Origin of the sequence: Pseudomonas sp. DR 5-09 (assembly GCF_001655595.1) — a bacterium.
GTDB lineage: Bacteria > Pseudomonadota > Gammaproteobacteria > Pseudomonadales > Pseudomonadaceae > Aquipseudomonas > Aquipseudomonas pharyngis.
Map to the genome: position 1 here is coordinate 1599026 of NZ_CP011566.1, position 57671 is coordinate 1656696.

Annotated in this window: 45 protein-coding genes (2 of these 45 running past the window's edge); 15 read left to right on the forward strand and 30 right to left on the reverse strand. The window is 60.6% G+C overall.

All coding sequences use genetic code 11. From position 1 onward, the window contains the following. A protein-coding gene (locus tag PDR5_RS07245; protein WP_039772596.1) for a putative porin crosses the window boundary here: on the reverse strand, window positions 1–787 show its 5' portion. 536 nt of this gene lie to the left of the window's left edge; only the first 787 of its 1323 coding nucleotides appear in the window; the start codon lies at window positions 785–787; the stop codon falls past the left edge of the window. Between the two features lie 283 nt (window positions 788–1070). Between PDR5_RS07245 and PDR5_RS07250 the strand changes: the two genes are divergently transcribed. Then, window positions 1071–2195, forward strand: a complete 1125-nt coding sequence (locus tag PDR5_RS07250; protein WP_064594199.1) for a GNAT family N-acetyltransferase — start codon at window positions 1071–1073, stop codon at window positions 2193–2195. A gap of 15 nt (window positions 2196–2210) precedes the next feature. Here the strand turns inward: PDR5_RS07250 and aqpZ are convergent, their stop codons facing one another. The 5 genes from aqpZ to PDR5_RS07275 form a co-directional block, all read right to left on the reverse strand. Further along, window positions 2211–2906, reverse strand: a complete 696-nt coding sequence (gene aqpZ, locus PDR5_RS07255) for an aquaporin Z (protein ID WP_064594201.1) — start codon at window positions 2904–2906, stop codon at window positions 2211–2213. A gap of 187 nt (window positions 2907–3093) precedes the next feature. After that, window positions 3094–4926 (reverse strand): ABC transporter ATP-binding protein, encoded by a 1833-nt coding sequence (locus PDR5_RS07260; RefSeq protein WP_064594203.1) that lies wholly within the window; start codon window positions 4924–4926, stop codon window positions 3094–3096. Between the two features lie 88 nt (window positions 4927–5014). Then, a complete protein-coding gene (locus PDR5_RS07265; protein WP_011332958.1) occupies window positions 5015–5578 on the reverse strand; it encodes a peptidylprolyl isomerase A in 564 nt (187 codons plus the stop codon). 3 nt (window positions 5579–5581) lie between these two features. Next, a complete protein-coding gene (locus PDR5_RS07270; protein ID WP_064594205.1) occupies window positions 5582–6385 on the reverse strand; it encodes an alpha/beta fold hydrolase in 804 nt (267 codons plus the stop codon). Between the two features lie 14 nt (window positions 6386–6399). Beyond that, complete coding sequence (locus PDR5_RS07275) at window positions 6400–7323, reverse strand: LysR family transcriptional regulator (protein ID WP_011332960.1); 924 nt, start codon at window positions 7321–7323, stop codon at window positions 6400–6402. A 49-nt stretch (window positions 7324–7372) separates the two neighbouring features. Between PDR5_RS07275 and PDR5_RS07280 the strand changes: the two genes are divergently transcribed. From PDR5_RS07280 to PDR5_RS07290, 3 genes are all read left to right on the forward strand, one after another. Beyond that, a complete protein-coding gene (locus PDR5_RS07280) occupies window positions 7373–7687 on the forward strand; it encodes a hypothetical protein (protein ID WP_011332961.1) in 315 nt (104 codons plus the stop codon). 159 nt (window positions 7688–7846) lie between these two features. Then, entirely contained in the window at window positions 7847–8446 is a 600-nt protein-coding gene (locus PDR5_RS07285; RefSeq protein ID WP_011332962.1) for an FMN-dependent NADH-azoreductase, read from the forward strand. A 212-nt stretch (window positions 8447–8658) separates the two neighbouring features. Beyond that, window positions 8659–9540 (forward strand): carboxylate/amino acid/amine transporter, encoded by an 882-nt coding sequence (locus tag PDR5_RS07290; RefSeq protein WP_064594207.1) that lies wholly within the window; start codon window positions 8659–8661, stop codon window positions 9538–9540. On the opposite strand, the gene PDR5_RS07295 is transcribed toward PDR5_RS07290, so the two are convergent. Then, window positions 9485–10390 (reverse strand): LysR family transcriptional regulator, encoded by a 906-nt coding sequence (locus PDR5_RS07295; RefSeq protein WP_064594209.1) that lies wholly within the window; start codon window positions 10388–10390, stop codon window positions 9485–9487. The genes PDR5_RS07290 and PDR5_RS07295 overlap by 56 nt on opposite strands. A 169-nt stretch (window positions 10391–10559) precedes the next feature. Here PDR5_RS07295 and PDR5_RS07300 point away from each other — a divergent pair, with 169 nt between their 5' ends. Beyond that, window positions 10560–11201 carry a hydrolase gene (locus tag PDR5_RS07300; RefSeq protein ID WP_007956548.1) on the forward strand — a complete coding sequence of 214 codons (642 nt, stop codon included), beginning with the start codon at window positions 10560–10562 and terminating at the stop codon, window positions 11199–11201. 63 nt (window positions 11202–11264) lie between these two features. Here the strand turns inward: PDR5_RS07300 and PDR5_RS07305 are convergent, their stop codons facing one another. Beyond that, window positions 11265–12563: a mechanosensitive ion channel family protein gene (locus PDR5_RS07305; RefSeq protein WP_064594211.1), complete on the reverse strand. Its 1299-nt coding sequence runs from the start codon at window positions 12561–12563 to the stop codon at window positions 11265–11267. Between the two features lie 191 nt (window positions 12564–12754). Here PDR5_RS07305 and PDR5_RS07310 point away from each other — a divergent pair, with 191 nt between their 5' ends. Next, window positions 12755–14095: a DEAD/DEAH box helicase gene (locus tag PDR5_RS07310; RefSeq protein ID WP_011332966.1), complete on the forward strand. Its 1341-nt coding sequence runs from the start codon at window positions 12755–12757 to the stop codon at window positions 14093–14095. Window positions 14096–14157: 62 nt separating this feature from the next. Here the strand turns inward: PDR5_RS07310 and PDR5_RS07315 are convergent, their stop codons facing one another. The 4 genes from PDR5_RS07315 to PDR5_RS07330 form a co-directional block, all read right to left on the reverse strand. Then, on the reverse strand, window positions 14158–14757 hold the full coding sequence (locus tag PDR5_RS07315; RefSeq protein WP_064594213.1) for a hypothetical protein: 600 nt from the start codon (window positions 14755–14757) through the stop codon (window positions 14158–14160). Next, window positions 14754–15353, reverse strand: coding sequence for a papain-like cysteine protease family protein (locus PDR5_RS07320; RefSeq protein ID WP_064594215.1), 600 nt, complete (start codon window positions 15351–15353; stop codon window positions 14754–14756). The genes PDR5_RS07315 and PDR5_RS07320 overlap by 4 nt, the downstream gene beginning before the upstream one ends. A 250-nt stretch (window positions 15354–15603) precedes the next feature. Beyond that, a complete protein-coding gene (locus tag PDR5_RS07325; RefSeq protein ID WP_064594218.1) occupies window positions 15604–15879 on the reverse strand; it encodes a hypothetical protein in 276 nt (91 codons plus the stop codon). Window positions 15880–15958: 79 nt separating this feature from the next. Continuing rightward, window positions 15959–16693, reverse strand: coding sequence for a DUF899 domain-containing protein (locus PDR5_RS07330; RefSeq protein ID WP_064594220.1), 735 nt, complete (start codon window positions 16691–16693; stop codon window positions 15959–15961). A 176-nt stretch (window positions 16694–16869) separates the two neighbouring features. Here PDR5_RS07330 and PDR5_RS07335 point away from each other — a divergent pair, with 176 nt between their 5' ends. Further along, a complete protein-coding gene (locus PDR5_RS07335) occupies window positions 16870–17262 on the forward strand; it encodes a hypothetical protein (RefSeq protein ID WP_064594223.1) in 393 nt (130 codons plus the stop codon). Window positions 17263–17385: 123 nt separating this feature from the next. On the opposite strand, the gene PDR5_RS07340 is transcribed toward PDR5_RS07335, so the two are convergent. The 3 genes from PDR5_RS07340 to PDR5_RS07350 all read right to left on the reverse strand — a co-directional run bounded on the left by PDR5_RS07340 (window position 17386) and on the right by PDR5_RS07350 (window position 19455). After that, window positions 17386–18255 (reverse strand): DUF6279 family lipoprotein, encoded by an 870-nt coding sequence (locus PDR5_RS07340; RefSeq protein ID WP_064594225.1) that lies wholly within the window; start codon window positions 18253–18255, stop codon window positions 17386–17388. 77 nt (window positions 18256–18332) lie between these two features. Continuing rightward, a complete protein-coding gene (locus tag PDR5_RS07345; RefSeq protein WP_064594227.1) occupies window positions 18333–19049 on the reverse strand; it encodes a TorF family putative porin in 717 nt (238 codons plus the stop codon). A 217-nt stretch (window positions 19050–19266) separates the two neighbouring features. After that, entirely contained in the window at window positions 19267–19455 is a 189-nt protein-coding gene (locus tag PDR5_RS07350; RefSeq protein WP_170844885.1) for a hypothetical protein, read from the reverse strand. 351 nt (window positions 19456–19806) lie between these two features. Here PDR5_RS07350 and PDR5_RS07355 point away from each other — a divergent pair, with 351 nt between their 5' ends. The 3 genes from PDR5_RS07355 (at window position 19807) to PDR5_RS07365 (ending at window position 22295) form a co-directional block, all read left to right on the forward strand. After that, complete coding sequence (locus tag PDR5_RS07355; protein ID WP_064594229.1) at window positions 19807–20643, forward strand: CvfB family protein; 837 nt, start codon at window positions 19807–19809, stop codon at window positions 20641–20643. 44 nt (window positions 20644–20687) lie between these two features. Continuing rightward, entirely contained in the window at window positions 20688–21092 is a 405-nt protein-coding gene (locus PDR5_RS07360; protein WP_064594235.1) for a DUF2177 family protein, read from the forward strand. A 270-nt stretch (window positions 21093–21362) separates the two neighbouring features. Continuing rightward, window positions 21363–22295 carry a DMT family transporter gene (locus PDR5_RS07365; protein ID WP_064594237.1) on the forward strand — a complete coding sequence of 311 codons (933 nt, stop codon included), beginning with the start codon at window positions 21363–21365 and terminating at the stop codon, window positions 22293–22295. On the opposite strand, the gene PDR5_RS07370 is transcribed toward PDR5_RS07365, so the two are convergent. Continuing rightward, window positions 22240–23421 (reverse strand): MFS transporter, encoded by a 1182-nt coding sequence (locus PDR5_RS07370; RefSeq protein ID WP_064594239.1) that lies wholly within the window; start codon window positions 23419–23421, stop codon window positions 22240–22242. The genes PDR5_RS07365 and PDR5_RS07370 overlap by 56 nt on opposite strands. 104 nt (window positions 23422–23525) lie before the next feature. Here PDR5_RS07370 and ptrR point away from each other — a divergent pair, with 104 nt between their 5' ends. Both ptrR and PDR5_RS30285 read left to right on the forward strand, forming a co-directional pair. Beyond that, a complete protein-coding gene (gene ptrR, locus PDR5_RS07375; RefSeq protein ID WP_064594240.1) occupies window positions 23526–24419 on the forward strand; it encodes a putrescine utilization regulator PtrR in 894 nt (297 codons plus the stop codon). 142 nt (window positions 24420–24561) lie between these two features. Further along, a complete protein-coding gene (locus PDR5_RS30285; protein WP_003184145.1) occupies window positions 24562–24690 on the forward strand; it encodes a PA1414 family protein in 129 nt (42 codons plus the stop codon). 93 nt (window positions 24691–24783) lie between these two features. On the opposite strand, the gene PDR5_RS07380 is transcribed toward PDR5_RS30285, so the two are convergent. The 6 genes from PDR5_RS07380 to speB form a co-directional block, all read right to left on the reverse strand. Beyond that, a complete protein-coding gene (locus PDR5_RS07380) occupies window positions 24784–25032 on the reverse strand; it encodes a phosphopantetheine-containing protein (protein ID WP_039772540.1) in 249 nt (82 codons plus the stop codon). 44 nt (window positions 25033–25076) lie between these two features. Next, the gene (locus PDR5_RS07385) at window positions 25077–25802 is read right to left on the reverse strand and encodes an MBL fold metallo-hydrolase (RefSeq protein WP_064594243.1); all 726 of its coding nucleotides are present in this window, start codon (window positions 25800–25802) and stop codon (window positions 25077–25079) included. Window positions 25803–25886: 84 nt separating this feature from the next. Then, entirely contained in the window at window positions 25887–27266 is a 1380-nt protein-coding gene (locus tag PDR5_RS07390; RefSeq protein ID WP_011332980.1) for a sodium:solute symporter, read from the reverse strand. A 92-nt stretch (window positions 27267–27358) separates the two neighbouring features. After that, window positions 27359–28870 (reverse strand): purine-cytosine permease family protein, encoded by a 1512-nt coding sequence (locus tag PDR5_RS07395; protein WP_064594245.1) that lies wholly within the window; start codon window positions 28868–28870, stop codon window positions 27359–27361. A gap of 56 nt (window positions 28871–28926) precedes the next feature. Beyond that, the gene (locus PDR5_RS07400) at window positions 28927–29349 is read right to left on the reverse strand and encodes a YybH family protein (protein WP_007956584.1); all 423 of its coding nucleotides are present in this window, start codon (window positions 29347–29349) and stop codon (window positions 28927–28929) included. Window positions 29350–29359: 10 nt separating this feature from the next. Beyond that, window positions 29360–30310 carry an agmatinase gene (gene speB / locus PDR5_RS07405; RefSeq protein ID WP_003222717.1) on the reverse strand — a complete coding sequence of 317 codons (951 nt, stop codon included), beginning with the start codon at window positions 30308–30310 and terminating at the stop codon, window positions 29360–29362. 428 nt (window positions 30311–30738) lie between these two features. Between speB and PDR5_RS07410 the strand changes: the two genes are divergently transcribed. Next, window positions 30739–31632: a LysR family transcriptional regulator gene (locus PDR5_RS07410; protein ID WP_039772530.1), complete on the forward strand. Its 894-nt coding sequence runs from the start codon at window positions 30739–30741 to the stop codon at window positions 31630–31632. A gap of 4 nt (window positions 31633–31636) precedes the next feature. Then, complete coding sequence (locus PDR5_RS07415) at window positions 31637–32233, forward strand: tRNA-uridine aminocarboxypropyltransferase (protein ID WP_064594247.1); 597 nt, start codon at window positions 31637–31639, stop codon at window positions 32231–32233. Window positions 32234–32308: 75 nt separating this feature from the next. Here the strand turns inward: PDR5_RS07415 and PDR5_RS07420 are convergent, their stop codons facing one another. The 3 genes from PDR5_RS07420 to PDR5_RS07430 are packed head-to-tail and all read right to left on the reverse strand — an operon-like array spanning window position 32309 to window position 37232. After that, window positions 32309–33670, reverse strand: coding sequence for an HlyD family type I secretion periplasmic adaptor subunit (locus PDR5_RS07420; protein WP_064594249.1), 1362 nt, complete (start codon window positions 33668–33670; stop codon window positions 32309–32311). A gap of 10 nt (window positions 33671–33680) precedes the next feature. After that, on the reverse strand, window positions 33681–35840 hold the full coding sequence (locus PDR5_RS07425) for a type I secretion system permease/ATPase (protein ID WP_064594250.1): 2160 nt from the start codon (window positions 35838–35840) through the stop codon (window positions 33681–33683). A 33-nt stretch (window positions 35841–35873) separates the two neighbouring features. Beyond that, window positions 35874–37232 carry a TolC family outer membrane protein gene (locus PDR5_RS07430; protein ID WP_064383226.1) on the reverse strand — a complete coding sequence of 453 codons (1359 nt, stop codon included), beginning with the start codon at window positions 37230–37232 and terminating at the stop codon, window positions 35874–35876. 531 nt (window positions 37233–37763) lie between these two features. On the opposite strand from PDR5_RS07430, the gene PDR5_RS07435 reads away from it, so the two are divergent. Further along, a complete protein-coding gene (locus PDR5_RS07435) occupies window positions 37764–46418 on the forward strand; it encodes a retention module-containing protein (RefSeq protein ID WP_064594252.1) in 8655 nt (2884 codons plus the stop codon). Window positions 46419–46659: 241 nt separating this feature from the next. On the opposite strand, the gene PDR5_RS29810 is transcribed toward PDR5_RS07435, so the two are convergent. From PDR5_RS29810 to PDR5_RS07460, 5 genes are all read right to left on the reverse strand, one after another. Further along, entirely contained in the window at window positions 46660–47031 is a 372-nt protein-coding gene (locus PDR5_RS29810; RefSeq protein WP_064594253.1) for a DUF6124 family protein, read from the reverse strand. 452 nt (window positions 47032–47483) lie between these two features. Then, window positions 47484–51701: a hypothetical protein gene (locus PDR5_RS07445; RefSeq protein ID WP_064594255.1), complete on the reverse strand. Its 4218-nt coding sequence runs from the start codon at window positions 51699–51701 to the stop codon at window positions 47484–47486. 231 nt (window positions 51702–51932) lie between these two features. After that, entirely contained in the window at window positions 51933–56738 is a 4806-nt protein-coding gene (locus PDR5_RS07450; protein WP_064594257.1) for an Ig-like domain repeat protein, read from the reverse strand. Window positions 56739–56967: 229 nt separating this feature from the next. Further along, the gene (locus PDR5_RS07455) at window positions 56968–57363 is read right to left on the reverse strand and encodes a YbaN family protein (protein ID WP_064594260.1); all 396 of its coding nucleotides are present in this window, start codon (window positions 57361–57363) and stop codon (window positions 56968–56970) included. A gap of 10 nt (window positions 57364–57373) precedes the next feature. After that, window positions 57374–57671 carry the 3' portion of a UPF0149 family protein gene (locus tag PDR5_RS07460; RefSeq protein WP_064594261.1) on the reverse strand. The gene runs 290 nt beyond the window's last position, so 298 of the gene's 588 nt are visible here — the last part of the coding sequence; the start codon falls outside the window, past its right edge; the stop codon is at window positions 57374–57376.

Genomic DNA, 57671 nt, shown 5'->3' on the forward strand with positions numbered 1-57671 from the left:
ACTGGCCGGCGGTCAGGCGCAGGTCGTGACGGAACTGCACGCCGTCGCCATCGACGTTGTCCTTGAGGTTGTAGTTACCCAGGCTGCCGAACAGTTCGACGCTGCTGCCCAACGGATACTTGTAGGTAACGGCCAGACCTTCCGGGTTGATGTCGCTGTCCCAGATCACGTCGCCCATGCTCACCCACGGTTGCAGCATCTTGCCGCCGATGATGTGCAGGTTCTTGATCTGGTCCGGGTGGTAGTCGATGTAGCCCAGGTCGAGCCAGATCTGCTTCTTGTCGAAGTAGTTGTCCTGGTCCTGGTTGGTCGAACGGGCGTCGTCGCCGCCGCCGGTGGCGATACGGATGCCGGTGTCGACTTGCGGGTTGATCTCGGTGTACGCACCCAGACGGGCACGGATGCGCTGGCGATCCTTGTCGCGGCCGCCGTTGTTCGGCTCGCCGTCGATCTTGATGGTTTCCTGACGGATACGCACGTCACCCTTGAACTGGGTCTTGGCGGCCCAGGCCAGTTTCTGGTCGAAACTGCTGAGTTCGTTGGTTTTCTTCGCGGTCGCCGCGATTTGCTCGTTGGTCTCTTGCTGCGCTTGTTGCGCGATCTGCTGGGCCTTCTGATCCTTGGCCAGTTCAGTTTGCAGTTCAACGTACTGCGCCTGGGAAATGGAACCGTTAGCCTTGAGCATGTCGAGCAGTTTGGCGTCGACTGCGGCACTGGCCGGAACACTCATGGCCAGCAACAAGCCACCGCACAGGGCCGCCGCAGTTTTCGTGGAAGCAAGACGCATAGCAATCTCCGAAGATGAAAAGGGGATGGCTGAACCATCCTGGGCACAACCGACGGTTTGACGGTCGGAAAACAGTGTCCGGGGTAGAACCCGGCGCTCTAAAAACAGGCGCCAGTATCGCGATGGTTTATGACAGAGCAGTGGCACGATGATGGCAGGTTGATGACGATACAAAGCTGCCGTGAACTATTGATTTAGAGCGCTGTCGCGTAATCGGACGTGGGCAACGCCCCGCCGATCAGCGATACTCGCCGGGCGTTCACGCCCGAAAGTGGAGAGGAAAATGCCGCTGCAACGTCTGCATAAACTGTCGGAAATTCCAGCGTCCGACTGGGATGTTCTGGTCCCGCAAAACCAGCCGTTTCTGCGCCACGCCTTCCTGGCTTCGCTGGAGGACAGCGGCAGCGTCGGCCCGCACACCGGCTGGCAAGCGGAGCATTTGCTGCACGTCGAAGCGGGGCGCGTGATCGCCGCGTTGCCCGGTTATCGCAAGTGGCACTCCTACGGGGAATACGTGTTCGATCACGGCTGGGCCGATGCCTGCGCCCGCGCCGGCATCGATTACTACCCCAAGTTCCTCAGCGCCGTGCCGTTCAGCCCGGTCAGCGGCCCACGGTTGTTGGCAGCGAATGTCGAGGACGGATTCGAGCTGCTCAAGAGCCTGCCGGGCTATCTGGAAATCGAAGAGCTCTCCAGCGCCCACATCAACTTCACCGATGCATTTACCGATGCCGCTATGGCCGAGCAGCCGGGCTGGCTGCAACGCATCGGCTGTCAGTACCACTGGCAGAATCGCGGCTATCGCGACTTTCAGGATTTCCTCGACGTGCTCGCCTCGCGCAAGCGCAAGCAGATGCGCAAGGAGCGCGAGCAAGTGGCGGGACAGGGCTTCGAGTTCGAATGGCTGGAAGGTCGCGAGCTGGACGAGGCGCAGTGGGATTTCGTCTACGCCTGTTATGCCAACACCTACGCGGTACGTCGGCAGGCGCCGTACCTGACCCGGGAGTTCTTCAGCCTGCTGGCCGAGCGCATGCCGGAAGCGATTCGCGTGGTGCTGGCCCGACAGGGCTCACGGCCGGTGGCGATGGCGTTCAGCCTGGTGGGCGGCGATAGCTTTTACGGGCGTTATTGGGGATGCCTGGCCGAGTTCGACCGGCTGCACTTCGAGACCTGTTTCTATCAGGGCATGGACTATGCGATTGCCCAGGGTTTTCAGCGTTTCGATGCCGGTGCCCAGGGCGAGCACAAGCTGATTCGTGGCTTTGAGCCGGTGATTACCCATTCCTGGCATTACTTGCGCCATCCGGGATTGAAAGCGGCGGTCAAAGACTTCCTGCACCAGGAGCGCGCCGGTGTACTGGCTTATGCGGAAGAGGCGAGGAGCGCCTTGCCTTATCGGCAAGCCTGATCCTCGCGGACTCCCTCAGTTGTCTTCCTTGCCCAGCCAGCGATAGATCACGCCACCAACCACCGCACCGAGCAGCGGCGCGACCCAGAACATCCACAACTGCGCGATGGCCCAGCCGCCGACCATCAGCGCCGGGCCGGTGCTGCGGGCGGGGTTGACCGAGGTGTTGGTCACCGGAATCGAGATCAGGTGGATCAGCGTCAGGGCCAGGCCAATGGCGATAGGTGCCAGTCCCGCCGGAGCGCGTTTGTCGGTGGCGCCGAGGATGATCACCACGAACATGGCGGTCATCACCAGCTCGGTGACGAAGCCGGATGCCATCGAGTATTTGCCCGGCGAGTGTTCGCCATAACCGTTTGAGGCCAGGCCGGCGGCGATGTCGAAGCCTTCCTTGCCGCTGCCGATGTAGACGATCAGCGCCGCCGCGAGGATCGCCCCGACCACTTGGGCAATGATATAAGCCGGCAGCTCTTTGGCCGGGAATCGACCGCCGACGGACAGACCGACCGACACCGCCGGGTTGAGGTGACAGCCGCTGATGTGGCCGATGGCAAACGCCATCGTCAGCACCGTCAGACCAAACGCCAGGGCGACCCCCAGCACGCCGATTCCCAAGGGTGAAGACGCGGCAATGACCGCACTGCCGCAACCGCCCAACACTAACCAGAACGTACCCAACAACTCAGTGACTGAACGTTTGAACAGAGACATGAGAGTGTCCTTGATAGACGTACTATCGAGACTGGATCGAGTGGTGCTTCCTTGCAGATTTACGACAGGTTCCGTTCCGGAGCCTTGGGTCAGTACAGCAGGGTTCATGCGAATTTCCAGCAGGCGATAAAAAACCGCCAGAGCCCGTGGGTAGAGGGCTTTGGCGGTTTTTGTGTTTCGCGCAGGATCAATCGATGCCGACAAACCCTCCGGTCTGGTGCGCCCACAGCCGCGCATACAACCCGCCATGGGCCAGCAGTTCGGCATGGTTGCCGCTTTCGGCGATCTTGCCGTTCTCCAGCACCACCAGCCGGTCCATGCGGGCAATGGTCGAGAGGCGGTGGGCGATGGCGATCACGGTCTTGCCCTGCATCAGGGTTTCCAGGCTTTCCTGAATCGCCGCTTCCACTTCCGAGTCCAGCGCCGAGGTCGCTTCGTCCATGATCAGGATCGGCGCGTCCTTGAGCAGCACCCGCGCAATGGCGATCCGCTGACGCTGACCGCCGGACAGTTTCACCCCGCGTTCGCCGACATGGGCGTCGAATCCGGTGCGTCCTTCGGCGTCCGACAGCAGCGGGATGAACTCGTCGGCACGGGCCTTGCGCACCGCTTCCCAGAGTTCGGCGTCGGTGGCGTCAGGCTTGCCGTACAGCAAGTTGTCGCGGATCGAGCGGTGCAGCAGCGAGGTGTCCTGGGTGATCATGCCGATCCGCGCGCGCAGGCTTTCCTGGCCGACTTCGGCGATGTTCTGGCCATCGATCAGAATCCGCCCACCCTCGACGTCGTACAGGCGCAACAGCAGGTTGACCAGGGTCGACTTGCCGGCGCCGGACGGGCCGATCAGACCGATCTTCTCGCCGGGTTTGATGGTCAGGTTGAGGTCGCCGATGATGCCTTTCTTCTTGCCGTAGTGAAAATCGACGTGCTCGAAACGCACTTCGCCACGGGCCACGGCCAGCGGTTTGGCCTGCTCCCGGTCGGTGACGCTGACCGGTTGCGAGATGGTCTGCAGACCATCCTGGACCATGCCGATGTTTTCGAAGATGCCGGTGACCACCCACATGATCCAGCCGGACATGTTGACGATGCGGATCACCAGGCCGGTTGCCAGGGCGATCGCGCCGACGCTGATCAGCGATTGCGTCCACAGCCACAGCGCCAGCGCGGTGGTGCCGACGATCAGCAGGCCGTTCATGGTGGTAATGACCACGTCCATGCTGGTGACCACGCGACCGGCCAACTGGGCTTTTTCGGTCTGTTCCTGAATCGCCTCGCGGGCGTAGTGCTGTTCGAAGTTGGTGTGGGCGAACAGCTTCAGGGTGGCGATGTTGGTGTAGCCGTCGACGATCCGGCCCATCAGTTTCGAGCGCGCGTCGGAGGCTTCCACCGAGCGGTCCTTGACCCGTGGCACGAAGTAATAAAGTGCGCCGATGTAGGCGGCGATCCATGTCAGCAGCGGGATCATCAGACGCCAGTCGGCCTCGGCGAACAGCACCAGCGAACTGATCGCGTAGATCAGCACGTGCCACAGCGCATCCACCGCTTGCACGGCGGAATCGCGCAGCGAGTTGCCGGTCTGCATGATGCGCTGGGCAATGCGCCCGGCGAAGTCGTTCTGGAAGAAATTCAGGCTCTGCTTGAGCACGTAACTGTGGTTCTGCCAGCGGATCAGGCTGGTCATGCTCGGGCTCAGGGTCTGGTGCACCAGCATGTCGTGCAGCGCCAGGAACAGCGGGCGCAGCAGTAACGCTACCACCGCCATCCACGCCAGTTCGACGCCGTGCACCTTGAAGAAGTCGACGTTCGGCGTGCCCTGGGCGAGGTCGATGATGCGGCTCAGGTAGCTGAACAGGGCCACTTCGATCAACGCGCCGAACAGGCCGACGATCAGCAGGGCGACGAAACTCGGCCAGACCTGCTTCAGGTAATAGGTATAGAAGGGCAGAACGCGGTCCGGCGGAGACGCCGTCGGGGCGTCGCGGAATATGTCGATCAGTTGTTCGAAACGGCGATAGAGCATCAGATAACCGCCCGGAGCACGGGCTCTCCTTTTATCAGTGTGAGCGGCGTGACATCAGGTCAGCGCCGCTCGATATGCCCTGTAAAGCTTAGTCGATGCGCTTGGCCGACTTGATGATCACAGGGTCGACCGGCACGTTTTGCATGCCCTGTTTGGTGGTGGTCTGGGAGTTGACGATGATGTCGACCACGTCCATGCCCTTGACCACTTTGGCGAACACCGCGTAACCGGCGTCACGGCCCGGATCGAGGAAGGCGTTGTCGGCCACGTTGATGAAGAACTGGCTGGTGGCCGAATCCGGGTTGGAGGTACGCGCCATCGACAAAGTGCCACGAACGTTATGCAGACCGTTGCTGGCTTCGTTCTTGATCGGCGCCTTGGTGTCTTTTTGCTGCATCTGCTGGGTGAAGCCGCCGCCTTGGGCCATGAAGCCCGGGATCACGCGGTGAAAAATCGTGTTGTTGTAAAAGCCGCTGTCGACGTACTCGAGGAAATTCTTGGTACTGATCGGCGCCTTGACCGGGTCCAGCTCGATTTCGATCTGGCCGTTGGTGGTGTCCAGCAGCACGTGCGGTGCTTTTGCCGGCGTGGCAGCCATCAGGTTGGCAGCGAACAGCACGGTGCCGGCGGCGAGGGCGAGTTTTTTCAGCATGGGTCAGTGATCCTGAGGGTGATTATCGGCTGTGGCGAGGAACTCCAGCAGCGTTTGATTGAAGCGTTCGGGCTGATCGAGCGGGGTGGCGTGGCGCGAATCGGCGATCACCACCAGCCGCGCATCGGGCAGCAGTCTGACATAGGTTTCTTTCAACGAAACGGGGGTGTAGTCCCGGTCGGCGCTGACGACGAGGGTTGGACAGGTGACCCGGGAAAGTCGTTCCTGGACCCCCCAGCCAACAATCGCATCGAAGCTGGCGAGATAAGCACGTTTGTCGTTTTTTGCCCAGCGCTCTGCCATCTTCTGGCGCAAATCGGCCTGCTCCGGTTTGGGGAACAGCTTGGCGCCAAGGGCCTTGCCGATGGTGGCGAGGCTGAGCAGGCGCATCAGGCTCCAGCGCTTGAACCACTGCCAGTAATCGTCGCGGCTGCGCACCTTGACCTCGGGCGCGCTGTTGACGATGGTCAGGCTCTTGAGCATCCGCGGCTGATCGACGGCGAGCTGAAAGCCGATCATGCCGCCCATGGACAGCCCGGCGTAGTGCACCGGGCCGAGTTTCAAATGCTCGATCAGGGCGACGATGTCAGCGCTGAAGCCGGCGATGCTGTAGCGCTCGCGGGGTTTGTCGGAGCGGCCGTGACCGCGCACGTCCGGGACGATCACCCGGTAATGCGCGGCCAGGGCAGGAATCTGCATTTCCCAGTCCAGAGTGCTGGAGCCCAGACCGTGAACCAGCAGCAACGGATCGCCGTGGCCATATTCCTCGTAGTGCAGGTTGCAACCTTCATGCTCGAAATACGCCATCGGTGAACTCCGTGTCAGGCTTGTTCGGGGGCGGCGAACGGTGCGTCCAGCGGCAGGGTGTCGAAGGTGCGCAGCAGTTCGATGAGGATTTGCGTGGCTGGGCCCAAGGGTTTGTCCTTGTTCGAATACAGATAGAAGCTGGAGTTGCGGTTGCCGCCTCTGTCCAACGGTAGCAGCTTGAGTGAGCCGTCTTTCAGTTCCCGCTCGATCATGTGTCGAGGCAGCCAGGCGAATCCCAGGCCACTGCTGACGAACGTCGCAGCCGTGGCGAGACTGCCGACGGTCCAGCGCTGCTCGGCGCCGAGCCAGCCGACGTCCCGGGGTTGCTGGCGGCCGGAGTCGCGGATGACCACTTGCATCTGGGTTTCCAGGTCCTGAAAGCTCAGCTCGCGGTTGAGCCGATGCAGCGCATGATCAGGATGGGCGACGGCGACAAATTCGACATCACTCAATTCCGCGCCAAGGTAACCGGGAATGCTCAGCCCGGTGATGGCCAGATCGGCCACGCCTTCGAGCAGCACTTCCTCAACGCCCGACAGCACTTCCTCACGCAGACGCACGCGGCAGCCACGGCTCTGCGGCATGAACGCGGTCAACGCGCGCACGATACGGGCGCTCGGGTAGGCGGCGTCGACCACCAGCCGTACTTCGGCTTCCCAGCCCTGCTCCATGTGATGGGCAAGGTCTTCCAGCTGGCTGGCCTGTTTCACCAATTGCCGCGAGCGGCGCAGCAGCACGCCGCCGGCTTCAGTCAGCACGGCCTTGCGGCCGTCGATGCGCAACAGTGGCACGCCGAGCTGATCCTGCATGCGGGCGACGGTGTAACTCACCGACGATTGCGAACGGTGCAGGGCCTCGGCGGCCTGGGCGAATCCGCCGTGGTCGACCACGGCCTGCAACGTTCGCCATTGATCAAGGGTCACGCGGGGCGCTTTCATCAATAGCTCCTCTTGTCCTAAGCTGGCGGTCCCTCATGGAGACTGCCGAATGAAAAAATTCTGTTGTGTGTTGCTGGCGCTGCTTCCGCTGACTGCGTTCGCGTACCCGATCGATGTGGAAAAGGACCTCAACGGCCTGAAGATCGACTACAACGCGTTCGACACCGATAACGACATCGGCTCCATCCAGGTCAACAACTACGGCGACGTCGACGCAACCTGCAAGGTGGTATTCACCAACGGCCCGGAGGCGCCGCGCACCCGCAATATCGAGGTGGCGGCGGGCAAGCATAAAAACGCCACGGCCAAGTTCACCCGGACCATCATCAAGCTGCGCATCAAGCTGAGCTGCACCCCGAAATAGCGTCATGGGCCTGTGGGAGCGGGCTTCCACAGGCTAAGGCTTGCATCTAAACGAATTTTTCGATGCTTTGCAGCAATTATTTGCGCTTTTTCATCGATACGGCACTGTTTAACCTTCACTCCATCGACTTACAACATTCTCGGATGGAGGCTACACAACATGTCCCGCGTTCTGATCATCGAAAGCAGCGCCCGCCAGCAAGACTCGGTTTCCCGTCAACTGACCCAGACCTTCATCAGTCAGTGGAAAGCGGCGCATCCGGCCGATCAGATCACCGTGCGTGACCTCGCCGTGAACCCGGTACCGCATCTGGACATCAACCTGCTGGGCGGCTGGATGAAATCCGCCGAGCAGCGCAACGACAGCGAGCAGGCCTCGCTGGACCGTTCCAACGAATTGACCGATGAATTGCTGGCCGCCGACGTGCTGGTGATGGCGGCGCCGATGTACAACTTCGCCATTCCGAGCACCCTGAAGGCCTGGCTCGACCACGTACTGCGTGCCGGCGTGACCTTCAAATACACCGAAACCGGCCCGCAAGGCCTGCTCAGCGGCAAGCGTGCCTACGTGCTGACCGCTCGCGGCGGGATCTACGCTGGCGGCCCGGCGGATCATCAGGAACCGTACCTGCGTCAGGTGATGGGCTTCATCGGCATTAACGACGTGACCTTCATCCACGCCGAAGGCATGAATCTGGGCGGCGACTTCCAGGAGAAAGGCCTCAACCAGGCCAACGCCAAACTGTCCCAGGTCGCTTGATATGTTAATCGCCAGATAATCGCCGATTGTTCTAGTGACCTGGCGCAACCCCTTCAAGGCTCTACGCGCATCGAACCTCCCTTTGCACTTGTTGCTCCTGAGTGCTGTAGCCCGATTGAACGCTTTAGCGAGATCGGGCTTTTTTTTGCCCGGGATTTAGCGATGGCTGGCAAAAACCGCTATCGTCGCCGCCATTCGAAATCGAGGCGAGCATGGGCTATCTACTTTTTGTCACGCTGATCCAGGCGTTTTCCTTCAGTCTGATCGGCGAATACCTGGCCGGTCATGTCGACAGCTACTTCGCGGTGCTGGTGCGTGTGGTACTGGCCGGGCTGGTGTTCATTCCGCTGACGCGCTGGCGCTCGGTGGAGCCGGCGTTCATGCGCGGCATGCTGCTGATCGGCGCGTTGCAGTTCGGCGTGACCTACGTCTGCCTGTATCTGAGCTTCCGCGTGCTGACGGTGCCGGAAGTGTTGCTGTTCACCATCCTCACGCCATTGCATGTGACGCTGATCGAAGACGCGCTCAACCGACGCTTCAACCCGTGGGCGCTGATCGCCGCACTGGTGGCCGTGTGCGGTGCAGCAGTGATTCGCTACGACCGGATCAACCCGGACTTCTTCATGGGCTTTCTGCTGCTGCAACTGGCCAACTTCACCTACGCCGCCGGGCAGGTGCTGTACAAGCATCTGGTGGCAAAACACCCGAGCGATCTGCCGCACTACCGGCGCTTCGGTTTCTTCTACCTCGGCGCGCTGGCAGTGGCGTTGCCGGCGTTCCTGTTGTTCGGCAAATCCAACTTCCTGCCCGAAGCGCCGCTGCAATGGGGCGTGCTGGTGTTCCTTGGTCTGGTCTCGACCGCACTCGGTTTGTATTGGTGGAACAAGGGCGCGTGCCTGGTCAACGGCGGCACCCTGGCGGTGATGAACAACCTGCACGTGCCGGTGGGGCTGCTGCTGAATCTGCTGATCTGGAATCAGCATGAAGAGCTCGGGCGGTTGTTCCTCGGTGGCAGCGTGATTCTGGCCGCGGTGTGGATCAGCCGGTTCGGGATTCGCAAGCCGGCGCCAATTGCCCCACCAGAAACTCGATAAACGCCCGGGTCTTCTGCGGCACCCGCCGGGCTGACGAATACACGGCGTTGATGGTGATTGCCGGGGCTTGCCATTCACAGAGCACTGGCACCAGCCGCCCGGCCGCCAACGCCTCTTCGACGATGAAGTCCGGCAGCAGCGCAATGCCCATGCCGGCCTCAGCCGCTTGCGCCAGCAGGTCGCCGTTGTTGGCGTGCAGCGGCCCGGTCACGTTGACGCGCTGGGTCTCCTTGCCGTTGCACAGTTGCAGGCTGACCCCGCTCTGCAGATAGCCGTAGTTCAAGCATTGATGTGAGCGCAGATCCTGCGGGGATTGCGGCGTGCCCGCGCGTTCGAGGTAAGCGGGGGAGGCGACCATGATTCGTGGGGCCGGCGCCAGTTGTCGGGCGATCATGGTCGAGTCGGGCAGGCTGGCGATGCGGATGGTCACGTCGAAGCCGCCGCGCACCGGATCGACCTGCTGGTCGCTGAGCACCAGTTGCAGTTCGATGTTCGGGTGTTGCTCATGGAACAGCGGAATCAGCTTGCCCAGCCGTCGCAGGCCGAACGACATCGGCGCGTTGACCCGCAATACCCCGCGCAATTCACCCACCCCGTCCCGCGCCCGCTGTTCGGCCTCGTCCAGTGCCGCAATCACTTCCCGCGCCGCTTCGAAATACTCGGCCCCGGCCTCGGTCAGGTGCAGGCTGCGGGTGGTGCGTTGCAGCAGTTGCACGCCGATGGCCTCTTCCAGTGCCTGAATCTGTTTGCTGACTTTCGAGCGGGGCACGTCCATGGCCCGGGCGGCGGCTGCAAAGCCGTTCTCGCCGATCGTCACCACGAAGGCGCGCATGCATTCGATGCGATCCATGATTGTCCCTATTTTAGAATCAATGATTCTCGATTTTATGGAATTGTCCCTTTATCGGCTAGCCCCTAAAGTGACAACCAAGCCGAGACAACAACGCCGCAGACGGCAAAACGCCTCGACTCACCAATACCCAATCGAAACTTTGAATCGACATCAAAAGGAACGCGCCATGTCTATCCGTGAACTGCTGAACCCAACCAACTCCGCCCTGATCCTGATCGACCACCAGCCGCAAATGGCTTTCGGCGTACAGTCGATTGACCGTCAGACCCTGAAGAACAACACCGTTGGCCTGGCCAAGGCTGCCAAGATCTTCAACGTGCCGACCATCTACACCTCGGTCGAAACCGAAAGCTTCAGCGGCTACATCTGGCCGGAATTGCTGGCAGTACACCCTGAGCAGAAACCGATCGAGCGCACCTCGATGAACTCCTGGGAAGACAAGGCGCTGGTTGACGCGGTCAAGGCCACCGGGCGCAAGAAACTGATCATCGCCGCGCTGTGGACCGAGGTCTGCCTGACCTTCCCGGCTCTGGAAGCTCTGGCTGAAGGCTACGAGGTGTACATCGTCACTGACGCGTCCGGCGGCACTACCAAAGAAGCCCACGACATGTCGGTACAGCGGATGATTCAGGCCGGCGCAGTACCGGTGACCTGGCAGCAAGTGCTGCTCGAGTACCAGCGTGACTGGGCGCACAAAGACACTTATCAGGCAGTGATGGACCTGGTGCTGGAACACAGCGGCGCGTACGGCATGGGCGTCGACTACGCCTACACCATGGTGCACAAGGCGCCGCAGCGGCAGGCCTGATAAATCGGCGGGACAAAAAAGACGCAACCGGGATTGCGTCTTTTTTTGCGTTTGAAGAAAGCGCTACATCAGATGTTTTTCGGCTTCCGGAATATGGCTCGCGCCAAGGACTGCCGGCAATATCCCGGAACGCAAATCCCCACCACTCGGCTGCTGATACAGACTCAACCCAAACTCCGGCAGCACCGCCAGCAGGTAATCGAAAATATCCCCCTGGATCCGCTCGTAATCGGCCCACACCGTGGTGGTGGTAAAGCAGTAGATTTCCAGCGGGATGCCCTGGGCGGTGGTCTGCATCTGGCGGACCATGCAGGTCATGTTCGGCTGGATCTCCGGATGACTCTTCAGATAGGCCAACGCATAGGCGCGGAAGGTGCCGATGTTGGTCATGCGCCGGCGGTTGGCCGACATCGCCGCGACGTTGCCCTGCGCCTCGTTCCAGGCCTTGAGCTCGGCTTTCTTGCGGCCCATGTAGGCGGTCAGCAGGTGCACCTGGGACAGTTTTTCTTCTTCGTCGTCGCGGATGAAGCGCACACCGCTGGCGTCGATGAACAGGCTGCGCTTGATCCGCCGCCCGCCGGACTGCTGCATGCCGCGCCAGTTTCTGAACGATTCGGACATCAGGCGCCAGGTCGGGATCGAGACGATGGTCTTGTCGAAATTCTGCACCTTGACCGTGTGCAGGGTGATGTCGACCACATCGCCATCGGCGCCGACCTGCGGCATTTCGATCCAGTCGCCGACCCGCAGCATGTCGTTGCTGGTCAGTTGCACGCTGGCGACGAACGACAGCAGGGTGTCCTTGTAGACCAACAGAATCACCGCCGACATCGCACCCAGACCCGACAGCAGCAACAGCGGCGAACGGTCGATCAGGGTGGCGACGATGATGATCGCGCCGAACACGTACAGGACCATTTTTGCCAGTTGCACATAACCCTTGATCGAGCGGGTGCGGGCGTGTTCGGTTCGGGCGTAGATGTCCAGCAGCGCATTGAGCAGGGCGCTGACCGACAGCAACAGGAACAGAATGGTGAACGCCAGGGCCACGTTGCCGAGGAACACCATGGCGGTCTTGCTCAGTTCCGGCACCAGGTGCAGGCCGAACTGGATCACCAGCGATGGCGTCATCTGCGCCAGACGCTGAAACACCTTGTTATGGCGAAAGTCGTTGATCCAGTGCAACGCGGGCTGGCGACCGAGCATGCGGCTGGCATGCAGGATCAGGTAGCGCGCCACTCGTCCGAGGACCAGCGCGATCACCAACAACAGGAGCAGCGCCAGGCCGGCGTGCAGGAGCGGGTGCTGATCGAGGGCACCCCAGAGGTCTTGGGCGTTGAGCCAGAGCTGTTTGAAATCCATGAGCGAAACGATTCTTCTGTAAGACGCGACGGGCGATTAGAGCATTTAAGACGCTGTGTATTACCGTTGGAGACAAATCGAGCAACAAAAAAGCCACTGATTACCGTGGATTTCACAAAGAAACTCGGCCTGAGCGCTCGAAACCGGTAACCTATGCAGCTGATTTTTTGCATATCTTCGAGGTAGCACCCGTGTTTTCCCAATTCGCCCTGCACGAACGCCTGCTCAAAGCCGTGGCCGAGCTGAAATTTGTCGAGCCAACGCCTGTGCAAGCCGCGGCCATTCCGCTGGCGCTTCAGGGGCGTGACCTGCGGGTGACGGCGCAAACCGGTAGCGGCAAGACCGCCGCTTTTGTTTTGCCGATCCTCAACCGCCTGATCGGCCCGGCCAAGGTTCGCGTCAGCATCAAGACCCTGATCCTGCTGCCGACCCGCGAGCTGGCCCAGCAGACCCTGAAGGAAGTCGAGCGCTTTTCGCAGTTCACTTTCATCAAGTCAGGCCTGATCACCGGCGGTGAAGACTTCAAGGTCCAGGCCGCCATGCTGCGCAAGGTGCCGGACATCCTGATCGGCACCCCGGGCCGGATGATCGAGCAACTCAACGCCGGCAACCTCGACCTGAAAGAAGTCGAAGTGCTGGTGCTCGACGAAGCCGACCGCATGCTCGACATGGGTTTCGCCGAAGACGTGCAGCGTCTGGTCGATGAATGTCCGAACCGTCAGCAGACCATGCTGTTCTCCGCCACCACCGGCGGTTCCGGCCTGCGCGAGATGATCGCCAAGGTGCTGAACAATCCCGAGCACCTGCAGCTCAACGCGGTCAGCCAGCTGAACGACACCACCCGTCAGCAAATCATCACCGCCGACCACAATCAGCACAAAGAACAGATCGTCAACTGGCTGCTGGCCAACGAGACTTATCAGAAGGCCATCGTCTTTACCAACACCCGGGCCATGGCCGACCGTATCTACGGTCGCCTCGTTGCCCAGGAATACAAGGCGTTCGTGCTGCACGGCGAGAAAGACCAGAAGGATCGCAAACTGGCGATCGACCGTCTGAAGCAGGGCGGCGTGAAGATCCTGGTGGCCACCGATGTGGCGGCCCGTGGCCTGGACGTTGACGGCCTGGATCTGGTGATTAACTTCGACATGCCACGCAGCGGCGACGAATACGTGCACCGTATCGGTCGTACCGGCCGAGCCGGCAACGACGGTCTGGCGATCTCGCTGATCTGCCACGGCGACTGGAACCTGATGTCGAGCATCGAGCGTTATCTGAAGCAGAGCTTCGAGCGCCGCACCATCAAGGAAGTCAAAGGCACCTACGGCGGACCGAAAAAGGTCAAGGCCTCGGGCAAGGCCGTCGGCGTGAAGAAGAAAAAGACCGACGCCAAGGGCGACAAGAAGAAAACCGCCGCCAAAACCCCGACCAAGCGCAAGAGCGCCAACCGTCCGAAACCGGACGCTCTGGTGAGCAGCGACGGCATGGCCCCACTGAAACGCCGCAAACCGGCAGCGCCAGCGGCTGAGTAAGCCGTTTCAGGCAGACAAAGAAAAACCCGGACATGGTCCGGGTTTTTTATTGCCAGCGTTTATTAGCTGCCCAGCAGGCCAGTGGTGTCGGCATCAAAGCGCCGCTTGGCCTGATCGGCTGCCGGTTTGAGCTGTGCGAGCAGGGCGGCCTCGCTGTACAGTCCGGTCAGTGCCAGCTCTTTTGGCGTTGGGTCGATCGGGATCAAAACGTCTTCGTCCGCCGCATGCAGCCAGATCGCCACAAGGTGCAGCGCCGACACAAACAGCATCCGCAGCTCAACGGTTTTGCCCTTCAACTGCGGCGATTGCTCCGCCAGTTTCAGCGCATCGACCGTGGCGGCCGCCAGGTTGCCGTGGTTCAGCGAGGCGAACTCGACGTGACCGCGTACTTCGGCCAATTGTGCATCGGCAATCGACACCCCGCCGGAAAACACCAGGTAATGCCAGTCGCCCGCTCGGGCATTCTTCAGGCCTTTGCCCTGGCTCAAGTCGTCCAGACTGAGCGAGTAGCCGCGATAGGCCTCGCTGAGGCTGATCCCGGCGGGCGCGGCGCTGGCGAACTGGCGATTGACGCCAAAGCCCTGGGTCTGCAACGCGGCCTGTAGGGCCGGGCGCAAGGTCTGTACGCCGTTGGAAGGCGCCTTTGGATAAGTCAGTTTCATGATGCCGCCCCCTGGTTTTTCGCCGTGAAGTAAGTGTGGGTCCAGTTGCCGCCGCCGTTGTAGGAACCGGGGAAGGAATTCAGCGCGCGGGTCGAATAGCCGTAAATCGAATCCGCGACCAGCACGTAATTGCCGTTGGTGCCATAGATCGCCAGGAAGTGCGCACCGCCACCGTACCAGGCACAGCGCAGGCCGATCGGGCGGCCCATGTTGATCTGGTTCTGGATGGCCGACATTTGCAGCGAGCCCGAATTCATGCCGTTGAAACTGCGGGTGATCTTCAGCGCAACGTCCAGATAGCCGTACACGTTGCACGGCCCCGGTTGATTGCAGCAGTTGCGGTCCAGTGCGGCGCTGGCAACGGCGCATTGGGTCCAGGACCCAGTGCCGTAATAATTGCCGACCGAGGCGGAAGCAGCGGCCCAGCACCAGTTGGTCTGGGTCTGTTGCTGCATGGTGAAGTTCAGGCTGGCGGCCGCCAGGGCACGTTGTTGTACAGCCGCCTCGACCTCGACCAGTTGCGGGTCGAGCAGATGGCCGATCAGACATTCGGGCAGGGTGTTGCCGGTGAATGCCGTTGTTTCAGTGGTTAACATTTTTCATTCCTCCATGAATGAAAACAAACGTCCAGCGTTTGCGGGATAACGGTACTACCGAGCGATCGGTGGGTAAGGGTTGCCATCTCCGATGGCGGGTTCCGATCAGGCTCGGGGGTAACCCTAGGTGTGAATATGCATTTGTGCAAATAACAAAATGCACTAATGCAAATTTCCGGACGAAAGGAAGCAGGCTCTGGTATCGATCCAGCCTGATCGATGCCAAAGCCTGCTGGTGTCTGAGCGAGTGTTATCCCTCGGTTTTTTTCTCCGCCGACCCCAGCTCTTTCAAGCGCTGATCGATCAACTGGCATTTGTCCGGCAGATCGGCGGAGGCAGTGCCCAGGTCCATTTTCTGCAACTCGGCGTTGATCTCCTTGGCCTTGGCCGGGTTTTGCTCGGTGAGCTTCGCGACTTCCTTGGCCAGTTGCTCGCGTTTGGCGGTGGCTTCTTCCGGCGTACAGGCCCAGACGGGCAGGGTGCAGGCGAGCGTGGCGGCGAGGGTGAGCTTGAGCAGGGTTTTCATGGGGCAGGCCTCAGTTCCGGTTAAGGCGGGTTAACCGGTTGAGGGCTGTGGCCGGTGAAAAGTTCAGTGTGTTTGGGGCTCAGTCACCATGGCAGCAACTGGATTTTGCTGCCCCGTCGTACCGATCATGATGCCGCACCCATTCCATGATCTCGTCCTCGTTCCGGCCCTTGGGCGTGAGGTCGAGGTAGTTGTAGGCGCCGACCAGCATGTCCAGGCCGCGGGCATAGGTTGAGTAGGTGTGGAAAATCTCGCCGTTGTCAGCGCGATAGAACACGCTCAGCCCGGGCATTTCTTCCTCGGCGCTGTCGGTCTTTTCATAGTTGTACGTAGCCTTGCCTGCTTCGACATCCTCAGCGCGGGCGCACACGCCAAAGTCGTAGTTGAAATCGCAGCCGTCCGACGACACCCAGTCGAATGTCCAGCCCATCCGCCGCTTGAAGGCCTGGAATTCGGCGAACGGTGCGTGGGACACCGCCACCAGCGCAATGTCGTGATGGGCCAGGTGTTGGTTGGCGCCGTCGATGTGGTCGCTGAGGAATGAACAGCCCGGGCAGCCTTCCTCCCAGCCCTTGGCGAACATGAAGTGGTAAACGACGAGCTGGCTGTGTTTGCCGAACAGGTCGGCAAGTTTCAATCCGCCGTTCGGGCCCATGAAGCGGTAATCCTTGTCGACCTTCACCCAAGGCAGGGCGCGGCGTTTGGCGCTGAGGCGGTCGCGTTCCCTGGTGAAGGCCTTTTCATCGGCCAGATGCTGCTTGCGGGCGGCTAGCCATTCTTCGCGCGACACCACCGGATGATTCTCAACGTTCATGATGATTTCTCCTGCGGGGTTGAAACCGTCTGTCTCAGACTAGTCGTTCAACACCCCGGGAAATCGACAGACCGCCGGTCGGTCGGGGCGCGGAATAATCCTGAACGCTGACGCAGCGCTCCGGTCACAACCTGTGAACGCGCCAAAAAATCACGCGCACCGGAGGTTGTATCAGGATGACGACTTATAACTGGGATTTGATTGAGCGCCTGCTGCATGAAGTGCAGAACGGCGCGGGCCACAGCTTCGCGCCACGGTCATTCGCCGAAGACTATGCGGCGGAAAAAGCGGCGGCGGGCGAGCCGATCGAGAATCTGGATCACCTGAAAACGCTCGCCTGCGACTACGAAAAGCTGCTGCTGGAGCGCGGCTACATCGAGCCCCGTGGCGAAGATGAAGGTAGTACCGGCAACAACTTCAGCCTGACCCCGCGTGGCTCCAGCCTGTTGAGCCTGATCGACAGCAGCATTCCCGGCAACGATCATCCGCGCGAAGTGCTGGATGATCAGGAAGACGCGCTGGATGAGCTGACATTCGATGAGGTGGCCTCCAAGGCGCAGATTGCCTGAGGCTTTGCACAAAAAAATGTGGGAGCGAGCCTGCTCGCGATAGCGATTTGTCAGCCAACCTGTTTTTGACTGCTAGGCCGCTATTGCGAGCAGGCTCGCTCCCACATGGGTTTTTCAGTGATCTCAGCTTTTTTGCGCAGCCTTCAGGCACTTCAAATCATTGAAGTCCTTGCGCACCCCCTCGATTTTTTTCAACAGGCGCTGTCTTTGCTGCGGCGTGCTCTCTGCCATCAGATCGACGAACAGCGAACGGGCCTGCGCCTCGGTATTGGCGTAGGCCTTTTGGTAATCCGGGGTCCATAAACGCTCGCGATTGACTAGAAGGGTCTCGATCCGTTGTGGGAATTCAGGACTTTTGCGTTGCGCTACCGCCGCGCTGAACTGCTTTTGCCAGTGGGCGCGGTTGGCGATCCACTGGGTGTTTTGATCGCCCAGGGCGGTCGACCAGGTCATCACCCGCTGTTCCTGTTTGGCGCTCAATGGGCCGAGCCAATCGTTGAGACGCTTGTCCATGCGCGCGCCTCGTTCGGCAATCTGCTGCGCCAGTGGTGGCTTGAGGTATTCCTGCTGGCGCTTTTGCAGATCCTTGGCAAACGCGTCGTTCATTTCAGCGACCTGCCGATCATCCAGCCCTTGCAGCAATTCAATCGCCGATGGGGTGATTTCCCGGGCGGTTTCGGCGATCGCCTGCTTGGCTTCTGCGGTGCGGGCCTGGAGCGCTGCGTCGGTGACCTGATTGGTCTCGACCATGGTTTGCAGGCGATCCAGCCAATCGAGATAACCCGGCAATTGCGTGGTGCAATGCCAGTTCAAGTGTTCCTTGAGTCGCTCGTTGAACCAGTCCTTCTGCTCGCCGTTCATGTCCAGGTAGTCGCTGAGCGTCCACGGAATGATCACGTCAAGGTTGCGATAAGCCAGGCCGACACGGCTGCAGGCGCCGAGGGCAAGGGTCAGGATCAGTAGAATCGCGATGCGTTTGAACCAGCTAGACATGGGCGAGTCCTTGCGAAAGCCAGCCTTGAGGGTCTGATTCTCATGTGAACACAGGATGGCCCCGGCAGTTCAGCCCATCAAAAGAACGGGCGTTCGGCCTTGAGCGTGACCAGCCCGTCGCACTGACTGTTATGCCCGGAATAGGCCGAGCAATCGCTGCCGCTGAGGCTCGAATTGCTGTAGATCAGGTCGAGGTCGATGCCCATGAACGGCCGGGAAAGTTTCACCGACCAATCGGTAAAACTGCTGACATAACCCCCGTCCACCGAGACCGGCGTGTTGAGTTGATGGGTGGTGTATTTCATGCTGATCCCGATGCCGAACGGCTGATTGCCGCCCAGGTCGGCAAACAGGGTGTTGTTCTGTTTATCCGGATCGTTGCTCAGGGCGATGCCGATCCGGCTGCCGAGCAGGGTCAGGCCACCGAACAGTTCCTGGCTGTCGAGGGTGTCGACCTTGGGATAGCTGTAATGGATCATCCCGACTTCGTAGCCGAGGGTCTGATCGAAAGGTTGTTTAAAGCCGACGTAGGAGTCGATTTCGAGATTCTTCCCCGGCGTGAGGCCCATGCTCGGTGCGTACTGGCCAACATACAGGCCGCTGTCATGGCTAAGATCCAGACCGCCGTGGAACGAGCCGACTGCCGAAGGTTTGACCAACCCTTGAGCCATGCTGCGGCTGGGCGTGGTGCCGAGCTTGAGGTCGAAGTCACCGAGTTCACGCTGGAAAATCTGCGCGTGCGCCGCCGGGCTCGCCAGCAGGCCTACAAGCAATAAACAGGAAGATTTGAGCATGCGTCACTCCTTGAGCAGCGAGCGCAGGGCGATAAAGCCTGCTGAAACGCTTGATCCAGACGCGTGCAAGGATACCGGCGAATGATCGGCATCGAGGGCCGTTCGTCGATTTCTGCTGTTTTACAGGTTTGATTAAACGCGAGAGAGGTCTTGCGAGGGATCCGGTCCAGACGCTTCGAAGCTCAAAGCGCCTTTGGACTGGTGTGCTGCGGGGGTGTTACTTCTTGCCCAGGCTGATCTGCTTGGACGGGCCGAACGTCTGGCCGCTGACGCCCTTGGCAATTTGCTGGATTTCGCCGCCGGACTTGAGGAATGCCGCGATCTGATCGTTGATCGATTCGCTGGTTTCAACGGCTGGAGCTGGCTTTGCTTTGCTGGAGGATGCTTTTACACGCATGGCGGCCATTAACCTGTAGAAAAGTAACTCGGCCAGGCATCGTACAGGAATAACTTGACAATTGCTTGGTAAATATCCCCCGGAATAACCCAGTGGGCAGGTGGATTATTCGTGATTAATTATTCGAAATATCCCGCTAACCTGCTGTTTTAAATAACAACCTTTAGGCGATTCCATGATGTTCGGCGCTGTCGGGATCGCGTGAAAGCCGTCACGCTGGCCTGACGAGCGGCGCCCATCCAACGCGAAATCCAGGAAAATCAAGGCTTCCCACAGATTTTCGCGCGGCCGGCCGATCGGACGGCCAACCAGCACGGCAAAACCGGGTAGAATGCCGCCCACGCAATGAGGGTATTGGAAATGGCTTTAGTCGGGCGTTACAACAGTTTGCAAGTGGTTAAACACACTAACTTCGGTTTATATCTGGACGGCGGTGCCGACGGCGAAATTCTTTTGCCCAACCGTTATATCCCTAAAGATATTCCCAGCGAAGATGAAGACTGGCTCAATGTTTTCATTTATCTGGACAGCGATGACAAACTTATTGCCACCACTGAAAAACCAAAAGTTCAGGTCGGTGAATTTGCCAGTTTGAAAGTTGTTGAAGTCAACAGCATCGGCGTGTTCCTCGATTGGGGCCTGCCGAAGGATCTGCTGCTGCCTTACTCCGAAGAAAAACGCCAGATGACCGCCGGCGAGTACTGCGTGGTGCACGTCTACCTCGACAAGCACACCCGCCGCATCACCGCCACCGCGCGCCTGGATCGTTATCTGGACAAGACCCCGGCCAACTATAGCGCTGGGCAGGAAGTTGATCTGCTGGTCGCCGAAGCCACCGACATGGGCTTCAAGGCGATCATCAACAACAAGCACTGGGGTCTGATTCACAAGAATGAAATCTTCAAGTTCATGCGTTCCGGCATGCGCGAGAAAGGTTTCATCAAGGAAGTGCGCGCCGACGGCAAGATCAGCCTGAGCCTGCAACCGGTGGGGCAGGAAGCGGCCAGCAGCCTGAACTCGAAGATCCTCGCCAAGTTGCGCGAAAACGATGGCACCCTGGCCGTCAGCGACAAGAGCGATCCGGCACTGATCAGCAGCCTGTTCGGTGTCAGCAAGGGCAATTTCAAGAAGGCCATCGGTTCGTTGTACAAGAACGGTCAGATCGTCATTCATGCCGATCGCATTGAACTAACCTGAGTCTTGCGTGGCCCATGTTGCATGGGCTTACTTGAGATCGGCAGATGAAAAAAGCGTTGATTGCCTACGTTGCCACACTGCTGGCGTTTCTTCTGCTCGACGGGCTCTGGCTCGGCGTGTTGATGGCGCCGACCTATCGCGAACTGCTCGGTTCGCTGATGCTCGAAAAACCGTTGCTGGTGCCGGCAGCGGTTTTTTATTGCCTGTACGTTTTCGGCTGTGTGGTGTTTGTGGTGCTGCCATCGCTGACCTGGCAACGCGCCGCCCGCATGGGCGCGCTGCTCGGGCTGGTGGCTTATGGCACCTATGACCTGACCAACTGGGCGACGTTGCGCGACTGGTCAGCACAGGTGTCGCTCATGGATTGGGCCTGGGGGACGTTTGCCACGGCGCTGGCCTGTACGGTGGGATGGGGAGTGGCCAGAAGGCTTGATCGATCCGCCGGATAATGTTTGTTGCCTGAACTGGCGTCAATCGCGAGCAGGCTCGCTCCCACATGGGATCGCGTTTCCCTGTGGGAGCGAGCCTGCTCGCGATTGACGGCGCAGCCGTCAGCCAATCACCACTGACGCTTCAGGAGAATCAAATGTCTTTTCCAGACGGCTTTTTCTGGCTGACTGGTTAATAATCCACTCACTATTTTTCGCCCCGGACAAAGAGCCGGGGCTTTGTTTGACCATTGGAAAAACTGCCATGTCGTGTGTGTTCGAGGTGTCGAGGTGAGCGTCAGTCGGCGCAGTGCCGACGGGTTTGCCCTGCAAGTGATGATCGGCCTGTGCCTGATCTGGGGCGTGCAGCAGGTGATGATCAAGTGGGCGGCGACCGACATTGCGCCGGTGATGCAGGCGGCGGGGCGGTCGGGAATTTCCGCGTTGCTGGTAGGACTGCTCATCTGCTGGAAGGGCGGCTGGGATCAGGTCGGTGCTACCTGGCGCGGCGGCTTGCTGGCCGGTGCCTTGTTCGGTCTGGAGTTCCTGTTCATCTCCGAAGGCTTGCAGTTGACCACGGCGGCGCACATGTCGGTGTTCCTCTACACCGCGCCGATCTTCACTGCGCTGGGCGTGCATTTTCTGTTGCCGAGCGAGCGTCTAAGACCGGTGCAATGGCTGGGGATCTTCATGGCGTTCGTCGGGATTGCCGTGGCGTTTGCCGGTGGCGTGTCGTGGGACAACCTCGACCGCCGCATGTTGATGGGCGATGCCCTCGGCGTGCTGGCCGGTGCCAGTTGGGGCGCGACCACCGTGGTGGTGCGCGCTTCGCGTCTGTCGGAGGCGCCGGTGACCCTGACCCTGTTCTATCAACTGATCGTCGGCTTCATCGGCCTGTTGCTGATCGCACTGCTCAGCGGCCAGATCACCCACGTCAGCCTGACCGCCGTGGCGGTGGGCAGCGTGCTGTTCCAGGGGCTGGTGGTGTCTTTCTTCAGTTACCTGACCTGGTTCTGGCTGCTGCGCCGTTATCTGGCGGCCAACCTTGCGGTGTTTTCCTTCATGACGCCGTTGTTCGGCGTGACCTTCGGCGTGGTGCTGCTCGGCGAAGAACTCAGCCTGAATTTCATCATCGGTGCCGTGCTGGTGTTGCTCGGCATCACCTTCGTCAGCGCGGAACAGTGGGTGCGTCGGCGTTTGCGCAAAGCCCTCGGTCAGCCGTAACCGATTTGCACGCCAGACCGCCGGCAATCAGCAGGCCGCTGCCGGCGATCACCAGCGCCGGTTGCAGGCCACCGCTGAAATGGCTGCTGACCGCCGCCAGCAACGGCCCGCTGAGCTGGCCGACGGCGAAGCACGCAGTGAGCAGGCCGGCGTTGCGCTGGGTGGCGTGGGGCGCCAGTTCCCGGGAGCGTTGCATCACCAGTTGCATGCAGGCCAGGAACGGCGTGCCGCACAGGATCACGCCCAGCGCCAGACCAGGGCCACTGCCCAGCAGACAAGCGAACACCCCGGCGGCCTGCAGCCACAACGTCGCCATCAACCAGTGCCGGGTGGTTTCCGGATCGTGCCGACGCAAACTCACCAGCAGCACCCCGATTGCAGCGCCGAGGCCGAAGCACGGCCAGAACAGATCCGCCTGCCACTGCCCGTGAAACTGCGCGTTGGCCATTTGCGACAGAAACGTGGCCGGAATGATGTAGCCCACGCCGTACAAGGCATACACCACCGCCAAACGTCCAATTCCACGATTTGACGAACCGACCGCAGTCGGCGCGGCCGGCACGCCGACACCCGGTTGCGGCAGGATCCGCACGATCCCCAGCAACATCACCAGCGCCACGGCGGCATAGATCAGCCACAGAGTCGCGGAAGTCTGCTGCGCCAGATGTGAGAACAGCGCCAACAGCCCCGTCAGAAAAATCCCCAACCCCGGCCCGGCAAACACCAGCGCTCCCAACCGAGGGCGACCCGCCGCCGCAGCCAGTGGCTGACTCAGCGCAGTAATCATCACCAGCACCCAGGCGCTGGCCACTCCGGTGCCGAACCGCAGCAACAGATGCGACCAGAAACCGTTGGCCCAGAACGACGCCAGGGTCAGCAACACACACAACCACAAGCCACCATGCAGGCGCCGCTGCACCTGATCCGGCCGCCGGGAAAACATCGCATCCACCGCACCGAGCAGATAGCCGAGGTAGTTGGCCGCCGCAATCAGACCGGCGGCGGTCAGGTCGATCTGGCCTTCACTGAGCAGGTGCGGCAGTTGCGGGGTGAGGGCGAAACGCCCGATGCCCATGGCCATCATCAGGGCAACGAAGCAGGCGGATAAGCGAATCAGCGGTGACATGGTCTGAATTCCGTTGGAGGTTCAATGACCGTCAGGCTAGGACTGATTGACTTTCTTTAAAATTGAATAATAGTGAGTAACTTGTTCTGTTCAGGAGAAAGGTTGTGGAGTTCAGCCAATTGCGGATCTTCCAGGCCGTTGCGGAAGAGGGCTCGATCACCCGCGCCGCCGAACGTTTGCATCGCGTGCCGTCGAACCTGTCGACCCGGCTTAAACAGCTGGAGGAGCAACTGGGCGTCGAACTGTTCGTCCGTGAGCGTCAGCGTTTGCAGTTGTCGCCTGCGGGAAAAGTCCTGCTGGACTACACCGGCAAACTGTTCGCCCTGCGCGATCAGGCCTGCGCGGCGGTGATGGGCGGGCAACCGGCGGGGGATTTCGTGCTCGGCACGCTGTACAGCACCGCGGCGATCCATTTGCCGGCGCTGCTGGCGCGCTATCACAAGCAATATCCGGCGGTGAATCTTCAGGTGCAGTCCGGGCCCAGTGGCGAGTTGCTCGAAGGCCTGCTCACCGGGCGCCTCGACGCCGCGCTGGTGGACGGCCCGCCGCAACTGGCCGGGATCGACGGTGTGCCGTTGTGCAACGAGCGACTGGTGCTGATCAGCGAGGCCGATCACCCGCCGGTGCGCAGCGCCAGGGATGTCGAAGGGCGGGCAGTGTTCACCTTCCGCCATGGCTGCGCCTATCGCGCACGGCTGGAAGCGTGGTTCGCCCACTACCAGGCGGCGATGGGCCGGGCGATGGAAATCGAGTCCTATCAGGGCATGCTCGCCTGTGTGATTGCCGGCAGCGGTGTGGCGCTGATGTCGGAGTCGATGCTCGCCAGCCTGCCGGGGCGCGAAAGCGTGGCGGTGCATCCGCTGGCCGAGCCTTTTGCCAGTGCGACAACATGGCTCATGTGGCGCCGGGGCATGATCGGTGCCAACCTCAACGCGTGGATTGAACAACAGCAGGCGCTCTATCCCGTGGCTGGCGAGGACGTGCGCGAAACGGCTTGAACGAACGGTCAGGGATTTGGATCAATTCAGTAACAGATCATTGCGGATTTGGCCGAGCATTGCGTAGGACTTCGGACTATTATCAGTGCGAAGCGGCCTCAGAATTCCGGACGCTCAGCACCACCCTGAAGGGGGCATGACGATGAAAGAGAAAATTCAAAACTGGCTGCACGATTTGGGTGTTGCCCTCGGCTTGATCGAACCGCCTCTGCAACCGGTCCCGATTCGCACCGATGACGAACAGCGTCGGCGTCAGCCACGTCGGCGGTAATGCCCCGCTTTGAAGGATCAAAGGATTTAAACGCCAAAAGATCGCACCCGGCCGTCGCTCCATGGAGTGGCGCCCGGGTGCGATCTTTTGTTTTCAGTGACGCCCGATTTCCATCAGAAACCGGCTCAGGTCATTCACGGTTTTCGCAGTCTTGAGCATCCGGTCCTCTTCGGCGGTGAAGGCCGTCAGTCCGAATTCATCTTCCAGATGGAAGATCAGATCCTCGATATCCGCTTTTTCCAGCCCCAGTTGCGCAAGGCTGGTGTGGTCGTCGAATTCACGATTTTCCAGCAGGCGCAGGATGAAGCGGTGCACGGCAGCACGCACGGCAGCTCTTCTCATGGCAGATATTTATTGTGGTTGATCTGACTGAAGTACAGCAGGCCTCAGGCGTGCCGGCGCAACCATTCGTCAATCATCCCGCGCAAATGCGCCCCGGAAAAACTGCCGAAGTGCCCGCCATGCACCGTGCGGATCTTCAGCCCCTGCAAGCGCCGCAGGCTGGCGGCGTAGTCGTCGAGGTTGGAATGGTAGGCGTCTTCGATCAACGGCCCGTCGTAAATGATGTCGCCGCTGAACAGGGTTTCGCTGGCCGCTTCATAGAGGCTGATCCCGCCCGGTGAGTGTCCCGGCGTGTGCAGCACCTGCAGCGTGCGATTGCCCAGGTCCAGCACATCGCCGTCCTCGACAAAACCAGTGGCCGGCGCCGCCTTGACCCGGTATTCGGCGTAGCACAACGGGCAATCCGGGTGCGCTTCGAACATGTCGTCGCCGACGAAGGCCCGGCTCAGATCGTTCTCGCCATCCGGCGCCGCCAGAATGTCCGCCTCGGCGGGATGCACCAGCCGTTCGGTAAATTCGTGATGCCCGGCGATGTGGTCGAAATGGCAATGACTGGCCACCGCCACCAGCGGCCGCTCGGTCAGCCACGGCAGTTGCTCGCGCAGGCTGACCAGCCCGGAACCGCTGTCGAGCAACAGATCCTTGTCCCGGCCCTGAACGTGCCACAGGTTGCAGCGGTAGAAGGGGCGGATGAACGGCTCGTGAATCAGCCGAATGCCGTCGCTCAGGGTTTGCACTTCGAACCACTGATCGCGAGAAACAATCTTCATCAAGCATTTTCTCCAGACGAAAAAAACGGGTGTGGCAACCGACGCCACACCCGCCGAAGAAAGCATCAAGTCGTTGTGTTCAGCTTAGATCGCGCTGGCCACCACGTTTGGGCGACGGGACATCAGGCTGACCACCACAAAACTCACCAGACCCACAGCCAGGCTGTAGTAGATCGGCGTGTTGGCATCCAGACCGTCCTTGAACATGAACAGCAGGGCGGTGGCGAAACCCAGGCCCATGCTGGCGATAGCGCCGGCGGTGGTCGCGCGTTTCCAGAAGATCGCACCGATCAGCGGGATCAGCATGCCGCCCACCAACAGGTTGTACGCGAGGGTCAGGGCGCTGATCACGTCGTTGACCACCAGCGCGATGCCCAGCACCACGACACCGGTCAGCAGGGTGAACAGACGGTTCACCCCCAGGCTCGACTGTTTGCCGCCACGCAGTTTCGGCAGCAGGTCTTCGGTCAGGGTGGTGGCAGCGGCGAGCAGGCCGGCGCTGGCGGTGGACATCATCGCGGCCAGGGCAGCGGCGATCACCAGGCCACGAATGCCATCCGGCAGCGACAGTTTGACGATCGCGGCGAAGGCGTTGTTGACGTTGTCCAGATCCGGGATCAGCACGTGCGCAGCCATGCCGATCAGGGCACAGGCCAGACCGTAAAGGATGCAGTAGATGCCCGCGAAGCTACCGGCGTACTGAGCCACTTTTTCGTTCTTGACGGTGAACACCCGTTGCCAGATGTCCTGACCGATCAGGATGCCGAAGAAGTAGATCATGAAGTAGGTGATGATCGTGTCCCAGCCGATGGTGGTGAAGCTGAAGGCGGTGGCCGGCAGTTTCAGCACCAGTTCGTCCCAGCCGCCGACGCGGTACAGGCAGATTGGCAGGAGGATGAACATCAGGCCGACGGTTTTGATGATGAACTGGACGATGTCGGTCAGGGTCAGCGACCACATGCCGCCGATGGCCGAGTACACCACGACCACGCCACCGCCAAGCAGTACCGAGATCCAGAACGGCAGGCCGAAAAGAACCTGAAGAACGGTGCCGATGGCGAGGATCGAGGTCACGCCGATCATCAGCGCGTAGGCCAGCATGATCGCCGCGCTCGCCGAGCGGGCCATCGGGTTATAGCGTTTTTCCAGGACCTGGGTAACGGTGTAGATCTTCAGTTTCAGCAGCGGCTTGGCCAGGAACAGGTTCAGCGCCACGATGCCGCAACCCAGTGCCGCGCACAGCCAGAAACCGGAAATGCCGTGCACGTAGCCCAGACGCACGGTGCCGACGGTGGACGCGCCGCCGAGAACGGTCGCAGCCATGGTGCCCATGTACAGGCTCGGGCCGAGGTTACGCCCGGCCACCAGGAAGTCCTCGTTGGTCTTGGCCTTGCGCATGCCGAAGTAGCCGAGCAAGAGCATGCCGGCGGCGTAGATGAGGACGACGAATAAATCCAAAGCCATGATGGCGTGTCTCCGATTGTCTTTTTTATGGTGAAACAAATTGGTTCTATGAGGCTGCCCTTGTGGGAGCAAGCCCGCTCCCACAGGGTTGATCAGGCAGCCTGCCGCAGCGCCGCTTCAGCCGGCGCATGGGCGCCTTTGCTGCGGGGATCCTTCGGGCCGTAGACCAGCGCCGGCTCCGGGAACAGGCTCAGCAGCATCAGGTACATCACCGAGGCCAGACCGAGGGTCACCAGCAGGCTGATGTCGATGCCGCCGGCCAGTTCACCGAGCGGGCCGACAAACTGCCCCGGCAAATTGACGAAGCACAGGCCGACCGCCGCGCTCGGGATCCACGCGCCCAGGCCGCGCCAGTTCCAGCCGTGGCTGAACCAGTAGCGTCCGCCTTGCTCGCCGCGCGTGAACACTTGCAGATCGTCCGGGCAGTAGAAGCCGCGACGCACCACCAGGCCGATGATCATGATCACCATCCACGGGGTGGTGCAGGTGATGATCAGCACGGCGAAGGTCGACACGCTCTGCACCAGGTTCGCCGCAAAGCGCCCGATGAAGATGAAGGCAATCGACAGCACGCCGATCAGCAACGTCGCCTTGACCCGTGACAGCAGACGCGGGAACACGCTGGACATGTCCAGCCCGGTGCCATACAGCGAGGTGGTGCCGGTGGACATGCCGCCGATCACCGCAATCAGGCACACCGGCAGGAAGAACCAGCTCGGCGACACCGCCAGCAGACCGCCGACGTAGTTGTTGGCCGCGATGTAGTCCGGTGCCTGGATCGCCACGATGGTCGCGGTGGTCAGGCCGAACAGGAACGGGATGAAGGTGGCGATCTGCGACAGAACCACCGCCGCCATGATCCGCTGGCGCGAGGTTTCACGCGGGATATAGCGGGCCCAGTCGCCGAGGAACGCGCCGAAGGAAATCGGGTTGCTCATGGCCACCAGTGCGGCGCCGATGAACGCGGCCCAGAAGCCTGGCTGGCCGAGGCTGACGGTGCCGGCGTAGTGCGAATCGAACGGGCCGGCGAAAGCGAAGATGCCCAGCAGGAACAGCAGGCTCGCGCTCCACACTGCGACCTTGTTCACCCACAGCAGGAAGCGGAAGCCGTAGATGCACACGGTCAGCACCAGAATCGCGAACAGACCGTAGGCCAGGCCCAGAGTCAGGTCGGTTTCCGGCAGGCCGATCAGGCGTTTCGCACCACCGATCAGCGCATCTCCCGAACTCCACACCGAGAGCGAGAAGAAGGCGATGGCGGTCAGCAGCGACAGGAACGAACCGACGATCCGCCCGTGCACGCCGAAATGCGCACCGGACGACACGGCATTGTTGGTGCCGTTGAGCGGGCCAAACAGGCCCATCGGTGCAAGGATCAGCGAGCCGAGCAGCACGCCCGAGACAATCGCCCAGACGCCCGCCTGAAAGGACAGGCCGAACAGCACCGGGAAACTGCCGAGCACGGCGGTGGCAAAGGTATTCGCGCCGCCGAAAATCATGCGGAACAAGTCCACGGGACCGGCGGTGCGTTCGTTGTCCGGGATCTGTTCGACCCCGTGGGTTTCAATCTGCGTAAGGCTTTGGTCGTTGTTGTTGTTATTCATGATCTGCTCCGATCATAAAGGCGCGCCTCATCGTGTGTGAGGCGTCACCTGTTTGGCTAAGGGGATGGCAGCCCTTCCGGCATTGCGGACAAATGTTCGTGGCAGGCCAGCCAATGGCCTTGTTGTTCTAGGCTCGACGCTTGTTTTCTGAAAACAATCGTCTCGCGCTCCTGGCTGAAGTGTTGCTCCCCTTGCATGCGCAGCTCGGTGGCCACGTCATGGATGAAAATCGCCACGTCACCCTGCAGGCTGACGAAGGCGTTGCTCGAAGTGCAGGACAGCACCTCGAAGCCATCCTCGGCGCGCCAGCTGTCCCACAACGCCTGATAGGCATCGCGCGACAGCAGGGGCTGTTCGAGGGTGTAGAACACAAAGCTCGCATCGGCGCTGAACGCGCCGAAGTAGGCTTCGCGATCGTTGCGGGCGAAGGCGGACACCAGATCGGCGGCCGCTTTCAGAACCTGATCACGTTCGTTCATGACCCGACCCTCAGCGGTGGACCACGCCCGGCAGTACGCAGAGCATTTCGTACAGCAGGTTGGCGGCCAGCAGCGAGGTGTTGCCGGTGGTGTCATAAGCGGGCGAGACTTCTACCAGATCGCAGCCGATCAGGTCGAGGCCCTGGCAGCCGCGAACGATTTCAATCGCCTGAATGGTCGTCAGACCACCGATTTCCGGGGTGCCGGTGCCAGGTGCCCAAGCCGGGTCGATGCCGTCGATGTCAAAGCTCAGGTACACCGGGCCGCCACCGACTTTCTCGCGCACTTCGGCCATCAGCGGCGCCAGCGACTTGTGCCAGCACTCTTCGGCCTGAACGACGCGGAAGCCCTGATCGCGGCTCCAGTTGAAGTCGTCGGCGGTGTAACCCTGCGCCCGCAGACCGATCTGCACCACACGGTCGCAGTCCAGAAGACCTTCTTCGACCGCACGACGGAAAGTCGTACCGTGGGCGATCTTCTCGCCGAACATGTGATCGTTGACGTCAGCGTGAGCGTCGATGTGCACCAGACCGACCTTGCCGTGCTTTTTGTGGATGGCACGCAGGATTGGCAGGGTGATGGTGTGGTCGCCACCCAGGGTCATCGGGATCACGTTGTGCTCGAGGATGTTGTCGTAGGCTTCTTCGATGATGCGCACGGCGTCGAGCAGGTTGAAGGTGTTGATCGCCACGTCACCGATGTCGGCAACCGACAGCGAGTCGAACGGCGCAGCGCCGGTGGCCATGTTGTACGGGCGGATCATCACCGATTCGGTGCGGATGTCGCGCGGCCCGAAGCGGGTGCCGGGGCGCAGCGAAGTACCGATGTCCAGTGGCACGCCAACGAAGGCAGCGTCCAGACCGGCAGCGGTCGGTACATGGGGGAGTCGGAGCATGGTGGCGATGCCGCCGAAGCGCGGCATTTCGTTGCCGCCCAGTGGTTGGTGAAGAATCTTGTCCACGGGTAGGGCCTCATCGTCTTTGTTTTATTTATGTCGGCGCACCGCATTCGCAAGGTCACGGGCACCGCTGTGGGCCGATTCTGCGAAATGTAGTGGGGCGGAAGAATCGCTACGGACAAATACTTAGTTCAGAAATTTCTAAACTAATGATGTGGGTAGAGATAGACTTTGTGCGCCTTGGGGTTTGTGATCGGCTGAACATCGCCGCCCTCACCCCAGCCCTCTCCCGGAGGGAGAGGGAGCCGATAGAGTTGTTCTCAGGAGCTTCATCGACCTGAAATATCGAGTCGAACTTAATAGAATCTGGGACAGACGCAGAATTTGAAGGCCATGGAGATCGGCTCCCTTTCCCCCTCTCCCCCTTGGGGAGAGGGCTGGGGTGAGGGGTGGTTCCAACAGACGACACAGTTCCCAGCCCCGGAGTAGACATGGCCAACGCTTTACCCGACCTGAAACTGTTGCGCATCTTCGTCAGCGTCGTGCGTCATCAGGGGTTTGCCAACGCGCAGCAGGAACTCAACCTGTCGACCTCGGCGATCAGCACCTACATGAGTCAGCTCGAAGCCGCGCTGGGTCTGGTGCTGTGCCATCGCGGGCGCGGTGGTTTCAGCCTGACCAGCAAGGGCGAGCTGTTCCATCAGGAAACCCTGCGTCTGCTCGCGGAGCTTGAAGGTTTCGAGCAATACGCCGCCGCGCTCAAGGGCGAGTTGCGCGGCACCCTCAACCTCGGGGTGATCGACTCCACGGTCAGCGACAAGGCCCTGCCGTTCGCCGAAGCCATCGGCGCCTACAGCCAGGAACACCCGGCGGTGCATTTGCATCTGTCGGTGATGAGCCCGTATGAACTGCAACTCGGCGTGCAGGACAACCGCCTCGACCTGGCCATCGGCGCGTTCTCCACGCGCATGAGCGGTCTGGTGTACATGCCGCTGTACCGCGAGCAGCACTGGCTGTATTGCAGCAACCGGCACCCGCTGTTCAACGAACGGCGGATTCCCGAACAGGTCATCACCCAGCAACGCATGGTCGGACGCGGTTACTGGAGCCAGGCCGAACTGGCGCGCCACGGTTTCAAACACAGCGCCGCGACGGTGGAAAGTATGGAAGCGCAGCTGATTCTGGTGCTGTCCGGGGCCTACATCGGTTACCTGCCGGAGCACTACGCCCAGGCCTGGGCCGACAAGGGCGACCTGCGGGTGCTGCTGCCGGCGACCTTCGGTTATCAGGCGCCGTTTTCCATGATCATGCGCCGTGGCCGCAGCCGCGAGCCGCTGATCCAGACTTTCCGCGATCTGCTCAAAGCGCAGCTCAATCAGGCCTGAGAACATGTCCAGACCCCAATGCCCGCGCTGCCTGCGCCCACAAACCCATTGCCTGTGCCCGCTGATCCCCAGCCTCGACAGTCGCACCCGGGTGTTGCTGTTGCAGCACCCGAGCGAGGTCAATCACGCGCTCAACACGGCACGGCTGGCAGCGCTCGGGTTGAACAATGCCGAGCTGATCGTCGGTGAGGTATTCGAGGATTTGCCCGCGCTGCTGAACCGACCGGGGTATCGGGCACGGTTGTTGTTCCCGGCGGATGATGCGCAGCCGATGCAGGCTTACGCGGCTTGCGATGAACCGCTGTTGCTGGTGGTGCCGGATGGCACATGGCGCAAGGCGCGCAAGATGCTGCACCTCAATCCGCTGCTGGCGGCGTTGCCACGGGTGACGTTGGCCGAGGGCGGGGTTTCCCGGTATCGGCTGCGCAAGGCACCGGGGCCGGGGGCGTTGTCGACGATTGAGGCGATAGTGCAGGCGTTGCAGACCTTGGAAGCGCCGGCCTCTTTCGAGCCGTTGCTAAAGCCGTTCGAGGCGTTGATCGAGGGGCAGATTGCGGCGATGGGGGAGGAGACCTTTCAGCGCAATCATGGCGAAAGATAGGAGCTGTCCGTACTGGCCATATCGCTAGCCTGCTAGCGATTGCAATGGTCACATCACCGACAATGTTGAGCAGAATTAGCGCTCGCGCATCGCCTCGGTCCGGGCCTTGAGTACCGGTTTTAGCAGGTAATCCAGCACGCTTTTCTCCCCGGTAATGATGTCCACCGTCGCCACCATCCCCGGAATGATCAGCAGCGGTTTCAAATCCCCGCCCAGATGGTTTTTGTCGGTGCGCACCTGGATCAGGTAGAAGCTGTTGCCCTTGTCATCGGTAATCGTATCGGCGCCGATCAGCTCAAGTTTGGCGCTGAGCCCGCCGTAGATCGTGTAGTCGTAGGCGCTGAACTTGACCATGGCTTTCTGGCCCGGATGCAGGAACGCCACGTCCTGAGGGCGGACCTTGGCTTCGATCAGCAGGTTGTCTTCCAACGGCACGATTTCCACCATGTCACTGCCCGGCTGCACCACGCCGCCGATGGTGTTGACCTTCATTTGCTTGATCACCCCATGCACCGGCGAAGTCACGGTGGTGCGGCTGACACGGTCGTCGATGGCGATGCTCGACGCGGTGATTTTCGACAGGTCGGTGCGTTTCTCGTTGAGCTCCTTGGCCGCTTCGGAGCGGAAGGTCTGTTCCGATTCGTCGATCTTGCTGCGGATCTCGGCGATGGCCGATTCGGCGCGGGGAATGGCCAGGGTCGTGGCGTTCAGGGAACCGCGGATTTCCACGGCACTGCGCTTGAGCCGCAAGATCTCCACCGGCGACACGGCACCGGTCTTGACCAGCGGTTCGGACATGTTCATTTCCTGATTGACCAGCGCCAGGCTCGAACTGTATTGCCCCTGTTTCGAGCGAAACTCCGCCAGCTCCTGAGTCTTCTGCCGCAGCTGTTCGCTGAGGGTTCTCTGTTCGCTGGCCAGCCGCCGCTGCCGTTGTTCGTACAGCGAACGCTCGTCCTCGGCCACTTGCGGCGCCTTGGCGATCACTTCGTCCGACAGCTTGAACGGCCGGCCCTCTGCTTCGGCGGACAAGCGTTCGACCTGCGCGGTCAAGGCATAACGATCGGCCTCGCTCTCACCCTTGTTCGACAGAAACCGCGTGTCGTCCAGGCGCAGCAGTTTGTCGCCCTTATCGACCATTTGTCCTTCGCGCACGAAGATCTCGGTGACGATCCCGCCCTCGAGGTTCTGGATCACCTGGACCTTGCTCGACGGAATCGCCTTGCCTTCGCCCATGGTCACTTCCTGCAACACCGCGAACTTGGCCCAGACCAGCGCACTGATCAGCAGCGCCGCCGCCAGCCACACGGTGATGCGCGACCAGCGTGGCGAATCCTGCAGCGAAGCACCGGCGGTTTCCGGCATGAATTCGGCTTCGGCGCTTTTGCCGAAACTGTCGAAGTAACCGCGCGGTTTTGAAGGTGAGGAAGCCGACATGGGGTAACTCCTAGACCGCTGCCGAGCCGACCCGGCCCTTGCGCAGCGCATCGATGACCGCTTCTTTCGGACCGTCGGCGACGATCCGGCCGTTGTCCAGCACCAGCAACCGGTCCACCAGGCTCAGCATTGAAGTGCGGTGGGTGACCAGCAACAAGGTTTTGCCCTGCACCCAGCCGTGCAGCTTCTGGCGCAGGACGTCTTCGCTGCTGTTGTCCATGGCGCTGGTCGGTTCGTCGAGCAGCATGATCGGCGGGTCGAGCAACAGCGCCCGAGCCAGCAACACGGCTTGGCGCTGGCCACCGGAAAGCAGTTGCCCACGCTCGCCCACCGGCCGGTCGAAGCCTTGCGGGTGCTGGCGGGCGAGCTCGGTGACGCCGGTCAGTTCGGCCACTTCGAGCATCCGTGAATCGCTGATGTAGCGGGCGCCGAGGGTCAGGTTGTCGCGCAGGCTGCCGGCCAGCAGCGGCAGGTCATGGGCGACGTAACCGATCTGCTGGCGCAGGTCGGCGACATCCAGTTGCCGCAGGTCGAGGCCGTCGAGCAGCAACTGGCCTTCGTCCGGTTCGTAGAAGCCCATCACCAGTCGCGCCAGGGTGCTTTTGCCCGAGCCGCTGCGGCCGATGATGCCGATCCGTTCGCCGGGTCTGACGCTGAAACTGACGTTGCTCAGGGCCGGGGCGTTCTGACCGTTGTAGTGGAAGGTCACCGCGTTGGCGTCCAGCGCACCTTGCAGTTGCGTGCGCTCCAGCGGCCGCTGTTTGCCGTCGCGTTCCTGAGGCAGGGACATCAGCGCATCGGTGCTTTTCATGGTCAGTTGCGCTTGCTGGTAGCGGGTGATCAGCCCGGCGATCTGGCCCAGCGGCGCCAGCACGCGACTGCCGAGCATGTAAGTCGCCACCAGCGCTCCGACGCTGAGATTGCCGGCGATGATGCTGTAGACCCCGGCCACAATTGTCGCCATCCCCGAAAACTGCTGGATGAACAGCGTGCCGTTGGTGGCCAGCGCCGAGAGATTACGCGCGTGGCTGTCGAGGCGGGTGAGGGTGCCGTGGGTGCTCTCCCATTTGTGCTGGCGCTCGCTTTCGGCGCTGCAGGCCTTGAGGGTTTCCAGGCCACCGAGGGTTTCGATCAGCAACGCCTGACGCTCGGCGCCGAGGCTCAGGCTTTTCTGCACGGTGTCGCGCAGGCGGACCTGAATGATCATCGCGAACACGATCGTGATCGGAAACGCCAGCAGTGGAATCACCACCAGCCAGCCACCGAGCAGGCCGATCACCACCAGCATCAACACCACGAAGGGCAGGTCGATCAGGCTGGTCAGGGTCACGGCGGTGAGAAATTCGCGCAGGCCCTGGAAGTCGTGAATGCTCTGGGCGAAGCCGCCGATGGTCGCCGGCCGGGCCTTCATCGCCATGCCGGTGATGCGCTCGAACAAAGTCGCGGAAAGGATCACATCGGTTTTCTTGCCGGCGGTGTCCAGCAGGTGCGCGCGCACCACCCGCAGCACCAGTTCGAAACCGGTGCCGATCAGCAGCCCGATGGCCAGCACCCACAGGGTCGACGTGGCCTGGTTTGGCACCACGCGATCGTAGGTCTGCATGACGAACAGCGGCACCATCAGGCCCAGCAGGTTGATCAGGAAACTGGCGAGGATCGCGTCGCTGTACAGCCATTTCGACAGCTTCAGGGTGTCGCGAAACCACGCCTGCACCCGTGGCACCAGCGGCGAGCGCAGGTCTTCCAGTTCATGCCGTGGCCGGGCGAACAAGGCTTGGCCGCTGTAGTGTTCGGTGAGTTCTTCACGGCTGACCCATTGCTCGCCGCCATCGGCTTCACTGGGCAGGATCAGCGCCTTGCCGTCTTCGGCAAACCGCCGCAGCACCGCGGTACGCCCGTTGCCCAACAGCAACAGCACCGGCAAGTTCAGTGGTGAAATGTCTTTGAGTTCCCGGCGCAACAAGCGCGCCTGCAACCCGGCCCGGGCGGCGGCGCGGGGCAGCAGGTCCAGGCTCAGGCGTTGTTTGTCCAGGGGCAGCCCGGCGCTCAGGCTGGCGCGACTGACCGTCGCGCCATGCAGTTTGCAGAGGATCAACAGACCGTCGAGCAACGGGTCATCGAAACTCAGCCGCGGATCGATCCCGGTGTTACCGGGTTGCATGCTGGTCATATTGATCGCTCCCCTGGCACTACATCATCGGGACTACTTCAGTTCAGGCAAGCGCGCTTCGTTTTTCACCTCGGTCGCAGCAATCGCATCGGCCGGCAGCACCACTCGTTGCTTGCTCAACAACTGGCCCATGTTCGCCAGCACGCGGTACATCGAGTATTCCTCGGTGTAGCGGATTTCGGTGTAGCGACGGTTGGCGTTGTACAGCTCGTTTTCACTGTCGAGCACGTCCAGCAGGGTGCGCTGACCGAGGCCGAACTGATCCTGATACGCAGCGCGCACACGCTTGGTGGTTTCGGCGTATTCGCGGGCGGTCGGGGTCTGTTTCTTGGCGTTGAGCATGGCGTTCCAGGCAAGGTGAATGTTCTCGTTGAGCTGGCGCAGGGCGTTGTTGCGGATGTCCATCGCCTGGTTGATCTGGTGCGCGTCGGAGGCCAGTCGCGCCTTGTCGCTGCCGCCACGGAACAGGTTGTAGTTCATCACCACACCGACCCGCCATTCGTTGTCGTGACCCTCGTCACCCTGCACGTTGTTGTTGGCGCCGACGGCGGCTTCCGCGTCGAAGCGCGGGTAGAACGGCGACTTGGCGACTTCGTACTGACTCTCGGCCGATTGCACGTCGGCCTGGGCAGATTTCAGGTACGGGTTGTTCTCGACCATGCTCTGCTGGGCTTCAGGCAAGGTGGCGGGCAATTCGCCGCGGGTCGAGGCCGGGGTTTCCAGCTCATCCGGCATGCGCCCGACCACGCTGTAGAAGTTGGATTCGGCATCCGCCAGATCGACTTCGGCGGTGTCGAGGTTGTTCTGCGCCAGCGCCTTACGGGCCACCGATTGATCGGAGTCGGCGGTGCTGCCCACCCCGCGCTCGGTGCGCAGGCCGATCTGGTCGTTGACCCGCAAGTGCGCCTGCAGGTTGTTCTTGGCCAGAGTCACCAGTTCGCGACGCTTGAGCACTTCAAGGTAGACCTCGATGGTGCGCAGGGCCAGATCCTGGGCGGTGCCTTGCGCGTAATAGGCGCGTGAGTTGGAAACGCCCTTGGTGCGCTCGACTTCGTTGGCGGTGTTGAAACCGTCGAACAGCATTTGCCGCAGCCGCAGCTCGGACTGGGTGTAATTGAGGATTTCGGTGTGGTGGTTACCGAAGGCCCGGGTGTTGGTGTTGTCGCTGTAGCCGCGCCCGTAAGCAGCGTTCAGATCCACCGACGGATAGAAGCCGCCCTTGGCGACCTTCACCTGTTCATCAGCCGACAGGCGCGCATCCACGCGCGAGGCCAGTTCGGGGTGGGTGGCGATGGTGCTCTGAATCGCCTCGGTGAGGTTCATGGCCTGGGCTTGAGAAGTGCAAGCCATGGCCAGCAAAACCGCGCTGCAGAGGGGGGTTAGTACGCGCATGGGTGCATCTCCCTGAGTCCTGATGGTGTTTCGCTGTCGCCAATTTATTGACGATATTTTTAGTAGAAAGCGTTTCATGCCTGTAACAACAGAGCTAAGAACATCCTGAAGCGTAGCTAAGAAAAAATTTTCATAAGGGTTATGCCAAAAAAAACTTATGCGCTTCGCCAAATCCAGCACATTGTTCCACTCGAAAGCCTTTGTTTTATGCGCTTTAGGGAGCACAGAAAGGCTTGAGGAAAGTTCCACTCACTTTGCGACATACGGCGAAGTACTGCTAAAGGGGAGGGACGCGTAGCGGCTGATGAGCGACAGATTTTTGTCACTCGGGTGATTCACCACCGTTACGTAGCGCTAGTGGGCCTGCTGCAGCGAACAGAGATTCCAAGTGCTTGATTGCGCTGGAGTTTCTGAACCTGCACAACCTGCGAAACGAACTGTCGAGGTGCGAGCGTCGCCCCGACAACCCGCTTGAGCCATGGGCTGCTTCGCTAACCAGCGCCGACGGTGGTCGGCAGCGGAGGAATGCACATGGCAACGCTCATCGGGATCGTCACTAAAGTCATTGGTCAGGTTTTCGCTCAGTCGGCGGACGGCACTCGTCGCGCACTGGTCGAAGGCGATCGTCTGTTTGCAGGGGATCAATTGATCACCGGGGCGCAGGGGGCGGTTGCCGTTCATCTGCAAAACGGCCAGGAGCTGACCCTCGGCCGCGACAGCAGCCTGACCATGACCGGCCAGTTGCTCGCCGATCAGGCGGCTCACGTCAATGCACCGGAAGCGGTGACCCCGAGCGAGTCGCAACTGACCGACGTGGAACAGATCCAGAAAGCCATTGCCGCCGGCGATGACCCGACCCAATCCGCCGAAGCGACGGCGGCGGGCCCCGGAGCCACCGGTGGTGCGCCGGGCGCACTGGGTGGCGGCCACAGTTTCGTGTTGTTGACTGAAGTGGCGGGCCGGGTCGATCCGGTCATCGGTTTCCCCACCGCCGGTTTCAATGGCATTCCCGAGTTTCCCGAAGAACGCCACAACGCGGTGATCGACAACGGTGACGACACCACGCCGATCGCCCCACCACCACCGCCAGTCAACAACCCGGTAACACTCACCGGGCTGTCTGTTGCCGGTGGCGAATTGAATCTTAACGAAGCCAATCTGCCCGACGGTTCCGCTGCCAACCCTGGCGCGCTGACCCAGACCGGCAGCTTCACGGTGTCGGCGCCGGACGGTCTGAGCAGCCTGAGCATCGGCGGCATCAACGTGATCGTCGGTGGCGTGCCGATCGGTTTCCCGCAATCGATCACCACGCAACTGGGCAACACCTTGACCATCACCGGCTACAACCCGGCCACCGGCACGGTCAGTTACAGCTACACCCTCAACGGCAACGAAACTCACGCGGCGGGCGACGGTGCCAATAACCTCAGCGAACAATTCACCGTGATCGCCGGCGACAGCAATGGCGACACCGCCACTGGCACGCTGGACGTCAACATCACCGACGACGTGCCGAAAGCGTTCGATGACAACAATGGCACGGCCTCAGAGACCCAACTGACCCTGACCGGCAACGTCCTGACCAACGACGTGCAAGGCGCCGACCGTGTACCTGTCGGCGACAACGCCGGCCCGATCACCCCCGGCACCTTCATCGGCACTTACGGCACGTTGGTGCTCAACGCTAACGGCACCTACACCTACACGCTCAATACCAGTGATGCGGACTTCAAGAATCTGCATGGCGGTGGCAATGGCACCGAGATTTTCACTTACACCCTGACCGATGCCGACGGCGACACCAGCACCGCCAACCTCGTTTTGCAGATCCACAACAACGACGACCCTGTGATCATCAACGGGTTGAACGTCGAGGGCGGTGAACTCACCGTCTACGAAAAAAACCTCGGCGACGGCAGCAGCCCTGACGCTCCAGCCCTGACCCAAAGCGGCACCTTCACCATCACCGCGCTGGACGGCGTCACCACGCTGACCATCGGCGGCATCGCCGTGGTCACCAATGGCGTGGCAGCAGGCTTCCCGCAATCCATCGTCACTCCGTTGGGCAGCACGCTGACCATCACCGGCTTCAACGCCGCCACCGGCGTCGTCAGCTACAGCTACACCCTGGTCGACAACGAAGCGCACCCGAATGCCAACGGCGCGAATGTGCTCAACGAGCAATTCGCCGTGACCGTGGTCGATGACAACGGCACCACCGCCAACGGCACGCTGGACGTGAACATCGTCGACGACCTGCCAAAAGGCGTGGACGACAGCAACGCCGGCACCGCTTCGGAAACCAACCTCACGTTGAGCGGCAACGTCTTGACCAACGACGTGCAGGGCGCCGACCGCGTGCCTGTCGGCGATAACGCCGGCCCGATCACCCCCGGCACCTACATCGGCACTTACGGCACGTTGGTGCTCAACGCCAACGGCACTTACACCTACACCCTCAACACCAGCGACGCCGACTTCAAAGCGCTGCACGGCGGCGGCAACGGCACCGAGACCTTCACCTACACCATCACCGATGCTGACGGCGACACCAGCACCGCGAACCTCGTGCTGCAGATTCACAACAACGACGATCCGGTGATCATCAACGGCCTCGACGTGAATGGCGGCGAACTCACCGTCTACGAAAAAAACCTCAGCGACGGCAGCAGCCCCGACACTCCAGCGCTGACCCAAAGTGGCACCTTCACCATTACCGCGCTGGACGGCGTCACCACGCTGACCATCGGCGGCATTGCCGTGGTTACCAACGGTGTGGCGGCAGGCTTCCCACAATCGGTGACTACGCCACTGGGCAGCACCCTGACCATCACCGGTTTCAACGCCGCCACCGGCGTCGTCAGCTACAGCTACACCCTGGTCGACAACGAAGCGCACCCGAATGCCAGCGGCGCCAACGTGCTGAACGAGCAGTTCGCCGTCACCGTGGTCGACGACAACGGCACCACCGCCAACGGCACGCTGGACGTGAACATCGTCGATGACCTGCCAAAAGGCGTGGACGACAGCAACGCCGGCACTGCTTCGGAAACCAATCTCACACTGAGTGGCAACGTCCTGACCAACGACGTGCAAGGCGCTGATCGCGTGCCTGTCGGTGAAAACGCAGGCCCGATCACCGCCGGCACTTTCACCGGGACTTACGGGACATTGGTGCTGAACGCCAACGGCACTTACACCTACACGCTGAACACCAGCGACGCCGACTTCAAAGCGCTGCACGGCGGCGGCAACGGCACCGAGACCTTCACCTACACCATCACCGATGCCGACGGCGATACCAGCACCGCGAACCTCGTCCTGCAGATCCACAACAACGACGACCCGGTGATCATCAACGGCCTCGACGTGAATGGCGGCGAACTCACCGTCTACGAAAAAAACCTCGGCGACGGCAGCAGCCCCGATGCGCCAGCCCTGACCCAAAGCGGCACCTTCACCATCACCGCGCTGGATGGCGTCACCACGCTGACCATCGGCGGCATCGCCGTGGTCACCAACGGTGTGGCAGCAGGCTTCCCACAATCGGTGACTACGCCACTGGGCAGCACCCTGACCATCACCGGTTTCAACGCCGCCACCGGCGTCGTCAGCTACAGCTACACCCTGGTCGACAACGAAGCGCACCCGAATGCCAACGGCGCCAACGTGCTCAACGAGCAATTCGCCGTGACCGTGGTCGATGACAACGGCACCACCGCCAACGCGACACTGGACGTGAACATCGTCGACGACCTGCCGAAAGGTGTGGACGACAGCAACGCCGGCACCGCTTCGGAAACCAATCTCACACTGACTGGCAACGTCCTGACCAACGACGTGCAAGGCGCCGACCGCGTACTGACCGGCCCGAATGCCGGCCCGATCACGGCGGGTACGTTCACCGGGACTTACGGCACCCTGGTGCTGAACGCCAACGGCACGTACACCTACACGCTGAACACCAACGATGCAGACTTCAAAAACCTGCACGGCGGCGGCAACGGCACCGAGACCTTCACCTACACCATCACCGATGCCGACGGTGACACCAGCACCGCCAACCTGGTGTTGAACATCCACAACAACGACGATCAGGTGTACCTCAACGGCCTCGACGTCAACGGCGGCGAACTCACCGTCTACGAGAAAAACCTCAGCGACGGCACCAGCCCCAACACCCCGGCACTGACCCAGAGCGGCACCTTCACGGTGACTGCCCTCGACGGTCTGCAAACCCTGACCGTGGGTGGCATTGCCGTGATCACCAACGGTGTCGCGGCCGGCTTCCCGCAATCGACCGTCACCCCGCTGGGCAGCACGCTGACCATCACTGGATACGACCCGGCCACGGGCGTGGTCAGCTACAGCTACACCCTGGTGGATAACGAAACCCATCCGACAGCCAACGGCGCCAACAGCATCACCGAGAACTTCAACGTGGTGGCGACGGACACCGACGGCAGCACCGCCACCGGGCAGATCAACGTCAACATCATCGACGACCTGCCGACCGCCAAACCCGACGCGACGTCGGTGCAGGAGGGCGGCACCGTCAGCGGCAACGTGCTGGACAACGACATCGGCGGCGCCGACGGCCCGGCAGCCAGTGGCGCGGTAGTGGGCGTGCGCGCCGGCTCCGACACCTCGACCTCGGCCATCGGCGGCCTCAACAGCAACATCAACGGCACTTACGGCTACCTGACCCTCGACGCCAACGGCAACGCGGTCTATCACAGCAACCCGAATGCCGTGAGCGGCCCGGGTGCGGTGGATGTGTTCGTGTACACCGTGCGCGATTCCGACGGTGACGAAAGCACCACCACCATCACCATCGACGTCTACAACAGCCAACTGTGCGCGGTCAGCGACACCGACGTCACCGTCTACGAAAAAGCCCTCGACCTGACCAAGGACGGGCAAGACCTGGCCCCTGGTACGGTCACCGGCAGCGATCCGACCAGTACCGGGGAAACCGCGTCCGGCACACTGGTCGGCTCGGTCACCGGCGCGGTCGGTGCGATCAGCTACGCGCTGGTCGGCAGCGCCACCGGCAACTACGGGCAAATCGTGCTCAACCCCGACGGCACGTACACCTACACCCTGACCTCACCGGCCAGCACCACCCCGCACGCCGATGACGGCGCCAACACCCTGACCGAAACCTTCACCTACCAGGCCACCGATTCGCTGGGCAACGTCGTCACCAGCACCCTCGTGGTCAGCATCGTCGATGACGTGCCGAAGGCGATCAACGACAGCAACGCCAGCACCGCGTCGGAAACCCAGTTGACCCTCAACGGCAACGTGCTGACCAACGACGTGCAGGGCGCCGACGTGGTGGCAACCGGTCCGAATGCCGGCCCGATCACCCCCGGCACCTTCACCGGCACTTACGGCACCCTGGTGCTCAATGCCAACGGCACCTACACCTACACGCTGAACACCAACGATGCAGACTTCAAGAATCTGCACGGCGGTGGCAACGGCACCGAGACCTTCACCTACACCCTGACCGATGCCGATGGCGACACCAGCACCGCCAACCTGGTGCTTAACATTCACAATAACGACGATCCGGTGGTCCTCAACGGTCTCGACGTGTATGGCGGCGAACTCACCGTCTACGAAAAAAACCTCAGCGACGGCACCAGTCCCGACACCCCGGCGCTGACCCAGAGCGGCACCTTCACCGTCACCGCGCTCGACGGTCTGCAAACCCTGACCGTGGGCGGCATCGCCGTGATGACCAACGGCGTGGCGGCCGGCTTCCCGCAATCGACCGTCACCCCGCTGGGCAGCACGCTGACCATTACCGGTTACAACCCGACTACCGGCGTGGTGAGCTACAGCTACACCCTCGTCGATAACGAAACCCACCCGAACGCCAACGGTGCCAACAGCATCACCGAAAACTTCAACGTGGTGGCGACGGACACCGACGGCAGCACCGCGACCGGGCAGATCAACGTCAACATCATCGACGACCTGCCGACCGCCAAGGCCGACACCGGCTCGGTGGCGGAGGGCGGCACGCTCAACATCAGCGTGCTGGGCAATGACATCAGTGGCGCGGATGGCGCTGCGATCGTGGTCGGCGTACGCGCCGGCGGCAACACTGCGACCTCGGCCATCGGCGGCCTCAACAGCAACATCAACGGCAATTACGGTTACCTGACCCTCGATGCGGCGGGCAATGCGGTCTATCACAGCAACCCGAACTCGGTGAGCCCGCCGGGCGCCACCGACACATTCACCTACACCATCCGCGACAGTGACGGCGACGAAAGCACCACCACCATCACCGTCAACGTCGCCGACAGCAAGCTTGTGGCCTCGACCGATCAGGACGTCACCGTCTACGAGAAAGCCCTCGACCTGACCCAGGACGGGCAAGACCTGGCCCCCGGCACGGTCACCGGCAGCGAGCCGGGCAACACCGGCGAAACCGCGACCGGCACGCTGGTCGGTTCGGTCAGCGGCGGCAGCGGGGCGATCACCTACACCCTGGTCGGCAGCGCCACCGGCACTTACGGGCAGATCCAGCTCAACGCCGACGGCACCTACACTTACACCCTGACCTCGGCGCCGAAAACCACGCCGAACGCCAACGACGGGCCGAACACCCTGAGCGAAAGCTTCACCTACAAAGCCACCGATGCGCTGGGCAACAGCACCACCAGCACCATCGTGGTCAACATCGTCGACGACGTGCCAAAAGCGGTGGCGTCGGATCGTTCGGTGGCGGCGGTGGAGATCGACTCCAACATTCTCATCGTCCTCGACATCTCCGGCAGCATGGCCGATGCCTCCGGCGTGCCGGGCCTGTCGCGGCTGGAACTGGCGAAGCAGGCGATCAGCGCCTTGCTCGACAAGTACGACGATCTGGGTGATGTGAAAGTGCAGCTCGTCACCTTCAGCAGCAACGCCACCGACCGCACTTCGGTGTGGGTCGATGTCGCGACGGCCAAGACCCTTCTGGCCAGCCTCAGCGCGGGCGGCGGCACCAACTACGACGCCGCTGTGGCGACCATGTACAACGCGTTCAACACCTCGGGCAAACTCACCGGGGCGCAGAACGTCGGCTACTTCTTCTCCGACGGCAAACCCAACGAGGGTGATATCGGCACTGCCGACGAAGCGACGCTCAAGGCGTTCCTCGATGGCAACAACATCAAGAACTACGCGATCGGCCTGGGCAGCGGCGTGAGCAACGCCAACCTCGATCCGCTGGCGTACGACGGCATCACCCACACCAACACCAACGCGGTGGTGGTCACCGACCTTAATCAACTCAATTCGGTGCTGTCCGGCACGGTGCAGGGCGCGCCGGTCACCGGTTCGCTGCTGGGCGAGGGCGGTACGTTCGGCGCCGATGGCGGGTTCATCAAATCCATCGTGGTCGACGGCACCACCTACACCTATGACCCGAAAGCCAACGGCGGTCAGGGTTCACTGGTCGCCAGCGGCGGCGCCAACCACGGCACGTTCAACACGGTGAACAACACCCTGAGCATCGCCACCAACAACAGCGGCACCCTGGTGATCAACCTCGACACCGGCGACTACAGCTACACCTCGCAAAAAACCACCGCCGTGGTGATCACCGAAAACATCGGCTTCACCCTAAGCGACAACGACGGCGACCTCGCCAGTTCGACGCTGACCGTAAAAGTGATCCCCAACGCGCCTCCGGTGGCGGCGGACGACCACATCATCACCAACGTGCTGTCGGGCAACATCGTGGTGCCGGGCGAGCTGTTGCTGGCCAACGACACCGACCCAAACGGCGACACCCTCAACGCCACGCCGACCTCGTTCAACACCGGCTGGGTCTCCAGATCGGCAGACTTCACCGGCAGCGGCGCGATCAGCTTCACCGGCACCAACGCCAACACCGCCGCCAACCAGAACCTGGCCAACGTGCGCAATGCGTTCAGCGCCAACGCCGCCACCATGACCGCCGTGCTGGTGGTCAGCGGCTACCTCGGCGCGGTGACCAACACCAACGCCAACGATGAAGACCGCATCACCGTCAACCTGCGCCAGGGCGAAACCCTCAACCTGGACCACAACCTGGCGGCCGGTCACATCACCATGGAGTACTCGATCAACGGCGGCGCTTACATTGCCCTCGCGGACGGCCAGACCCTGACCGCGACGTCCGATGGCGTCTACCAGATCCACATCACCAACATCAGCAACACCACGGGCAGCAACGCCAACGCGGCGGAGAACTACCAGCTGACCATGACCCTCAACTACGCCGGGGCCCACGACATCACCCCGGACTACCACGGCACCTACACCGCCAACGACAACCACGGCGGCAGCGACACGGCGAACGTGACCATCAGCTATCAGGATGGCCACACCCTCACCGGCACCTCGGGCGATGACGTACTGGTGGCCGGCACCGGCGACAACATCATCAACGCCGGCGACGGCAACGATGTGCTCACCGCTGGCTCCGGCAACAATGAACTGCACGGCGGCGCCGGCAATGACTTGCTCTACAGCGGCCCGGGCAACGACCTGCTCGACGGTGGCACCGGCATCGACACCGCCAGCTACGCCCACGCCACCGCCGGGGTGACGGTCAACCTCGGCCTGCTCGGTGCGCAAAACACCATTGGCGCCGGGACAGACACCCTGACCGGCATCGAAAACCTCGTCGGCTCGAACTTCAACGACACCCTCACCGGCGACAACAATAACAACGTGATCAACGGCGGCCTGGGCAACGACATCCTCAACGGTGGCGGCGGCGATGACCTGCTGATCGGCGGGATGGGCAACAACACCCTGACCGGCGGGCCGGGCGCCGACACCTTCCAGTGGCTCAAGGGCAACAGCGGCCACGACACCGTCACCGACTTCACCCCGGGCACCGACAAGCTCGACCTGTCGCAACTGCTGCAAGGTGAAAACGGCACGTCGGCGTCACTGGATGACTACCTGCACTTCACCGTCACCGGCAGCGGCGCCTCGGTCATGACCAGCATCGACGTCAGCGCCATGGCCGGCGCCACGCCGAACCAGACCATCGACCTGGCGGGCGTCAACCTCGCCAGCCACTACGGCGTGACGCCGGGGGCGGGTGGGTTGATCGCCAGCGGGCACGACACTGCAACGATCATCAACGGCATGCTGAATGATCATTCGTTGAAGGTGGATACGGTGTAACTGAGGGCTGAAACGATAAAACCCGCCGCCCCGATCACACGGGACGGCGGGTTTTTCATGCCGCAAGTGATGGGTTGCCTGTGAGTGAGCCTTCGTCGGATCGCCGCCGGAGCAAGGTCGTGCGTCTAACACACATTTAAATTACGCCGCCGTACCTGTGGGAGCGGGCTTGCCCCGGGCGGCGATCCGACGAAGGCGTCATGTCTGTCACGCATTATTCGGGACAGTGCATTTACCTTTTTTACACCGCCGTCTCGGTTTTCAACTCCAGATTATCCAGCACCCGATTCGCCGCCAGTTCACCCAGCATGATCAACTGCGCAATCCCCAACAGCACATGCCGCTGCGGGCCGTCCACCAACCCGGCGAAGTCATTGGCCATGACCTTGGCCGAAGTCAGGGTTTCACAGGCGTCGGCCAGCAGTTCTTCGCTGTCGATGCCGGGAGCGATGAGGTAGCGGGTGTTGGGTTTGAGCAGCGGTTTGCGGGGGAGCAGCGGATTGAGGTAGTGATCGAGGGCGCGCTCGGCGGCTTCGTGGAATTTCTTGGAGTCGAGGGTTTCGTAGGGGGAAGTCGAATCGACTTCGGGCGGGTTTGGCGTTGGTTTGATCATGGCGAATCTCCGTGATTGGATTTGGCCGCCACGACTCATCGCTAAACAAGTAAAGGTGGCGGCTGTACGCAGGTTAGCGATCCGGGTCACAGAAACCCCGGGTAGACCCGAAGGTCTCCCACGCACAGCCACCATTACGCCAAGTGCAGAGAAGAGACTGCAATCGGGATTGGGCGTTGTTGCGTCTGTATGGAGCCGGATCGCTAAACCCGATCGCTGTTTTTCAGCGACCGCCAAACAATAGAACCCGCCCCCCAAGGCGCACAAGCCGGCGGATTCTGGCGGATGCGTAGGCAAAGGCGCAAGGTTGCGTGGCTTTGCGGACATAACTTTAAACATACTTCAACAAGCGTGTTGGCTTGAATTGAACGAAAAAAAAACGCGCTCCCGGTTGAACGGGAGCGTGGGATTCAGGGTTGGGGCTATTATATAAATGCGTCCCCCTTTTACCCTTAATAAGTTATTGTAAAGTTGTCCAAAAATATTTGTATATGGGGGTTTGCTTTATTTTTAATGCCCAAATACTTTATTTTTTTGCCGGTTGGTGCGGAATATTCAACCCATTTAATCCCAATAGCTGAGGATGCAAGAGTAATCAGGTCATCATTCTCGTCGTAATAATAAAAATCTACCAAGCTTCCACCGGCTCCATTGATTACAGCTCCGATGCTGATGCGACTTGCTGAAGATTTTAAAGTTATTCTTAAGTCTGTTCTTTCGTTGAGGTAGAGGTACTTGAAAGTGACTTGTGGTGAGTAAACATTGGTGGTTGCCAAAGCTATATTCAAATTGTCGTTGGTCACTTTTACCGTCATGGTGGGAAAGTCTAATACGCTATTCACTGGATAAGCCCCAATAGTTCCAGTCTCAAAATTTTCATAAGTCGGCGGAACCACGACCCTCAGGTTTCGCGGGTTCGAAAAGATATCTGCACCGTGATAGAGCGATTTAGCAGACAAACGACGGTCGCCCGGTGCTACGTCAATCGTGTGTTCCCAGATTCCCGTCGTTTCATCGGCCTTTGCTTTGCCCTTGGGTACAGCGCTCGGGCCACTGCCATCATAGATTTCAACCTCGTGGCCCTTGCTCGCTGTTCCCCTGAGTTTCAAAGAAGTACTGACGGTTTCGGTGCCTTCCGGCACTTCCCGATTGTCGGCGTCCAGTACATTGTCCAGGGTCGGCGTGACCAGAGCCGTTACGGTCAGTTTGTACTCCTGCGAGCTTTGCCCCGAACCATACAACGCCTTGGCCGTGAAACTGTGAAGCACGGCTGTCAGGCCGGTCACCAGCAGGGTCCAGATGCCGGTTCCCGGATCGGCCACGGGCTGACCTTTGGGCACGCTGCCCAGCAGCACATCGACCTTCTGACCCTTGGCGGCGACACCCGACAGGGTGACCGCCGTTTCCACGGTGATCCCGCCGGGAGGAATGTCGTTTCCGCTGGGTGAGCCTTTAGCCGAGGTGATGGTTGGCGCAGTGGCAGCGGTCACGGTGAAGGTCCGCGGATCCGAGACCTGCCCCGAACCATACAACGCCTTGGCCGTGAAACTGTGAAGCACGGCTGTCAGGCCGGTCACCAGCAGGGTCCAGATGCCGGTTCCCGGATCGGCCACGGGCTGACCTTTGGGCACGCTACCCAGCAGCACATCGACCTTCTGGCCCTTGGCGGCGACGCCCGACAGGGTGACCGCCGTTTCCACGGTGAATCCGTCCGGCGGAATCTCGTCCCCGCTGGGTGAGCCTTTAGCCGAGGTGATGGTTGGCGCAGTGGCAGCGGTCACGGTGAAGGTCCGCGGATCCGAGACCTGCCCCGAACCATACAACGCCTTGGCCGTGAAGCTGTGCGGTGTTATGTCCAGCCCGGAGACCGTTTTGCTCCAGACCCCGGTGACCGGGTCTGCGGTTGCTTCGCCTTTATCGTCGTCATCATCCAGAATCTGCACTTTCTGACCCTTGCTGGCCGTGCCCGTCAGGGTCACGGCCGTTTCCACGGTGAGTCCGTCCGGCGGAATCTCGTCCCCGCTGGGTGAGCCCTTGACCAAGGTGATCGCGGGTTTGCTGTCCTCGATGGCTTTGATGGTGTAGGTGCGCACCGGGAAGTTCACCACGCGGGCGTGCTCGGTGCTGCCGTCGAAGGTGACATCAAAGTGGATGCTCAGGGTCGATCCGTGACGCAGATTCTGCAGATCTGCCACAGGGGCGTGTGGGAGCATGCCGTTGGGCAAGCCATCCGCTGGCAGTGGTGTGGCATCGTAGGTTCTTTTCGTGTAACGGCTGCCGTCGACCGCGTTGATGCCCTCGTAAACCAGCCAAAGCTTCTGGCCCAGAGCGATCAGCGGCCAGCGCGGGATGCGGGTGCGCGCGCCGTTCGGCAGCGCATGCACATCCAGGATGTCATCCGGGGCGCCGTCGATGGTCGGCATCGGCAGACGGTCATCCTGGTGGTTGATCGCCAGCACCGTCAGCGAACGAATCTCTGACGGTTGCGGGTCCTGCCTGCCGCGCTTGACCGTGTAGCTCACGCTCACCGACTTGTTCAGGTTGAAGGCCACCACGCTGTTGGCCAGTGGAATCTCCTGCGGACCGAGCACGGTGACGGTTTTTTTCGGCGCGGTGTGTGAACCGCCTGGCGGCGTCTCCGCAGCTCCGCTCCAGGTGACAATGATTTCATCATCGAGCGCCATGACGACGTAGTCCACGACGGCGGTCAACTCGTCCTTGGCGTCGATCGGGTCCAGGCGAGTGTCATCGGGGGCCTCCTTGATCTTCGGGGGCTTCAGGTCGAGTTTCACGCCAACACTGAACTCCAACGGATTCGAATAACTGGGCTTGCCCGTCGCATTCCGATCGATGTGATAGCGGACCCTCAACTGTTCACCGCGATGGGCTTCAAAATGCTGCTGTACAAACGCCGCATCGAGCAGGAATGTCACGTCTCTGCCGGCACTCATTGAGTTGAGGGTCTTGTCGTCCTTGAACAGCAACTTGTCCTGGGCATCATACAATTGCCAGTGCACCACATCCTTGGGCAGGGTCGGATTGTTCACGGGGTTGGGGCAGGTGACTTTGCTGATGCCGTTGGGCAAATCCTCGGGTTCAAACGTACCGTCCTTTTCACCGAGCAGGATGGCCGGAACCAGCTCAAGCCTCGGCTCGCCGATGTTCAATTGCGAGGCTGGCGGGGAAGGCCTGCGCACGATCTCGTCGTTCTCGCCTTCGCTGAGCACGTCGTACGACACCACCAGGGTGCCGCCTTCGCCGGGTTTCAGGTACTTGGGGCCTGAAATGGGGACGATGAAGCCCTCGGGGTCATCGGCCTCCTGTTGGGTCGGAGAGATCCAGTCCAGCTCGGGCTCGAAAACGGTGCCATCCGGAAGGGCAATGCTCCAGTGAATTTCAATGGCGTTGTCCGGGGTGATCAGCGGATCGTAGGGGATGCGGACGATCACGTTCGGCAAGTCTGGATTCAGCGCTCCTCCCACCTCACTTTCGACTTTGGGCGCTGCCAGGCGTTTGGGCTCGCCGATGATATTGATGAAGCGGCCTCTGGAGCGCTGAATAATGCTGCCGTCACGTTCCAGGTCGAAGAAAAACACACTCTGGGTTTTTGCCAATGCCCGGGCGCCGTCGTTGTCCATCAGCACCTCGACCACCAGCGGTGGTGTTTTGTTGATGGTCTGGCGGGCATCGACCTGGATGCTTTCGCCGTCGAGGGTGGTGCCCTGCAAGTGCATGATGATGGTGTCGCCCTGGTTGTAGTCAACGGATGATGCTGCATAAACCTGGAGCAACAATGGCTCTTTATCCAACTGATCGACGTCGAGTTCGTTCCCGTCGGCCTGCTCAAGAATCGGCGCATCCAGCCGCGAGTTACCGGTGTCGACGACGATGCGCGTTTCCTTGCACCAGTCCTCGGATTCGTTGTCTGCAAAGTCTCTGACGAAGAATGACACCGCCAGCCCTTCGCTCCCTGAGTCGCTGGCTGCAAGGATGACGTCCTTGCTGATGTGGATGATGATGGGGTTGTTCAGCGGGTCGTCGATCTGCTCCTGGGTGACCGGATCCGACGGCACCCTTTTGCCGCCCCAGCTTACCCAGCTCACGTCGCCCACGGCGATTTCGGGGTAAGGCAGGTTCGAGCCGCTGCCGGGTTTGGCCACGACCAGAACGTCCACGCCTTTTTCGGCGGTGTCCTTGTCGACACCGTCCTGGACAATTTCCGACGGCCTGAACTCCATGTGCAGGTTGGAGTGACCCTGCCCGGGATCGGTGTCCTGGCCGGCGGGGATTTCCAGTTTGACCTTGAGTTTGAGCGGTGGCGTAAAAGGCTCTGGCGCCTGGTTGTAGCGCGTCACCCGGTAGGCCAGATCCCACGTGCCGCTCTGAAAACGACCCGGTGCGACGAACAGGGTGGTGCGCTGGGTCTTTTCGGCATCCTGGGTAACGATTTGATGGTCGACCGGGAGGTTGTTGAGCAGCAGCTCGACCTTGTCGGCCAGATCTTTGTTCGACCAGACCGGGATCTGCACCTTGAGACCATGAGTGGGAGAGTTGAGCAGTGCGGCGGCGCGGTTGATGGCCCATTCTCCGCTCGGCAGCTGCTTGGCGCCGGGGATGTCTGGGTCGAGCAGGGCGAGTGTGCCGATGGCTTTTTTGGGTTGGACGAGCATGACGGGAACTCCTGCCGAAAGATATGGACGGTGGAGTGATTGAGCGATCAAACGGGTAATTTGGCTACTGTCAGATCTGACAGGTAAAGGAGGGATTTAGACGAGCGGTAAACAGGGAATCGATAGGTGTTGGCAGACCGCCCCTACCTCCGCAAGTTGGCGCAGTTTGTAGGGGCGGTCTCCAGAGATGAATCAACTACAACGTTTCATTCTCGACAGGTACTCAACCTTTTATTTGATGCCGACCACGTTGGAGTAGTCATTCCAGGGTGGTGTCTTGGCTGCACCTTCCCCTCCCGAATTAAGGTAAAAAGTTTTTCTGGCCGGCAGGGGCCACCAAAAGTTGCTGGGATCGGTTGACCAGTAATGATGGTTTCCCATGGGCCATCGATTCCCGAAGGCCGCATGTATTTCGTATAGCTCCGCCATGCTCGGGATCCGCGCACCTGCCGACGCGACGCTTGAGTTGGCTTGCGTCCAGGTTGCATTCCCATAGCCGAAACATTGGATCACGTTCGTCACCGTCACGGTGTAACTCTTGGATTGGTAGGCTGCATCTGTGGCAGTGATGGTGGTTGTTCCCCGGCCACGCACGGTGACAAGCCCTGTTGTATCTACCACCGCTACACCTTCAATACTGGAGGTATAGGTGTAGCCTGGGCGGCCACCGGAGGCTTGATGTCGCACCGAGTTACCCGAATTGAACGCGGGAAGAACATTGGGGCTGCCCGGAATGATATAGGTCTTGCCACCCAACGTGACCGGGTTGGTATTGAAGTTCAACGGCGCTAGCGGATTCTCCCTGGTAAAGCTGCGCGACTCGGTCTGTTGATTGTTGGCAACCGATCTCGCGTAAACCGTGTTCGAGCCCAGATGAATGCCGAGGCAGAGTGACCAGACACCGCTCCCGTTGACAGGCACGGTTTGCCCCCCCACGTTGTTGAGAAAAATCTGCACGCTGTACAACGGCGTTGCCGCCCCGGTCACGGTTACCGAAGTGTCTGTTGTTTTGCCGCCATTACCCAGCTCCCCGCCTGAATGCCGGATCGAAGTGAGGGTGGTGGTGAGGTGGGCCCTGACTGTAAATGAGTGGGCAGGTGACTCAAGCTGATTTCCATAAAGTGCTTTGGCTTTTAGGACATAAGTGCTCTGACTGAGGCTGGAAAGTCGAATGCTGGCGCTGCCATTACTGCCCAGTGTTATCGGCGAACCGATGGGCGCTGCACCGTTGTAAAGCTGCACACGCTGATTGCTGTCTGCACTGACTGTTACGGTGACTTCGTTTGAGTATGTGGTGCCATTGTTGCCAACGGAACCTTTGGCATCGGTTACAGAAACGATACGAGGGGTAGTAGAAACAGCCACAGTAAAATTTCGAACTTCAGATTCCGGTTGCGTACCGTACAAAGCCTTGGCCTTGATTTTATGAGTAGTGGTTCTCAGGCCAGTCAGTGTTTTTGTCCATTCGCCCGTGCCATCTACCGGTGTATCGGGAGTGATAGCCGTTGTGTCATCGTAGATTTGCACTCGCTGATTTACGCTCGCGGTACCCGTAACCGTCACGGTGGTGTCGAACGTCGTGCCGTTGGGAAGGATTTCTCCCTTTGAATCGTTGATCAAGGAAATGATAGGAGCCAACGCTTCCAGTACGGTGAGGACTCGTACCCCGGATTCTGGCTGAGCGCCGTACAGTCCCTTTGCCAGGATACGGTACCCGGCGGGATTTAGGTTGGTCAGCGTCTTGGTCCATATCCCTTTGTCGTCGACGAGTGTGTCGGGTGCGATTGGCGTCGTGCCGTCGTAGATCTGTATCCGCTGGTTGGGAATGGCAGTGCCAATGATGGTTACACGCGAATCAAATGTCGTGCCATTGTTTTGGATAGCACCATTTGAGTCGCGAACCTCGGATATGACTGGAGCTGTAGCTTCCGCTACTTTAAATGTCCGGACAGCAGACTCAAGCTGATCGCCATAAGTTGCCTTGGCTTTGATCGGGTAAGTCTTTGTATTCAGATTCTGCAGCTTTGTACTTCCTTCACCATTGTTGCCGAGTGTTATTGGGCTTCCAATCGCCGTGGCACCCTCGTAAAGCTGCACAGTCTGGCCGCTATCCGCATGAACCGATACCGTGACCTCAGTAAAATAGGTTGTGTCGTTGTCATCAACCGGGCCGCTGGCGTCCGTAACGGCTGTAATGCTTGGCTTCGTAGCGACTGCAATTGTAAAGGTACGCGGATCGCTGACCTTGTCATCGGCGTCGTATTGGGCAATTGCCTCTACCCGGTGCAAACCCTCAATCAAATCCACCGTCAGTGTCCATTCGCTGCTGGCATCCACCGTTGGCATACCTTTGGGTACGCCATTGATTTGAACATCGACTTTCTCGGCCCGAGTGGCTGTCCCTTCGATCGTCAAACGCTTGTCGTAGGTCTGACCTGCCTCAGGAATGACCGTATCCAATGCCGTTTTCACGATGGTGATGACGGGCGTGACGTACTCGTAGTGCTGGCGGATGACCAGCGGCAGTTTCGGGAAAACGATGGCGGCATCTTCATCCGTGCTGTTATCGAAAATGACCTTGCAAACCACGGTGGCGTTGGAGCCGTGCAGCAGCTTCAGCAATTCCGTTTTGAGCAGGGTTTCATTCAACCCTTGTGTGAGCTGTGTTGAGTTCACTTCATGTGCGGTGAGCAGATCGATTCGATAGTCGCCCGTGCTGGCCTGTCCTTCGATATACAGCCAGACCAACTGCTTGAGCGCAATGAAAGGCCATGCCTTGACCAGAACCCTCGCGTTCGCGGTGAGCTCCATTACCAGCAACTCGCCTGACTTCGCTTCTGGAACCTCGGGCCGCGGCAGTTCCGTTTCTGGATTCTGGAAGTTGAGAACCTTCAGCGGAAGGATTTCCGAGGGGGTCCATAAGCCATAGCGTTGGACGTCGTAATTGACCGCTACCTCACGGTTGATGTTGGCTCCAACAAAGGAGCGCGACAGGTGGAATCTCACGGTGCCGGTGGCCTCGGCAGGTTTCTCCAGGTCTTCCGAAGTCCCGGCGCCTGGCGAGCCCCGCCATTTCAATCCGAGGTTGTCGAGCAGGGCGTCCATGGTCGCGTAGCCGCAATCGATGTCCACGCCGTTGCGGCCATCCATTGGGTTCAGAATACCGCCAGGGGCCTGTACGACCGTAGGTGGCAACAGCCTGCCCAGAGGAATGCCGACCAGCACCTCAAGAGGTGCTGAATAACTGTATTTTCCGGTGGCAGCGTGCAGCAACGTGTAGATGACGGTCACGTAGTAGCCAATGTTGGCCGAGACATATTGTTTGTCCACCCGGAATCGTACCGGTTGGCCAACTGTCGCCAACGTGATCGGCACGCTGCCGGATGTACTGCCGTAAAGGTTGATCCCGATCCAGTGGAAGGTGAGCGTATCGCCCTTGACCCAGTTCACTGGCAAGACCCGCACATGAACCAGCTTGTCAGTTTGCGAGGGGTCGAGAATGTCTTCCGGAGCCTCTTCAACTTTGGGTGCCGGAAGCGTTGCCTGCCATGATCCCACGTTGACCCGCAGAAACTCGGACTCGCTGGTGCCGTAGTGGCCGGTAGCTTCGTTGAATACCCGGTACTTAAGTTTGAGACTGCCGTTTTCCAAGGCTTTGACGTGCTCGCCCATGACGTAGATCGTCACCTCGCCGGCCTTCTGCTCTTCGCCCGACACGGCATGCTCTTCTTCATGCAGATAGTCATCGTCGTTGGATTTTTTACCTAACCAGATCAGCGTCAGGAAATCGCCATTTGCGATGCCTGAATATCTGATTACCACCGATGCCGCTTGTATCAAGGCGGGCAAAATGTTCCCGACTACCTCTCTGATCGTCGGTGCCGGCAGCAGCGATGGATTGCCGATCACCGTGGCAAACGTACGCTTGGAATAAAGCGTTGGGCTGCCATCCTGTTTACGCAACGCATAGGAAGCGTCGAGGGTGCCCTGGGCGAAGAGTTTCACGAACTCGTAGGTAACCGGGATTTCATGAATATAAGGCGGGTTACGGACAATGACTTCAACGGTAAACGTTTGAGGGGGCCTGCCGGGAATCGGCGTGCCGACCACTGTGATCAGGAGAGTGTCACCGGCCGTGAAGACGTCGTTGGGTTTGATCAGGATCTGCAGGGTGACAGGGTTGGCGTCCAGGTCTGCAAGAATGATCCTCCCGTCATCCGCTTCCTTGATGATGAGCGCATCGAGGCGTGATACCCCGGCATCAACTGGCACGGAAGTCGCCTCTGACCACTTCACACTCCAGTTGTAAACCAGATCGCAAACGTCATATTGGATCTTCATCGCGGCGCTGTCGCCAGCCGTCAGGATATCTTCCGGCCTGGCCATGACGATGATTTCGGCGGTGCCTTCCACTTCTGCCTGTGTCAGCTCGTGGGGTAGTAGAAATACACTGCCCCACATTGCGAGGATGATGTCGCCAACCGCGATATTCGGATAACGCGTGATGGTCATCGGCACGCCTTTGTCGGCCCACTCTTTGGTCACGCCGTTGTCGATGACATCCTGCGGTAGCCCGACCTTTTTCAGCTCCGAGTGCCAATCATCCCAGGGCTCTTCGTCGACACCGGCCGGGTCGTCGATTTCCAGCAACAGCGTCAATGTGGCCGATGGGTCGTCGGGTTTGGTTTCGCCTGCCCGGGTCAATACGTAGTGGCAGGTGAAGAGACCCGGTACAAGCCCGTCCTTGGGCAAGAAGAAGAACCATCGCTGGTTGAGGTGCTCATCCTTGACCTTGAGTTCGCGGACCTTTTTGTCATCCCGGAAGACTTCCAGCAAATCACCAATCGCCATTTCCGGGTAAGGGTCGATAAGGGCAAACAGTCCTGCATCGAACGCTTCGTATGCTTTTCTGTTTATTCCTCCGTCGGCACCCGGCACCGGGATGACCATGTCGGCGAAGTAGGGCGGGAACAGACCCGATAACGGGGCGGGCAGCTCATTACGACTCGGGAACAAGGATCGGCGAAAAGTGAACATGATCAACTCCATCCGAAGGGGTACGCCAGTGGCGTCAAGGGGTTCTGGCTTGCCGGCGGTTACGGGATTACCGGGCATGAACGCACATCTGGACGTTCGAGCTGTGGATCGGGGGCTGGAGTGATTTAAGGCGTGAAGCGAGGGAATTGGCTACTGTCAGAAATAACAGGTGGGCGGGTGTTTCCGATGAGCGGTTCGTCGCTTTGACAAGCTTGAGGCCAGGGTGAGATCAGGATTTGCGCAACGTCTTCTGCCGCAAGATATAAACCGTCACCAGCACCGCACTGGTCAGCATGAACCCCCGCGCCCACACCAGCGGCACCAGGTAACACGAGAACAGGATGCTCGCCCACATCAGCCCGATCGCGTAGACCTTGCCCTTGAGCGGTATGCCGTTGCCATCAAGGTAATCGCGGATCCATGGCCCGAGCCGGGGATGCTCGACCAGCCATTGATAGAAACGCGGAGAGCTGCGGGCGAAGCAGGCGGCTGCCAGCAGCAGGAAGGGGGTAGTGGGGAGAACAGGCAGGAAAATCCCGATCACCCCCAATGCCACGCTCAGCCAGCCGATGGCCAGCAGGATGTAGCGCAACATCAGGGGGCGGTTGCCTATGGGATTGTCCATAGGCCGGATCTTAGTGGTGACGTGGCTTGAGGATTGCCGGTTTTTCGTCGGGCGCCTGGCACAGCAGGTACAGCGCGGTCAGGGCTTCCGGGATCTGCACGATCATGTCGTCCATCAGGTTGGCGTCCTTGGCGATGTCTTCGAACTCAGGCTGTTCGTCGAACAGGCCCGAACCGACCATGATCGGCAGGAGCATTTCGCTGACTTCTTCTTCGGCGGTTTCGAACCAGGCCGCTTCGCGCAGGAACACCCCTTCCATGAAGCCGATGCACCAGCCGCGCAGTTCGGAATCGTCCGGGTCGTCGCCC

Excerpts from the sequence above, each read along its gene's own strand:
- PDR5_RS07285 (WP_011332962.1), top strand. The coding sequence starts at position 7,847 with ATGTCCCGCGTTCTGATCATCGAAAGCAGCGCCCGCCAGCAAGACTCG.
- PDR5_RS07300 (WP_007956548.1), top strand. The coding sequence starts at position 10,560 with ATGTCTATCCGTGAACTGCTGAACCCAACCAACTCCGCCCTGATCCTG.
- PDR5_RS07280 (WP_011332961.1), top strand. The coding sequence starts at position 7,373 with ATGAAAAAATTCTGTTGTGTGTTGCTGGCGCTGCTTCCGCTGACTGCG.
- PDR5_RS29810 (WP_064594253.1), bottom strand. The coding sequence starts at position 47,031 with ATGATCAAACCAACGCCAAACCCGCCCGAAGTCGATTCGACTTCCCCC.
- PDR5_RS07370 (WP_064594239.1), bottom strand. The coding sequence starts at position 23,421 with ATGTCACCGCTGATTCGCTTATCCGCCTGCTTCGTTGCCCTGATGATG.
- PDR5_RS07400 (WP_007956584.1), bottom strand. The coding sequence starts at position 29,349 with ATGAACGAACGTGATCAGGTTCTGAAAGCGGCCGCCGATCTGGTGTCC.
- aqpZ (WP_064594201.1), bottom strand. The coding sequence starts at position 2,906 with ATGTCTCTGTTCAAACGTTCAGTCACTGAGTTGTTGGGTACGTTCTGG.
- PDR5_RS07275 (WP_011332960.1), bottom strand. The coding sequence starts at position 7,323 with ATGAAAGCGCCCCGCGTGACCCTTGATCAATGGCGAACGTTGCAGGCC.
- PDR5_RS07295 (WP_064594209.1), bottom strand. The coding sequence starts at position 10,390 with ATGGATCGCATCGAATGCATGCGCGCCTTCGTGGTGACGATCGGCGAG.
- PDR5_RS07415 (WP_064594247.1), top strand. The coding sequence starts at position 31,637 with ATGTCCAGACCCCAATGCCCGCGCTGCCTGCGCCCACAAACCCATTGC.
- PDR5_RS07265 (WP_011332958.1), bottom strand. The coding sequence starts at position 5,578 with ATGCTGAAAAAACTCGCCCTCGCCGCCGGCACCGTGCTGTTCGCTGCC.
- PDR5_RS07455 (WP_064594260.1), bottom strand. The coding sequence starts at position 57,363 with ATGGACAATCCCATAGGCAACCGCCCCCTGATGTTGCGCTACATCCTG.
- PDR5_RS07355 (WP_064594229.1), top strand. The coding sequence starts at position 19,807 with ATGGCTTTAGTCGGGCGTTACAACAGTTTGCAAGTGGTTAAACACACT.
- PDR5_RS07395 (WP_064594245.1), bottom strand. The coding sequence starts at position 28,870 with ATGAATAACAACAACAACGACCAAAGCCTTACGCAGATTGAAACCCAC.
- PDR5_RS30285 (WP_003184145.1), top strand. The coding sequence starts at position 24,562 with ATGAAAGAGAAAATTCAAAACTGGCTGCACGATTTGGGTGTTGCCCTC.
- PDR5_RS07420 (WP_064594249.1), bottom strand. The coding sequence starts at position 33,670 with ATGTCGGCTTCCTCACCTTCAAAACCGCGCGGTTACTTCGACAGTTTC.
- PDR5_RS07305 (WP_064594211.1), bottom strand. The coding sequence starts at position 12,563 with ATGGATTTCAAACAGCTCTGGCTCAACGCCCAAGACCTCTGGGGTGCC.
- PDR5_RS07380 (WP_039772540.1), bottom strand. The coding sequence starts at position 25,032 with ATGAGAAGAGCTGCCGTGCGTGCTGCCGTGCACCGCTTCATCCTGCGC.
- PDR5_RS07435 (WP_064594252.1), top strand. The coding sequence starts at position 37,764 with ATGGCAACGCTCATCGGGATCGTCACTAAAGTCATTGGTCAGGTTTTC.
- PDR5_RS07335 (WP_064594223.1), top strand. The coding sequence starts at position 16,870 with ATGACGACTTATAACTGGGATTTGATTGAGCGCCTGCTGCATGAAGTG.
- PDR5_RS07360 (WP_064594235.1), top strand. The coding sequence starts at position 20,688 with ATGAAAAAAGCGTTGATTGCCTACGTTGCCACACTGCTGGCGTTTCTT.
- PDR5_RS07290 (WP_064594207.1), top strand. The coding sequence starts at position 8,659 with ATGGGCTATCTACTTTTTGTCACGCTGATCCAGGCGTTTTCCTTCAGT.
- PDR5_RS07450 (WP_064594257.1), bottom strand. The coding sequence starts at position 56,738 with ATGTTCACTTTTCGCCGATCCTTGTTCCCGAGTCGTAATGAGCTGCCC.
- PDR5_RS07410 (WP_039772530.1), top strand. The coding sequence starts at position 30,739 with ATGGCCAACGCTTTACCCGACCTGAAACTGTTGCGCATCTTCGTCAGC.
- PDR5_RS07425 (WP_064594250.1), bottom strand. The coding sequence starts at position 35,840 with ATGACCAGCATGCAACCCGGTAACACCGGGATCGATCCGCGGCTGAGT.
- PDR5_RS07350 (WP_170844885.1), bottom strand. The coding sequence starts at position 19,455 with ATGGCCGCCATGCGTGTAAAAGCATCCTCCAGCAAAGCAAAGCCAGCT.
- PDR5_RS07325 (WP_064594218.1), bottom strand. The coding sequence starts at position 15,879 with ATGAAAACCCTGCTCAAGCTCACCCTCGCCGCCACGCTCGCCTGCACC.
- PDR5_RS07345 (WP_064594227.1), bottom strand. The coding sequence starts at position 19,049 with ATGCTCAAATCTTCCTGTTTATTGCTTGTAGGCCTGCTGGCGAGCCCG.
- PDR5_RS07270 (WP_064594205.1), bottom strand. The coding sequence starts at position 6,385 with ATGGCGTATTTCGAGCATGAAGGTTGCAACCTGCACTACGAGGAATAT.
- PDR5_RS07250 (WP_064594199.1), top strand. The coding sequence starts at position 1,071 with ATGCCGCTGCAACGTCTGCATAAACTGTCGGAAATTCCAGCGTCCGAC.
- PDR5_RS07320 (WP_064594215.1), bottom strand. The coding sequence starts at position 15,353 with ATGTTAACCACTGAAACAACGGCATTCACCGGCAACACCCTGCCCGAA.
- PDR5_RS07330 (WP_064594220.1), bottom strand. The coding sequence starts at position 16,693 with ATGAACGTTGAGAATCATCCGGTGGTGTCGCGCGAAGAATGGCTAGCC.
- PDR5_RS07340 (WP_064594225.1), bottom strand. The coding sequence starts at position 18,255 with ATGTCTAGCTGGTTCAAACGCATCGCGATTCTACTGATCCTGACCCTT.
- PDR5_RS07445 (WP_064594255.1), bottom strand. The coding sequence starts at position 51,701 with ATGCTCGTCCAACCCAAAAAAGCCATCGGCACACTCGCCCTGCTCGAC.
- PDR5_RS07390 (WP_011332980.1), bottom strand. The coding sequence starts at position 27,266 with ATGGCTTTGGATTTATTCGTCGTCCTCATCTACGCCGCCGGCATGCTC.
- PDR5_RS07430 (WP_064383226.1), bottom strand. The coding sequence starts at position 37,232 with ATGCGCGTACTAACCCCCCTCTGCAGCGCGGTTTTGCTGGCCATGGCT.
- PDR5_RS07260 (WP_064594203.1), bottom strand. The coding sequence starts at position 4,926 with ATGCTCTATCGCCGTTTCGAACAACTGATCGACATATTCCGCGACGCC.
- PDR5_RS07385 (WP_064594243.1), bottom strand. The coding sequence starts at position 25,802 with ATGAAGATTGTTTCTCGCGATCAGTGGTTCGAAGTGCAAACCCTGAGC.
- PDR5_RS07315 (WP_064594213.1), bottom strand. The coding sequence starts at position 14,757 with ATGAAACTGACTTATCCAAAGGCGCCTTCCAACGGCGTACAGACCTTG.